Raw genomic sequence first — 53,563 nt, forward strand, 5'->3', positions numbered from 1 at the left:
AACAGATTCAGGCCGGTGAGCTTCGCTACGCCATTGACGTGGAGCTGAAGGGGGTGGGGCTGGTGCGCTACGGCACGGAATTTATGCCCGAGGGCAGGGTATTAATCCGTCATCTGAAACAACAGCAATACCTCGATGCACGAGCCGCCATCTAGTTATTACTCAGGTTAAAACAGTTATGACAATAAATTCTGAACGCCAACTTAAAACCGGCGGGGATCCGCGCACGCTTGCGGATTACGCTGCCTTGCGCGAAGAAATGAACAAGCTCACCCATCCGGCACGCCCGGATGTGAACTGGCAACACGCGGAAACGCTCTGTCTGTCACTGTTCGGGCATAACGGTGTGGAGCTACAAACGGCTGCCTGGTATACGCTCGCCCGCACGCATCTCGCCGGACTCTACGGCATGAATGAAGGGCTGGCGCTAATGGCTGCACTGGTCGTCCGGCAGTGGGGTGGCCTCTGGCCACAGCCTGTCCATGCGCGAGTTGAAATCCTCAGCGCACTGAGCAAACGCCTGCAACAGGTGGTGAGAACGCTGACGTTGACGTATGCCGATTTAGGACAACTTTATCAGGCTGAGGAGAATCTGAACGCTCTGAGTGACATGTTGCAGCGCCTCGAACTTAAGCATGCTGCTCAGCTTGATGTCCTGCGCACGATGATGCAGAACGCAGCAGTGCGTCTGGAAAACAGTGAAAATACGGGCGTGAGTCTGCCGGGTAACGCGGTAGGGGCCGCGGAACTCCACCTCACAGAACCGACAGAGCGTTGCAAATGGGTTTATGTGGTTCAGCCCGAGTCGTTGCCGAATAAAGAGCCTCCTGTGCCCGTGAAGCAGTGGAAACCATTTGCTGCGGGTATGTTGTCCATGCTGGTGGCTGCGAGCATCGTCGCAGTGGGATGGCAGATGATGCATGCGCCGGATTCGGCGCAAACACAGCTGGCCGCGTCCCTGACTCCTTTACCTGAAGGACTTTCTACAGCACAGTTGCAGGCGCTGCAACAAACGTCACCGTCACCGGAACCGGGGATTGGCAAGACACAACAGCTGTTAGCGCAGCTTTTACAGTTGAAACCAGACTGGGCAGTGAGCTTCGGCGACCGTCTGGTGCAGCAGGCGCTGACGCTGTGGCCGGAAGAGGCCAAACCCCTGGCGCAACATTGGCAGAAACAGATGAGTATCGCTGCGCTAGCAGATTTAGATCTGAATGGATGGCATCAGGGTATGGCGCAGTTACAGCAGTTGACAAACAAGCTGAACGCATTGGATGAACAGAAAGGGAAGTACATAACGGTGAGTGAACTGAAATCAGACGTGTTTGCCATGTCGCAGTCATTTAGCCAAACCCTACCGCTTGAGGAGCAGCTTCGTCTGCTTTCCACTCTACCTGCCGGGCAACCCCGGTCAGCAGCGCAGCAAAACAAGGTCGAACAACATCTTCAGAAGTTGATTGTTAGCTACGCCCTGCTGAAGCACAAAAAAGAACAATAAGACTGGCGAAAAACACGGAGTTAACATGTCAGCAAGAGAGCGTTTTTTTAAGAAAGTGCAGCAGAATAACGTAAATAAACCGATTCATATTAATACGGCTGAAGCCGAAGTCAGGCCTTTTTGTCAGCGGATGGATGATCTTGCACAGCAAATTATTGTTTGGTTTGAGGGTTCTGGTATTGAAGTCCTGTTATCCCAAAAGCATATCACCGATTTGAGTACGGTCGGCTACAGCCTCAGTAGCAGTATATGTCGTTATGTCATCACGACTGTCATTCTGCGAAATGGAGATCGCAGCGTCAGCATTATGCCAGAACAGATCATCAGGGGATCAGAGAAGGGGTGTATGACAATGTGCATTAATGCCCCCGGGAGTATATCGGGGGAGAGGATATACCATTTAAGCATGGCGCCTGAAACAGGCTGGTATATTCGTCGCGGACATCAAAGTGTGAAAGAGAATGTTCTCATGACGGAGGACTATTTTTTCCAGTCAGTCGACTGTCTGGCCTGAACGTAAGCCTGCCTGGTGGGAGGTCACGGTAACGTAGTTGATATATATATTAACTACGTTAACTTATTAAGCATGACTAAACAATGTTGCCCTACGGTACTCCTTCTTAAATAGGTAAGCGCTAATATTTAAGGGGGGGGCGGTAACCAAACTACAAGCTGGATATTTACCGTATATCATGCTTTTTATCTGCCTTAAGCGAAACTGCTCAAATCAAACTGCAAAACAACAAACCAACGACGAACGTGAGGACAAAATACTGTGGCAATGCTATAAACCTTAGAGCCCACAAAAATATAAAGTCGTAGGAAAAACTATGCTAAGAAATATTAGTGTCAGAACCTTCATTGTCTATTTCCTTTTATGTGTGTTTTTGGTAAGTGATGGAGTTATAGCGCTATTTTCAGGGAGTTTTTCGCTTTTTATTGCAGTCATTATCGTACAATGTATCGCCTTAATTTTACTCTGGGCGTATATGACAAAATATCTTGTGACGCCGATCAATACTGTGAAAAAAAGTATTGAAGAAGTGACGTCAGGCAATCTCGGCGTGTCGATCCCTGAATTCGGCAACAACTGTGCGGGACGACTGATCCCGGGCATTAATAGTCTCTCCAGCAACATTGCAACGCTGGTCCGTGAGATCCGCGCCTCCTCGCAAACCGCGATGACCCTGTCAGATCAGCTTTCTTCACGCAGCGCGCAGCTTTCCGTTAAAACAGAACAGCAGTCAGCTTCGCTGGTGCAAACGGCAGCCAGCATGGAAGAGATGGCTGCAAGTACAAAAAATAATGCCGACAATACCCGTTTAGCCAGCGAACAGGCGAATATCGCGACGTTGCAGGCGCGTAAAGGCGGAGAGTTAATGGGGCAGGTCGCGAACAATATGCAATCAATTACCGACTGCGCCCAGCAAATGACAGAGATTATCTCGCTGATTGACGGTATCGCTTTCCAAACCAATATACTGGCGCTTAATGCTGCCGTTGAAGCGGCAAGAGCGGGCGACCATGGTAAAGGATTTTCAGTAGTCGCCGGTGAGGTCAGAAGCCTGGCGCATCGTAGCGCCGAAGCGGCAAAAAATATTAAGTCATTGATTGAAGTCACCAGCCACAACGTGACGCAGGGCGTTAACGTAGTCTCTGAAGCTGAAAAAAACATGCACGACATCGTTACCGGCTCGGGCAACGTGAGCCGACTGATGGATGAAATTTCCGCCTCAACATCGGAACAAGAAAAAGGGATTTCACAAATCACGCTGGCATTGTCAGAGCTGGAACGCGTAACACAGAGCAATGTGTCGATGGTTGAAGAACTCAACGGCTCGTCAGATGTGTTGCGCAATCAGGTGATTGAACTTCAGACACGAACACGTAATTTCCGTCTGAAGAACGAGTACCAGGCTGATAATGCGTTAATAAGCCGCGAATGGGTGGTGAATTCCTGAGCATATTCAGGATGATGCCTCACATAATTATTGCTTAACCCTCGACGAAAGCTAGACTGACACCGAAAGAGATAAATCGGTGGAGGCGCTGTGGAGAGCATTAAAGGGTCTGAAGTTAACGTACCTGACGCGGTTTTTGCATGGGTACTTGATGGGCGCGGGGGCGCAAGGCCGCTTGAAGATCAGGATCACATCGACAACGAACACCCATGCTGGCTGCACCTCAACTACACGCACCCGGACAGCGCCGAGTGGCTCGCGTCCACGCCGCTATTGCCCAACAACGTTCGGGATGCGCTGGCGGGAGAAAGTCTCAGACCTCGCGTCAGCCGGATGGGTGAGGGGACGTTAATAACACTGCGTTGCATAAACGGCAGTACGGATGAGCGTCCGGATCAGCTGGTGGCAATGCGTGTCTACATGAATGAACGATTGATTGTTTCCACCCGTCAGCGAAAAGTGCTGGCGCTGGATGATGTCATTAACGATCTGAAAGAGGGCACGGGGCCTACGGATTGCGGAAGCTGGCTGGTGGATGTATGTGATGCGCTGACCGATCATGCCAGCGAGTTTATTGAAGAACTCCACGATAAAATCATCGATCTGGAAGACAACCTGCTCGATCAGCAAATTCCCCCACGTGGTTTTCTGGCGTTGTTGCGAAAACAGCTTATTGTTATGCGCCGCTATATGACCCCGCAGCGCGACGTCTATGCGAGACTGGCCAGCGAACGCATGAGCTGGATGAATGACGATCAGCGTCGCAGAATGCAGGATATTGCTGACCGGCTGGGACGTGGTCTGGACGAAATTGATTCGTGTATCGCCAGAACGGCGGTCATGGCGGATGAGATAGCACAGGTAATGCAGGAGTCATTAGCCAGGAGAACCTATACCATGTCGCTGATGGCGATGGTCTTTTTGCCAAGTACGTTCTTAACCGGGTTGTTTGGCGTCAATCTTGGGGGGATCCCCGGCGGTGAATATCACTATGGCTTCACCACGTTTTGCGTCATGTTAGTGGTTTTGATTGGGGGTGTTGCATGGTGGTTGCATCGTAGTAAATGGCTGTAAATTTACGCATTTTCTAATGCTGCGACTGCTTCAAAACGACATTTTAATTGAGCGAAGTCAATAAACTTAGACCATGTTAGGTGCAATATTACTCCCGCAGGTGAATGCAACGTCAAGCGATGGGCGTTGCGCTCCATATTGTCTTACTTCCTTTTTTTGAATTACTGCATAGCACAATTGATTCGTACGACGCCGACTTCATAGTCGGCTTTTTTTTGCCTCCTTTTTATCTGCGTCTACCCTTTAGGGGTAAGCACCCAAATCTGGAGGAAAAGATGAGTATGCTACTTGCCCTGCAACGCCTGAACACATGGCAGTCCGATCCGGTGCCCACCGATCCGACCCCAATTCCCGATCCCATCCCGCGTCCGCAGCCGATGCCGGATCCGCCACCGGACGAAGAACCGATTAAATTGTCGCATCGTTAGCGGAGATCTGCGAGGATACGCGCCATCTGACTGCAATCATTACCATGAGAGTATATTGTGACCGCTTTTTCCACGCTGAACGTTCTGCCTGAAGCCCAACTGACAAACCTGAATGAGTTGGGTTACCTCACTATGACCCCTGTCCAGGCCGCCGCGCTGCCGGCTATCCTTGAAGGCCGGGATGTGCGCGTGCAGGCGAAAACCGGTAGTGGAAAAACGGCTGCATTTGGACTCGGCCTGTTGCAGCATATTGATGCAACCCTGTTTCAGACCCAGTCCCTGATACTCTGCCCGACGCGCGAGCTGGCCGACCAGGTCGCGGGTGAGCTGCGTCGTCTGGCGCGTTTTTTGCCTAACACTAAAATTTTAACGCTCTGCGGCGGACAACCGTTCGGTGCGCAGCGCGATTCCCTTCAGCACGCGCCGCATATCATTGTGGCAACGCCGGGCCGTCTGCTCGATCACCTGCAAAAAGGCACCGTTTCACTCGATGCACTGCAAACGCTGGTGATGGATGAAGCTGACCGCATGCTGGATATGGGCTTCAGCGATGCGATTAACGACGTGATCCGCTTTGCGCCCGCCACACGTCAGACGCTGCTTTTTTCTGCCACCTGGCCAGAGGCGATTGCGGCGATCAGCGGGCGCGTGCAGAAGAACCCGCTGACCATTGAAATCGATACTGTCGATGCGTTACCAGCGATTGAGCAGCAGTTCTTCGAGACGTCGCAGCAGGGCAAAATTCCACTGCTGCAAAAATTGCTTAGCCAACACCAGCCAGCGTCCTGCGTGGTGTTCTGTAATACCAAAAAAGATTGTCAGGCGGTGTGCGATGCCCTGAATGATGCCGGACAGAGCGCATTATCGCTGCATGGCGATCTGGAGCAGCGCGATCGCGATCAGACGCTGGTGCGTTTCGCTAACGGCAGCGCTCGCGTGCTGGTTGCAACGGATGTGGCGGCTCGTGGCCTGGATATTAAATCGCTTGAACTGGTGGTGAATTTCGAACTGGCATGGGATCCGGAAGTGCATGTCCACCGCATCGGGCGTACCGCGCGTGCGGGTAACAGCGGTCTCGCGATCAGCTTCTGCGCGCCTGAAGAGGCGCAGCGCGCTAATATTCTTGCGGAAATGCTGCAACTGAAACTCAACTGGGTGAATGCCCCCGGTAATATCAGCATCGCTCCGCTGGCGGCGGAAATGGACACCCTGTGCATCGACGGCGGAAAAAAAGCCAAAATGCGTCCCGGTGACGTTCTGGGGGCGTTAACAGGGGATATTGGTCTCGACGGGGCAGATATTGGCAAGATCACGGTCCATCCTGCACATGTCTATGTAGCGGTTCGCCAGTCGGTTGCGCATAAGGCCTGGAAACAGTTGCAGGGCGGGAAGGTTAAAGGGAAAACCTGCCGCGTTCGGCTGCTGAAGTAAGGGAAAAAAGCGTCTCAGAAGCACTGTCTGAGACGCAGTCAGGTTATTTCACTTCCACCACGTTCAGGCGCAGTTCATCGAATTGCGCATCCTCTTCCTCTGGCTGCCAGCCAGCAGGCTGCATCGGGATCTCTTCGCGGTCAAACGCCAGATCCCCGCCGTTCACCACCTCTGAACCGTGGTTAATCCCTTTGAAATCGAACAGTTCAACATCGGCGAGGTGCGAAGGCACCACGTTCTGCATGGCGCTGAACATGGTTTCAATGCGACCCGGATAGCGTTTATCCCAGTCACGCAGCATGTCGCCAATGACCTGACGTTGCAGGTTCGGCTGTGAACCGCACAGATTGCACGGAATGATAGGGAAGGCTTTGGCCTGAGAGAAACGCTCAATGTCTTTCTCGCGACAGTAGGCGAGTGGGCGGATCACGATGTGTTTGCCGTCGTCACTCATCAGCTTCGGTGGCATTCCCTTCATTTTGCCGCCGTAAAACATATTCAAAAACAGCGTTTGCAGAATGTCGTCCCGGTGATGACCAAGCGCAATCTTGGTGGCGCCCAGTTCGGTTGCGGTGCGGTACAGAATGCCGCGACGCAAACGTGAGCAAAGCGAGCAGGTCGTTTTGCCCTCAGGGATCTTCTCTTTTACAATGCCGTAGGTATTCTCTTCTACGATTTTGTACTCAACGCCCAGGTTCTCAAGGTACTCCGGCAGGATATGTTCCGGGAATCCTGGCTGTTTCTGATCGAGGTTAACCGCGACCAGGGAAAAGTTCACCGGTGCGCTTTGCTGTAGATTGCGCAGGATCTCCAGCATGGTGTAGCTGTCTTTACCGCCCGATAGGCAGACCATGATGCGATCGCCTTCTTCAATCATGTTGAAGTCTGCAATGGCTTCGCCCACGTTACGGCGCAGTCGCTTTTGCAGTTTATTCAGGTTGTATTGCTCTTTCTTTGTATTTGATTGATTTTCTTGCATTTATTACTACCTTCGGAGCCAATAGGGGCATAATAGGGGCAAAAATTTTTCAGCGTGCCAGCTTATCGTTAAGCATCAGCACCTGTTCGCCATTCATTTCTTCAATCCACGCACCGTAGACTTCATAAACCATTTGCGCGTTTTCATGCCCCATCTGGCTGGCTATGAAAGACGGGTTAGCGCCGGCAGATAAAAGCCAGCAGGCAAAAGTATGCCGCGTATGGTACGGATTCCGGCGGCGAATACCAGCACGTTTTACAGCTGCGTTGTATCTCGCACCGATGCACGATAAAGAGTAGTAGGCTTTCTGCTCTCCTTTGCGCATCCGGGGTATGAAAACGAATCGCAGGCTTTGATTTTCCACTGCGCCATACTCGCGATGATTAAAGACAATTTCGGTTTTAGGCTGTAGTGCCGTCAGCTTGCGCTGTGCTTTCAAGGCTTCAAGTGCCGGCTCTAATAGGGTGATAACCCGGTTACCTGCTTCGGTTTTTGGTGGGCCGAACATGCCCAACGCATTAAGATTTCGCTTTATATGGGCTGTACCTTTTTCCCAGTCAATATCTTCCCAGGCAAGAGCTGCGAGCTCTCCATGACGGACGCCAGTATATACTGCGAACGTCCACATATTCAGGCTTTGGCCACGCTCGGATTCCGCAAGCAAACTAAACTCCTGCTTCGTTAAAGGATCCGGTTTTACTTTCCCTTTGTGTAGTTTCTTGATGCCTTCAAAGGGTTTGCCACTGATAAAGCCTGATTTGTGTGCAAACCGAAGCAGGGAGCACAGTAGCGATATATAGTTGTTCACGGTACGCACAGTGCGTCCCTGTTTATTGCTTCTGGGATTTGCCAGGTAAAGTGTCTCACCGTTCAACAGCTCCTTCCTGTATTTCAGAATGTCGCTGTGGCGTATAGTTGAAACAGGCGTATCTCCGTTGATGATGTGCATTAACGTACCGAGTTGTGAGCGCGTCTTACGCATCGTGTTCGCGCTAATTTCGGTTTCTTTAATGCTCGTCCACAGTTCACACAGCTCTGAAAAGGTTTGAACTGAAACAGTGGTTACGGTTTTTTTTGCTCTGGAAGATGAAGGAAAACGCTGGTTGTAATCAAACTCTCCAAGGTTGATCTCACTAACGATCACAGCCCGAAGATTCCCGGCTTTTTTGATGTTTGCCGGGGTGTTAATCCAACCTTTGAGAATTTCGCGGCAACGCTTTCCCCGGTACATAAACCAGATACAAATCTTATTGTTTCTGATTTCGACACTTGTAGGCAAAGCTGCCATCTTACGCATCCCTTATTAACTGATTAATTCTCGGATAGTTATACCAGGTTGTGCCACGCAAGGTTTTTTCTCCAGAAGGAGAAACCCGTTTAAAATGGATACCTTCCACCCAACAGCCCTGGCGATACTTCTCAATCTGTCGTTCGGTCAGGCCTGTTTTTTCTGTGAGCCTTGCGCCAACAACCCACTCTTCATTGAAAATGACCTGTGCCATAGATGACTCCTGGCAACCGGCGTGAGTATACCCACGTCTGTTGCGTCGTGTTGATTAATCGAAATCAGGCAAAAAGAAGCCCGGCGCAGGGCCGGGCTAGAGGGATAACTGAGCGGTGCGTTCGCACCCTATAAATAGTTAATTACTGGCTAATAATGGCCTTAAGGAAGTTTGTCTGGCAACGGTTCTCTTTCATGGGTTTTTAAAAATACTTGAGCATCCCTATACATTTCGCGGAGAACGTCAAGTTCATATGCTTCTTTAATTTTTTTTAATGCTTGCGCTGAACCTATTTCGCCATTAATTGAAGGACGCAATTGGCGGGTAAAGACTTCTCTTAAAGATGCTTTTTCACTTTCTGTGACATTCGAATTTGCGATGGCTTGTTTGGCATAGTAGCAAGCAGTGGCGAGTTCGATGAGCTTTTCGCTTTTCTCAATGACATAAGAGTCCTCACCAACACATTTATTACACCATTCTGCAAGTTTATATAGCTCGTCCAGTATTCGTGATTTTTCGCTTTCTTTTGTGCTTAATTCAATAGTTCTTTTTGCCTGAAAGGCTGTGTAAGCAGCAAAAATTGCTGAACCAACACCTCCTATTGATGCAATCAAATTAATATAGTCACTATGACTCCAGCTCATTTCATCTCCTTAAGTTAAATCTTTGCTTAAATGGTGGCCGTTCACATCAACTCGGTAATGAGCTGAGCCACTATGATATGACAGACTTAATCTTCCACCATTTTTAACGTTTTTGATACTCGCTAAATATAACGAGTGAAAATTACTCATGAATATGGCAGGCAATTTTTTTGTGGGGTTATCCTCCTTTTTGCCTGTTCTTAATCTCAATAAAATTCTGGCACTCGGCGCACGTCTTGCAGCCGGGAACGGCAGCGCGCCGAGGTTCGGGAATTGGTTCGTCGCATTCTTCACAACGCTCAGCCGATACGGCGTTACGGTCGATGCGGTGGGCGGAAAGGGCGGAGTTACGCTGAAACTCTTCAATCTCTGCTGCGGTATCGATGATGTCGGCCATGGTCAATGCTCCCGGAAATGTCGGTTAATTCGGTTGAATGTGAACGCCAGCAATAAAAAAGGAGCCTTAAGCTCCCTGGTGATTAGTGCCATCATGCGGCGCGCTCCCGTTTTTGTTTAGCGGCTGGGTTTATCCAGAGGCATTCAGTGCGGACCTTCGTTCCTCGACCTGCTCTTATGCGTGAGGTTTTTTTTGTTTTCACCCAGCCGTTACCAATGAAGGGAAGGCACAGCGTGCCAACCCTGATGTCGTAGTGAGTGTGAGTCATAGGATGGACTCCATTTCGTCGATGTAGAGGCCCTGAGCTATCAGGCGGCTACGGCGGGCGGCGCGAGCAATGCACTCCTGCCGTCTGCCTTCCTGCGATTGCTCTATAGCGCGCTGGGTGAACAGGCGCGATTTACCTTGCGGCGTTACGACCTTTGGTTTTGTTACCAGGTTGAAAGTCCGGTCGCAGATGCCGTCCTCGTTGATCCATTTTTCCGACTCAACGATCTGCGCTATCTGCCCGGTACCGCAGGTAATGCCATTGGCGACCCGGTTGAACTCGATGAGCGTTACGCCAAACTTCTCAGCAATTTCGCTGCCGGTTACCGGACGGCCCCGCGTCTGAATCATCCAGATAACGCGTTCACGGAGGCCAGAGAATTGCCCGGTGCGCCCGGGCCTGCGGTAGAAGGGTGTGCGTTTCATGCTGCACGCTCTGTGATTTTCTGAATTTCAGATGCCAGATCTGCAAGGAAGCTCTTAACCTCAGACTCGATTTCCCGGTCGCTGAAGTTGTAACGCAAGTTATTACCATCCCTGAAATCGGGGATAGCAAAATCACCTCTAAAACCATCCCTGAAAACGGGGATAACCATCCCCAAAAACAGGGAGAGGTATCCCTGAAAACAGGGAACACCAAAGACATTCTTCCAAAGACAAATATAAAACTTAATACCCGCTCTAATCCCCCAAGGGGGAAGGGCAAGTTTGATCCGCTCGGTGTTTACGTTCCTGACTGGCTAAACCAAACCGCCTGGCAGGAATGGGTTGCTTACCGCAAACAGTCTGGCAAGCCGATCAAAACAGAGCTGACCGTCACGAAGGCATTCAAGCTGCTGAAAGAGTGCCTGGAAGACGGACACAATCCGGTCGACGTGATCAATACCAGTATTGCGAACGGTTACCAGGGACTTTTTAAGCCGAAGTTCGCTGTCAAACCAGCCGCCAAGCAGGATCTGGACTTCAACAACACAGACTGGGCCAACGGGGTGATTCGATGAAATCTCTTGCAGAGCAGATGCGTAACCACGACCGCGAGCAGATGAGCCGTATGGCCCATAACCTGCCAGAGCAGTACCAGGAGCGTGCGCCGGTAGAGCAGGTGGCTCAGGTATTCAACAAGCTGTTCAACGAGCTGCGCGCCGCGTTCCCGGCCAGCATGGCGAACTTCCGCAGTCAGGACGACCTGAACGAATTCCGCCGTCAGTGGTTGCTGGCGTTTCAGGAGAACGGGATCCACTCCATGGCTCAGGTCGATGCCGGTATGCGCATTGCCCGCCGCCAGGATCGCCCATTCCTGCCGTCGCCGGGCCAGTTCGTCGCCTGGTGCAAGCAGAGTGGCGGCGCGTTGGGCATCATTGTTGACCAGGTGATCGCCGAGTACTGGGACTGGCGTAACCGCTCGTTCGAATTCACCTCCAGCGAGCAATTCCCCTGGTCGCAGCCGGTCATGTACCACATCTGCGTGGAACTTCGTCACCGCAGCACAGAGCGCCAGTTAACGCATGGTGAGCTGGCGCGCAAGGCGAGTGATCTACTGGACATGTGGGAGAAGCGCGTCATCGCGGGTAAGCCAGTTCCGCCGGTGCGCCGGGCGATTGCAGCACCGGTTGCCGAACACGGACCTACGCCGATCCAGCTGCTCCAGGCGAAGTACAACCGCAACAAGTCGAACGGGATGGTGTGAGATGAAAGGCAAACAGGCAATTCTGCGTTATCTCGAAACTCACCGGACCTTCACTTCGAAGAACGTGGCCACAGAGTGTGGCATGACCATAAACTGCATCATGAAGAACGCCATCGATCCGAGCGGGCCCGCAAGACAAGATAGTGCGTTAGAGCAAGGTCTAGCGAACGGTGACTTATCGCCTGGCGACACCGGAAGAGCAGGCCGTACCGCGCGCAGCTACACCAACGGAATATTTCAGGACTGCCCCACAGTCAGAATATGGAGATAATTTTGTTGCTTTATGGCTAAAAGTTTGGCTTCTTAATGCCAATAATGCTTATAACTGTTAATGATATTGTGTCCGCCGCGATCAATGCGGCGGTATAATACTTGGAAATCACGATTGTTGATTACTATTGTAATTATTAATGTTTAGTACTTCATTACTGACTTTTAGAGCTTCGGACATTGTGTTGGAAATGTCACTGACGTTTTTACCGACTCCATTACCCATATGGAGCATGTAAAGTTGATGCACAAGTAATTTAAGGTCTTTACTTTCATTTCTTAGATTGTCATTTGCAGTAGTTAGTATTGAAATACGCTGGCTGACAGATTGAATATCCTTCAAATTTTCACTTAGCTTAGCAAGTTCTTCAGCCTTTGTAAGTATTTCATCTTCTAACTTAGTTAAGTTAATGCTAGCTGACTCAATTTTCTGAGTGATTGATTCATTTTCAGAGCTTAGTCTATCATTAGCTTTTTGCGTATTTTCTATCGTGGCTGAAAGGGTGTCAAAGGCTGACTGAAGGTCTTCGATATTTCTTTCGGCTGTGATACTCTTAGCCCTGCTTTCATCTTGCTTAGCTTTTATTTCTAATTCGGTGGATAATTTTTTATTTTCATAGATCACTTCTGCTTCAATTGTATCTGATTTCGCTTTCAGTTGGGTCTGAGTTAGAATCTCATTGTTTTCTATTTTTTTATTAATGGCTGATTTGTGTATGAAATCCAGGCCGATGGATATGTAAGGACTCAAGCAAACTAAGAAAATTGTTGAAACTAATGGAAGCCAGATAGTAGTGGCGTGAGGCATGTCATAAATGAAAATAGTATTGCTGGGCATTGACTTTATATAATCAATACGATCAATTATATTCTTTTTTGAATATATTAGAATGGAAATTCTATCCCAGTTAAAAATACACCAAGAAGTTAGATATGCAAAGAAAATAGGATTGTTGAACCTATCGGAAATGGCGGTTTTGAATTGTTTTGCTCCTGATAATAATGAGATTTTTTCGTTTTGTGATGTAGGGACCGAATCTTTTGAAATGTCGTTGCTCATATCATCTCTTAATGTGATCATAAGTTACTAATTTGACTGCGTATTTATACATCTGTATCGATTAACTAACAAGCACTTTCTTTATTAAGTCATTTCCCTTTTTATAACTATGAAATCTCCTAAATCATTGATTGAAGATACTATTTTAATTAAATCGAATAGCTTCTGCTATATCAGGAGGTTACCGTCGGATGCATCAGCGATGATTCCGCATGGGCAGGTGCCGGTACCGTTAGAGCCGATAGAATACATGATCGTCAATGGGTTCGAGTCAGAGCCAGAAGAGAGCTTTAGCGATGCGGAGGTGTGGGAAGAATACGAATCCATAAGTGGATGCCAGCAGGCGGCGCATCGGGCGAAGCTGTGCTGGGCTGCGATGATTAAAACCGCGCCTAAGTATGATGCAAACAAACAATTAAGCTGTCCAATATGATAGAGAGAAGAGGCGGCATTGCGCCGCCTCATGTAAACGGCAATTAAATTTTCTTACCAGTAAACTGATGATTTTCTCTTTTGCCTTGTGATGGCAAGTCAAAGAAGAGATAGTTTCGCTCGGCAAACTCTGTAATGCCAACCTTCGCAAAATTTTGCTGTGCGTATGAGAACCCCTGATTGAGGATGTTGACGATACCTTGAGTTGTTGCCCTGGTATCCTCAGATAGAGAGTACTGCGCTATCTTTGGATTTCCTGCTTGATTGGTAAGGTTTACATCCAGATACACTCTGGTAAAGCCATTTGGCGTAACCCCCGTTGATACAGAAAACGAATTTACTGTATATTTAGCCATGCGAACTCCTTTTTACAGTTTTTATATATTCCAACACATCAATCTACTCTTTGATTTTCAAGAATCAAGCAGCCAAAATAATGTTATCGGAGTCTGAACAACTCCGGTGACTTCTGCGCATTTAAGGGGACTTAAATGCGACCACAATCTGAACTCCTCACCTTGTCACAGATGCAGAAATGCACCTGCGATTTTCTGCATTCTGCGTTACCTCTCGGAGGTTGCGTATGAGTATAAAATTCTACCTCCGCGACGAGCAGGGTCGCCGCAACCTCATCGACTACATCAACAAGCAGCCTGTAAACGCAGATTTCCCCCTTGTGGTGAATTATGCTGATCCTAAGCGCACCCTTCCTCAGAATTCACTATTCCACGCGCTTTGCGGCGACCTGGCAAAGCATCGCATCCAGTGGGCTGGCTTTGCGTGGTCACTTTCGTCATGGAAATCAATTCTGGTTTCCGGTCACTCCATTGCCACTGGCGGGCAGGGGAAGGTTATTGCCGGGCTTGAGGGAGAGTTGGTGGCAATTCGCGAAAGCACCTCATTGATGGGAATCAAGCGGATGAACAGTCTAATTGAGTACACCCAGGCTTTCGCCGTCAGCCAGAACATACAGCTTCGCGATGTCCGTTATCGTGGCGATTACTTTGGGAGGCTTGCATGAATAACCCTCTCGCACGCGTCATCACAAACGAAATCTTCCGCGTTCCGGCGCGCCGCCAGCGTAAGCCTGCGGTTAAGCCGTCCGACATCCCGACTTTCAAGGACTACACCGCCCGCCTGGTGGATCAGAAATGGCTGCGTCTCGCGGCACGGAGGGCGCATGGCTAAGTTACCGCGCCGCAAGTGCGCCCATAAAGCTTGTCGCCAGTGGTTCCACCCGGTACTCGAAGGGCAAGTTGTTTGCAGCGTCGAATGCGCCAGCGCGATCGGCAAAGAACAGACCGCAAAAGCCCGTGAAGCCGCCAAGCAGAAGGAAGCGCAACGTCAGCGCACCGAAGAGAAGGCAGGCCGCCAGCGCCGCAAGGCCAAGCGCGAGTCATTCAAGACTAAAGCCCAGTGGGACAAAGAGGCCCAATCGGCCTTCAATCGCTATATCCGGATCCGGGACGAGGGGAAAGAATGCGTCAGTTGCGGCAATCCACTCATCGGCAAAAGCAATTACCTGACTGGCAGCGCCATTGATGCCAGCCATTACCGTTCCCGCGGCGCTGCATCACACCTCAAATTCAACGTGTTTAACGTCCACTCAGCGTGCACCCGGTGCAATCGTCAATTGAGCGGTAATGCCGTCGAGTATCGTATTCGGCTGATTGAGCGTATTGGCTTGGAGCGCGTCGAACGTCTTGAATCAGACAACGAGCCGCGCCTGTTCGATATCCCATACCTTCAGCGCATCAAATCCATTTTCACACGTAAAGCCCGCGCACTGGAAAAACGCCGGGCCCGCCGACAGGAGGCCGCATGAACCTTACAGACTTCCTCCTGTACCAGGCAGAAAGCGTTAAGCGCGCCAACATGCCACCAGTAGCAAAGCACTGCCAGACCAAAACCAATCAGCCACATAAGGAAGCCGCATGAACAATCAGCAATTGGAATACGTACGTCAGCAGCTCATTGTGGCGACCGCAGACCTGAGCGGGGCGACGAAAGGGCAGCTGGTAGCTTTCGCCGAGAACGCGCAATTCACCGCGACGGCGCGCAGCCGGGGCCGAAAGAAGGTATTCGACAAGGATAAGCAGCGTATGGTCAACCCGGACGGCCCGCCGATGAGTGGCAGTCAGTCCCGCGCCAAGGGCTCATCCATCGCACTGGTTGGCCCGGTGGAGTTCGGCACAGCATCATGGCGCCGCGCTGTCCTGTCACTGGAAGGGCACCAGAAATCATGGCTGCTGTGGAACTACAGCGAGAACACCCGCTTTGAGTATCAGGTGGCGATCACCCAGTGGGCATGGGCTGAGTTCCGAGAGCAGCTCGGCGCGAAGAAGGTGGCGGGCAAGACGATGGAGCGCCTGAAGAAGCTTATCTGGCTGGCGGCGCAGGACGTCAAATCGGAGCTGTCAGGGCGTGAGACGTACGAATATCAGGCGCTGGCGGCACTGGTGGGCGTGGCGAAATCCACCTGGACAGAGACGTATCTTCATCACTGGCAGGCAATGCGCAACAGCTTTAACCGACTCGATAGCGGTGCGCTTATCTCTGTAAAGCGATCGCGTTCACAACAAAAGGCGACAAATTCGCACGTAAGTCTTGCAAAACCGAACTGAAACGCATATATTTCATGTAAATCTGATATCTTCGCCATAGCTTCGTAGCTCGACAAAGAATTAAGAGCCTCGCCATCGCGCGGGGCTTTTTATTTGAACAAAAGAGATATCCCAAGCTTTACCAAGAAGACGAATATAGCGATATCGATAATCATGTGAATAATTCGATCCACTATGTCCGGATTCTTATTAATTCTGTACCTGCCACGTCTACGTCTGCCCATTTTTATCTCCTTTTAGGAGTGTATCGGCAGGGATGTGAAGAAACTTTATTCAAAGGCTCACTTATGTGGGCCTTTTTTAATTCAGGCTCCGGGAACCATCAACGACACGCCTACTTGTTAAATCGTCCCGAGGGCCTGATCCCTTTTAAACACACAGCACCCGCTAACTACGCGAGGTGAGAGCATGTATCGCATGGAAAAAATAACCACTGGTGCTGCCTATGGCGCTTCAGCCGGGAGCATCCTAAACGGCATGCTTAATGCCTACAGCCCCGAGCAATGGAACGCTATCGGCGTGCTGGTGGGTATCATCATTGCCGTACTGACGTATCTGACGAATCTCTATTTCAAGATCCGCGAAGACAACCGCCGCAGCAGGAGCCGAGATGAACCCGACACTCAGGAATAAGCTGGTGGGTGCCATTGTTGGCGGATCCGGAGCAATCACCATTGCAGCAATAATGCTGGGCAATGCTGATGGGCTGGAAGGGCGTCGCTATTACGCCTATCAGGATGTGGTCGGCGTCTGGACCGTTTGTGATGGGCACACCGGTGCCGACATTCGCCGCGGTCACCGCTACACCGATAAAGAATGTGACGCTTTGCTGCAATCCGACTTGCGCAAGGTTGCTTCAGCTATCGACCCGCTAATAAAGGTCCATGTTCCCGAAACCACTCGTGCCGCACTTTACTCTTTCACCTACAACGTGGGAGCTGGAGCGTTTAGCAGATCGACGCTGCTGAAAAAGTTAAATTCCGGCGACGTTCTGGGTGCATGCAAAGAACTGCAGCGCTGGACATATGCCGGTAGCAAGCAGTGGAAGGGGCTGATCACCCGACGCGAGATTGAGCGTGAAGTTTGCGAGTGGGGTCAGAAATGAGCCGTTTAACAGCAATCATCTGCGCTGTCATTATCTGCCTGCTGGTTTGCATGGCCTGGGCGATTAACCACTACCGCGACAACGCAATCACCTACAAAGACCAGCGCGATAAAGCTACCGAACAACTGACCCTGGCGAACGCCACCATCAAAGACATGCAGACTCGCCAGCGAGATGTCGCTGCGCTGGATGCCAAATACACGAAGGAATTAGCTGATGCGAAATCTCAGCTTGAAGTTCTGCAGCGTTGCGTTAACTCTGGTAAGTGTGGGCTGCACGTCAACGCCAGATGTCCCGCGAACGGAACGACCGGCGCCAGCGGCATGGGCGATGCTACCGGCCCCCGACTTACTGACTCCGCTGAACGGGATTATTTCACCCTCAGAGAGCGAATCGTCACAGTGACAAAGCAGGTCGGCTATTTGCAGGACTACATCAAAGATCAGTGCTTGAATTGATGGGATAAAGTAAAATCATCTCGAAAATTTTGAGGTGATTATGGAAGATAAACAAATTGCTTTAGAGGCCATGTTGGCAGCGAAGGATTCTGCACATTGGGCGTGGTGGACAATGGCTGCCACCATATTCAGTGTTTTGATTTCCTTGGGTACATTGGGTATGGCTTTCGGTGCATTGGATACCTGGCGTCAGCAGGAGATGTTAAAGCTTAAAATGGAATTTAAGCGGTCTATCCTTGAATTGAGTTATTCTCTTGGGAATATGCCCAGAAGTTGGTCATATATTCAGGTCAATCAGGCTCGAGCAAGGTTAAATGTTTCGCCAGAGTTGGCAAATCGGGCTGATGATGATGCTCAAATTTATATCAATAAAATAGCTCTCCAAAAGGCTTTCAATGAGTCGATGAAAGCGTGGATTATGTGTGAGCATCTATTGGCAGAAACAGAAGTCGAGCATCTATGGAGTAAATTTCAAAGGGAGTTTCGGCCTTACATTATGAGGGGGGGAGAAACCTATCCTCTTTCTGTTATTCTTGAGTCGTTAAATGATAAATTAAAAGTTTTATAACCATAACCGCCTACGGGCGGTTTTTTATTGCGATCACCATGGGTAGTCTCATCGTAATGGCAATATCACAACAAGCGGATAAAGAGGCCTCAATGTCCGACATCTACCAAATCACGCTAACCACCCAAACAGGCGAAACCTTCACGGGCAAGATGTCACGACGTCAGCCTGAATTGGTTAACGGATTTGTACCGCTGGCGACCGAAACGGGAGAGTGGCTGTATTTTGCTCCGGCCGATGTGAAGCGCGTACAGTTCACGCCAGTACCGGAAGAGCAGACCGAACAGCCATCAGAACAAACAACGGAGTAACGAATGAGCAACCCGGACTGGTGGCGATCAGAATAGCGTACCTGTCCGGAGCAGCAGAAGTGACGAATGGTTAAAAAAACTATTTATAATTTGCAATCTTCTCTGATATAGCCTCAGCATCATTTAAAATTTGCACCATCTCTTTTAATGCATCTTGAGTATAACCATCCTTTGACAAAATCGACTTTTCATGTAAGTCACATACCAAGGCAAACAGGTAAGCATGATACTTAACAATATACTCTACTAAACCATTGTCTAGCATGCCAATTTTTTGAACGTTAGCTCTGTAAACAGGATTGAAATTGTCATGGATAAAAACGCTAAACTCAACAGTATCCTGATTGTTAGCAATCATTTCTTGTAGCGTATCTTCCAGCGTCTTTTTATATCGCCGAACCTGTAACAGATGGGAGAGTGTTTTAACTTCAGCGATTAATCCGTTCTCAAGAGCTTTGGCCTCAGCTCTTCGTGAAAGAATATCTTTTACAATATTCCAAAGTCCTGTTAAACACGCACCGATCAGTGCGCTGGTTCCAACTGTTAACCAGAATGATGTTCCCATGTAAGCCTCGTTGCTTGTCGGTGATTCACATTTTTTACAACGATACATCCGCCCAATCTTTGGCGCAACGGAGTGGAAATGCAAAACGATGACGAGCGCAGGCCATACCCGCCAGTTAAATTCATCGACTCCGACAACTGGCAGCCTTACACGTACGACTGGTACAAAAACGGACACCTCCTCTCAGCCGTAGAGCCGACCATCCATTTCACTGCCGAACTGGCTGATGCGGGGAGCTATGCAGTCATTGTTACTGGCTCTCAGGGTCTAATCATCAAATCAACCGTGATGGTTCTGACAGTCATTCCTGCAGGAGCGAATGGCTGAAAGATAGAGCTTCATTTGATTATCTCGTGGATTGTAACGGGTAGTGGCAAAAGAAATTCCCAAAAAGGTTTTTCCTGATATGTCCTCCCCTCCCAATACATATTAAGTATTTCGGCATAAACCAAATTTGTTTTGTCGTTTGAAAGAATAGACATGTCACCGCGATGAATGTTTTTGCTTTCAGTTGACACCCTGTAAATAGTGGCATCTGGGAATTCGGTGAGTAGCTGTTTCCGAAATAGCTGGGCGTTTTCAAGACAGTCCCATGCGAATATGCATTCATATCTCGATGGGCGTGAGTTGTGAAACGACCGGCGAAATAGCTCAAGAGCAAAGTCTATTGCGACATTCTTATGCCCTGCTGGAACTGGCGCTGCAAAGTATCGATGCCCGTGCGGAGACAGCCCTAGAGGTGCAATCATATCAATGATTTTCGAAAACTGGGGTGGGATAGAGTCAGGTTTTGTTAGTTCGATAACATCCCCGTCTTTATATTTATTAACTCTGTCTACTCGGTAAAAGGTTGTCATTTGATTACTTCCTAAGAGGGATTTATGGCGCTCACTGACAAACAAGAGATGTTCTGTCGCGAGTACCTCATCGATTTAAACGCCACGCAAGCGGCTATTCGGGCGGGGTACAGCGCAAAGACAGCTAACCGCACAGCGTCCGAAAACCTGTCAAAACCTGACATCCAATCCAGAATTGCCGAACTTAAAGCGCAACGCAATTATCTGGTTGGCATAAATGCGATATACGTCCTAAATCGTCTCGTTGAGATAGACCAAAAACGTGGCAGGCGAACTGCCAGAAGGGGAAGTCAATTTGAAGTAGTAAAGCGGTTGGGCCGCCGCCGAAAGGCAGTGCAGCAGTCATGATGCTGCCCCGAGTCGCGTAATAGCGAGCAGGTATAGCATACCGAAGTGAGGGTAAATAAGGGAACATGCTCCGGTAAAGCAGCACGAAGGCCATACGCGCACTGGTTATAAGCGGCGATGAAGCGTCAGCAACTCAAGGGCATGAGTGTGGCCACTGCGAGAGTGTGGCTGGCATTACAGCAGGCATTCACTGAGTGCCTGTGATAATGCTCAACATAGGAGGGATTATGGCAAAGCTAACTGTTACGCTGACGCGTCTCGAAGAGTGGAGAGACGGGATGGTTTACGGGACGGATGTAACTTTTAAGGCTATTCAATCAGGGGTTGTGCTGATTGAAGACAACGTATCGGGTAAGTGTACTGCTCCTTACTGCCACAGCTATGATGTTGAAGCTGGGGCTGGTGATATTGTTATTGAGCACAACCGACCAGACCTTCACCATCTGAGTATTACTGCAAGTCTTGACGGCTAACATTTATTTCATCGCCTGCTTTTAATAGTATGCCTCTGGGTACCCAAAGGAGACATATATGTTTGTTGCAGAAGGATTGAAAGCTGATATTGATAATGACGGCTGGGTTAAAGGCTGGGGGGTAATTCGTAATGCTCCATGGCACCTTGCAGGTGTTTATGCGACGAAAGATGTTGCAGAGACAAAAGCAGGGATGTTGGGTGATGGTTATGAGGCTCGCTACGGCTCCCACAGGCTTGGGAGCGACGACTTTATCTCCTAGCCCGTATCAGTAAGCATAATACTTTGAGCCACTGGCATCCGCTGGTGGCTTTTTTATTGGAGTAAGCAATGGCAAAACCGGACTGGGGCGAGCTTCAGCAACGGTTACTGTCCGAACATGCCGCAACCGGCGTATCACCAAAGGAATGGTGTGAAGCGCAGGGACTGAATTACGCTACCGCCCGTCGATATATCAAAAAACCTACTGCGCAAACTGCGCAAAAACCTGCGCAGAAAAAAATGCGCACTGCGCAGAAAGATAAAAGCGCAAATAAGCTGGTGGATGATGATGGACTTACTGCTCAGCATCGCTTATTTGTCGCTGAGTACCTGAAGGACAACAACGCCACCGCTGCCGCTGCACGTGCTGGCTATAGTGACCCAAACTACGGTCGTCAGCTCATAGCGAATCCTAACGTTGCGCAGGCCATTGCGCAGCAGCAAAAAGCGTCCATTGTGCGCACGCTTGGCAGTGCCGATGAGGTTCTCGCGCAGATGTGGCAGCTCGCCACGTTTGATGCAAACCAGCTTTCACAATATCGCCGCGGCGCCTGTCGTTATTGTTGGGGCTTTGGTCATCACTTCCAGTGGCGGGATGCTGTCGAGTTTGAAGAGAAAAGATTCGAGGCTGTTGAGCGTGACAGACGTGAACCCGAAGATTCCGGCGGCTATGGCTACGACCACAACCGAGAACCAAACCCAGAATGCCCGCGCTGCAACGGTGACGGCATCGGTCAGCCTTATTTCCCTGATACGCGCAAACTTCCGGTAGCTTCCCGTCTCGCTTACTCCGGCGTGAAGGTTGGCAAAAACGGCGTCGAAATTACAGCCATCAGCCGTGAAAGAATGTTCGAAGCGGTAATGAAGCGACTGGCCTGGCCGATAGCGAGTTCGCCCAGCGCCTGCAGCAAATTGAAATCGAACGCCGGCAGCTCGAGGTCGAGAAACTCCGTAAAGAGCTGGCCGGTGATAGTGAGGACGATGAACCGACCCCAGTGCAGATCAATATCAACGTAGTGGATGCGAGGGCAGACGATGGGGATCAGCCCGACACTTAACATTCCTCAGGCGCGCTTCCTCGCGATGCAGCACAAATTCAAAGCCTATGTTGCCGGGTTCGGTTCGGGTAAAACGTGGGCGGGTTGTGGCGGCATCTGCAAAGGGATGTGGGAGCACCCGAAGATTAACCAAGGCTATTTCGCGCCGACGTACCCGCAAATCCGTGACATCTTCTACCCGACGATTGAAGAGGTGGCCTTTGACTGGGGCTTGAGCGTCAAAATCAACGAGGGGAACAAAGAGGTTCACTTCTACGAGGGGCGACGGTACCGGGGCAACAAAGGCAGAAGACGTTCGCACAAACCTCGGTTTGGGGGATAGCAATACTGCTAACTTCGGAAGCCTCGAAATTGGAGCGAAGAAGGCCTCTTCTGCAAGCTTCATTGATTTTCATTTTCTTGGCACTAACGACTATGACGCACGAATTCTTTGCGGTGGGAATTCTGATGGAGGGATGGGGAAAGGTGATTTCACGTTTTATGCTGGAAAATACACTTTCATCGGAGACAGTTTCGAGTTTAGAAACCCTCTCACCTGCCAGAACAGTATAACGGCCTCAGGCAGCATTAACGCAGGCGGCTCACTGAGAGCTGTCACATCATCAAACGTATGGGCTTCCAGCGATACGCAGAACGCCCACGTGTGGTTTTACGGTGCCGGAGGGAATTCATCTCGCGGGGTTATCTATGCTGGCAAGGATGGTTCAATGCGCCTAAGACCTGATAATAATGATAATGGTGGGGCAAATGGCTATAGCTTCACATTCGGAGCTGATGGCAGATTTACCTGCGTTAGTGTAAATCAGACCTCAGATGAACGAGTTAAATTCGACAAAGAGCCCGTCAGCGAGGCTCTGGAGAAGATATGCTCACTGACGGGCTACACGTTCGGCATTCAGCTCACAGAATCGGAGGCGGTACGCAGCGCAGGTATCATAGCCCAGGAACTGGAGCGTGTTCTTCCTGTTGCGGTAAGTTCAGGCGGCACCGGCACAACGCAGAATGGAGAGGAGATTAACGATCTCAAAACGGTGGATTACAGTGCGATGAGCGCCCTTTATGTTGAGGCCATGAAGGAGCTGGCCAACCGGGTAAAAAGTATCGAGAGTGAGCTTGCCGAACTCAAAGCCCAATCCACGATATAATGTATTAGCTCAGACTTGACCTGACAGTTTTATCTGGCAGCACACTATCAAATCTGACAGTCTGCTTTGAGCGAAAAGCTGGCGCGATAAAATACGCCATGATCTATATGATTACTGGAAAATATGGCGCATGGCGAATAATTTATCCGAGATTAGTACCTTGTTAGGCTTTGAAGTTATGCTCAATGCGATTTATAAAATGTTGTATAACAAAATCCTCCAGCTGATTTAACTTATTGTTAACTATATTTGCCAAAGATTTTGTTTCAAACTGCTCAGCAATATATTCATCCTTAATAGTTTGATCCCGACTGGCTATCAGCCAGTAAAACTCTTTATCTTCTGTCAATCCCATGTGAAACTTGATATATATATAGGACATATTCTTATGCTGCGCTAGTATATTGGAAGGATCAAATCTTAGACAGACAGACTTATTCCAAAAAGAATTTTCAGAATATTTTATTTTTAATCCATGATTATTAAGAGAGAACATCATTTCGCTATTGTCATTAAGTACCCTAAATGATCCAATATCTTTTCCAATAAGCATTTCAAATTCTGGAATAAAACTTGATAATTTTTCATTCAAAATATCCATACATTCATTTATTTCATTTAATCTTATGTTTGTTTCAGATTCTTCTCTTTGGGAATCAATGTAGACTTCACTACTTTTTAACTGCGTTGCAAATATACGAAGTGAATCTTTTAGTCCTCTCTTTACTTGATTTTGATTTTCTTCAATATTGTCTATCTCATCGCGAATGTTGCTAACTTGGGAGATAAGCTCAAAAATATCTGGACGTTTACTAGGGTTTTGACTTGTACAAGATGTAACAATACTTTGTACCAAATTAGCATACTCTTTAGACGCATAGAGTTTTAGATGAGTACCAGTTCCGCCCAATGTTTCATAATTATTTGGCGGGTTTTTTCCTGCAAATATTGCCCAAAGAGTTCTGCCTAAACTCCAAATATCTCCTGGTCGATGGTTTGGATCTGGATAAGAACTTGCCCATTCTGGTGGTCGATATCCTTGAGAACCTAAACTTCCATATTGGGGTGTAAGTCGTTCTTCATTACATGTATTTAGCCAAAGAGATAACCCAAAATCAGCAATTACCGGATCATCATTGTGATCAAGTAAAATATTTTGAGGCTTAATATCTCTGACGGCTAGTCCATCTTGATGCAGCTTTTTGATAATCTGTAGAACTTTTAAAAAGGAGTCTAATATATAAACCGCATTATGCTTATGGCTCGCTGAAGTTAAAAACTCACTTCGAAATGTTCCATTCTCGTAGAATGGCATGACATAGAATGGTTTTCCTCCATGTAACCCATGATCTACATATTTAACGCAGCCATCAATTTTTGAGATTCTTTGTACAATCTCGATTTCATTTAAAAAACGCTTATATCTTTCGCCTTCCAAATCATCACTTTTATATAGTTTAAGAGCATAGTCTCCTTCCATAAAGCCAGCTGAAACTTGATAAACATAGCTATTTCCACCTTGTGCAAAGATACATTCACTTTCACAGTTCCACTTATATCTTCCTTCGAATATCATAAAATCTTACCAATTGTTGATTTGATGGGATTAAAAATTAACATTTTAATAACATTTGGGTGTGTTTTGTTTCATCAACCTATTCAGGTATAATGAGAATATTTTATTACAATCAACCATTTATTAACATTTGTCCAGTATTTTATGGCACAGTGCTCATGAGTGTTATCCCATTCCACGCGTTTGTTACCAACTGAAAGAGACTAATAACAAATTGATATTATTGAATTTAATTCCCCTTACTAATAATAAAAGTGAAAACAAAAAGTAAGTAGTTAATGCAGTTTGTAGCTTGATATATATGTATAACTGCGTCCGCTCCTGGCACAGAGCGGAGAGTTGATCGTTGAGCGCACCCGGGCGGGGTTGGAGGCTGCTCGTGAGAAAGGACGAAGAGGTGGAAGGCGTCCGAAACTTACCGAGGAGCAATGGGCGCAGGCAGGCAGACTGATAGCGAACGGCGTGGACAGGAGGCAGGTAGCGATAATTATGACGTGGCAGTATGTACCCTTTATAAAAAATTCCACGTTTCAAAACCGGCTTAAATTTGCTCACATAGAGTTACAGTCGCAAAATTTACAAAACTCATAAATCGAATCGAGAGAGAAACTTAGAAACGAAGCGGTGAAGCTTTGAACAACCACTTGCGAACCGGTATATTGCGTATCCTCAAAAAGAAAACTACTGTATATAAATACAGTATCTTGAGGTGTGTGTAATGGAATTCATCAGGCCAGCAGAACTACGAGAAATTATTGCTCTCCCACTTTACAGCGACTTAGTGCAATGTGGTTTCCCGAGCCCCGCGGCTGATTACGTTGAACAGCGAATCGATCTCAATGAGCTACTTGTCGCTCACCCGAGCTCAACGTATTTCGTTAAGGCAGCCGGCGACTCAATGATCGAAGCCGGTATCAGCGATGGTGATCTGCTGGTGGTAGACAGCTCCAGGACTGCTGTGCACGGTGACATTGTAATTGCCGCCGTGGAAGGAGAATTCACAGTTAAACGCCTGCAGCTACGCCCTACCGTCCAGCTCATACCGATGAATAGCGCTTACTCACCGATCATTGTCGGTAGCGAGGATACGCTCGACGTGTTCGGTGTTGTGACTTTCATAGTTAAATCTGCGAGCTGAATATGTTTGCGCTCTGTGATGTGAATTCGTTCTACGCATCATGCGAGACGGTGTTTCGACCTGATTTGAGGGGGAGGCCGGTGGTTGTTCTCTCAAATAATGATGGCTGGAAATGAGCCCTCGCGTCGAAATTTACAGCATCGACGAAGCTTTTTGCGACCTGACTGGTGTTCGCAACTGCAGGGACCTGACGGAGTTCGGCAAAGAGATCCGTGCTACGGTTTTGAAGCGAACGCACCTGACTGTCGGGGTAGGCATCGCGCAGACGAAAACCCTCGCTAAGCTAGCAAATCATGCCGCCAAGAAATGGCAGAGGCAGACGGGGGGAGTTGTTGATTTGTCCAATATCGATCGCCAGCGACGACTCCTTGCCCTGGTACCTGTAGAGGATGTGTGGGGCGTCGGTAGGCGCATCAGCAAGAAGCTGAACGCCATGGGCATAAAAACTGCCCTCGACCTTTCTGAACAAAGCACGTGGATTGTCCGTAAGCACTTTAACGTGGTTCTCGAACGAACGGTCCGGGAGTTACGCGGCGAGCCATGCCTCGATCTAGAAGAGTTTGCACCTGCAAAGCAAGAAATCGTCTGCAGCAGGTCATTCGGCGAACGCATCACTGAATACGAACAAATGAGGCAAGCCGTTTGCTCTTATGCCGCCCGAGGCGCTGAAAAACTACGTGGCGAGCATCAGTATTGCCGCTTTATCTCTGCGTTCGTGAAAACCTCACCATTCGCGCTTAATGAGCCGTATTACGGTAACAGCGCGTCAGTGAAGCTTCTTACCCCCACCCAGGATTCCCGCGACATCATCAACGCCGCGGTAAAGTGCCTGGACAAAATCTGGAAAGACGGACACCGGTACCAGAAAGCCGGAGTAATGCTGGGTGACTTCTTCAGCCAGGGCGTAGCCCAGCTAAACTTGTTCGACGAAAACGCACCGCGGGCAGGTAGCGATAGGTTGATGGAAGTGCTTGATCACCTGAATGCTAAAGATGGAAAAGGCACGCTCTACTTTGCCGGGCAGGGTATACAGCAACAGTGGCGGATGAAGCGAGAAATGCTTTCGCCTCGATACACGACAAGGTATACGGACCTACTTAAGGTGCGATAGAGTTGCTTGAGTGCTACGACGTGCATATATGTGCTAATTAACCACATAAATAGGACCTTTTTTCAAGGTTATATCTTAATTTTGTGATACCCTTAAATTCGATTTTATTATGACTTTTATAACTTCGGAGCTTAGATGGCGGGGTATCTTGACAGTATTGCTCATCCTTGGACAATTTACGACATTCAGATGGCAATAATGTCTGATTTCACAACAGTACAAAAATCGATTGATAATACCGATGGCGGAAAACTGTGGAGGAGTATAAAAGAACTTGATGATGCGATTTGGGTATTTACTAAAAGTACCGCTGAGTTATTAGACAAAATTAATGAATTTGGTGAAAAAAGTAAGAGTGTGGAGTTCTGGCACCGTTCAAATGAAAAAAATTCAGAAGAATATGTTCGTGAAGTGAAACGTTATCTATATTATTGCACTTCTTCTTTGATGACTGTTGTTGATATCGCAAGATCTCTCAATAAAAATTGGCCACTAGAAGACATTATCGAACATCGTAATAAATTTTTTTCTACGCCAGGTTTGCACGATTTTTTACAAAAATTACGCAACTTCAGTTCTCATTGGCGTATGGCTCAGGCCAATTGGGTAATTAAAAGCGATTTTCAAAGCAAAACAATGGTTGCCAGTTTTGTAGTGAGCAAAGAGGAGTTGTTTGAATGGGGTGACTGGGGGAGTAAAGCAAAAAAATTCATAGAGGATGGAGGGGATTTTATTGATTTATACACAGTATTTACTGAATACAAGAAGCAGGTTCTGCAGTACTATGAGTGGCAGAAAGGGGCTTTAATTGAAGTTTATTCTCCAATATTGCAACCATTCTTTAATTATAAAAAAATGCATGAAGGGTTACATCAGAAAATGATGTGGAATATGATTATGTCAAGTATTCCTGCTGGTTTGAATCCTTATCAATATTTGTCTAGATATCTTTCAAATGCTCATGTTGAGTATATTTTGTCATTTGAGAATCACAGTGAGTAACAGGTTGATGCTTTAATAAAAATTTTAGGTATGGAAGGTTTTTGTGATTCTCAACTCAAAGCTAAGGTTATGAAAGTTTTCAAAGCATCACCAAAAACTCCTGATTAGCATTCGGAATGATTATTTGGTTGCTTTGATTTAGTTAACTATATACTGGATCTAATAAAATAAATGGTAATTGATGATGTTGAGAGGTGACTGGGGAATGTGCTTTATCTTTTTTACTATTCATAATAGTTAGCTTTGATTAACTTCACTCCCTGATTCTTAACATTGCCCACGGCGCGCGTAACGGCGTGCCAGATAAACTTGTCGGCCGGCACAGCGCCGTCGGCGGCTATCTCCTCAGCTTCTTTCCCGCCTATATCCTGTCGCATCCATTCGCGCGCCGCTTCTGGTGACAGAACAAGTGGCCGACGGTCGTGAATATCAACTAGGCCTTTATCAGCTGCAGACGTCACTATCAGAAAACCTTCTGCTTCATCGCCGCGCTCGAACGGCGTGCTGCCTATCGCAGCCATGAATATCGGCTGGCCGTCGGTGCGGTGAATGAAGTAGGGTTGTTTCTTGTCGCCTTCGCTTTTCCATTCGAACCAACCATCGGCGAAGCAGATTGCCCGGCCATGCTGCCAAAGAGGTTTGAACATTCGGCTGGTGGCCGCGGTTTCGACGCGCGCGTTAATCAGTGGCGACTTATCCCACCACTCGGGCGCGTAACCCCAGAGCACCGGATCGAGGTGCAGTTGTTCGTCGCGTTCGCTCAACAGCAGAACCTTGGTTCCAGGCGCGACGTTGTACCGGCCAATAGGTTCCGGGTCATAGGCAATGTCACGATCGGCTTCATCGGCCAGGTAAGCCAGATATTCTTCACGGGTTTGGGCTTGTGCAAAACGTCCACACATAGAAACCTCCAGTCAGTCAGACTGAAAGTATAGGGCAGAGAGAAAAAGTAGCGCGCTGGTTAAGTCTTACAAACGGATGCGGGACGTTTATGCTGATGAGGATGGAGTGCGTAAAGCGGTGTGTTACGAAGCTGGAAGGAGCTACGCAAAAGAGGGGGGTTTTGGGGGCAGATTTGGGGGCAAAAATGGGGAATAGGGGCAAAAAAAGGGCACGAAAAATGTAGTTCTGGGTAGCTTTAGGGGGATGTTATTATACTATAACTATTTGAATAAATTGATGAAATAAATGATATCAATGAGTAGGCAAAATCAGCGTAGCTTATTCAGGTTGTACTGTTCTTTCTTGTTAATCTCTTGATTTTGTTGCATCTATTCGTTACTCAGATCTCAAATGGGGCACAGGGTGAGAAAACGATTTCAAAGCGTCAGCTTCGTGTTCATCTCTTCTATCCATGTAGCATAGATTTCATACACCATCTGCGCATTTACGTGCCCCATCTGGTTAGCGATAAAAGACGGGTTTGCGGCTACCGGTAAAAACCAGCATGCGAAAGTGTGTCGTGTATGGTACGGATTGCAGCGCCGAATGCCAGCACGATTTACAAATGAGCCCCTCAAAGAAGTTTGGTTAAGACTAACGGGTTGTCTACACTTACAGCTTACGCAGTAAAAACGGAGGTGAAAATGTCTGACCGTCCCGTTAATGGAGACCATCCTGATTATAATCCCAGCCCGGATAACCCGGAAAAGGATGGAAGAAAACCGAAAGATGATCCTGGCTCAGCGCCTGAATCAGGCGATAAAGATCCAGAGTAATGACCAGCCGCCTTTACGAAGGCGGTTTTAAAACCCATTACGGCCTCGCTATGCGCAACGCTATTCACGATATTCCGATACCCGCTCAGAACCCCCCTGTTTTGCCGGACGAGAAGGTGAGATAAAGCACCGACCTCATCCCCGCGTTCCAGCACGTTTTACAGTTCTCCTGCTACGCTTTTGAGGGGAACAAGGGAGCGCTTCTATGAAAAATAAAGACGAACAGACAGGATTAGTTGGGCTGGCGATTGGTGCCGCCGTTATCGGGCTGGTTTCAGCGCAGAAGATCATCAACCGTGAAAGTATTGTCGATGAGCTGGTGAGGCTCGGCAGGCAGAAGGGGGATGGTGTCGAAGATGAGGTCTTTTTGAAAGCGGCTGAGTTAGTGAGAAAAGGGGTATAAGCGATGGCTGAAATTCGTCATGCACAGTGTCATTGTGGGGCGGTGAAATTTACTGTTGAGCTGACGGACGGCCTGAATACCGCACGGCGATGTAGCTGCTCGTTTTGCAGGATGCGCGGGGCAGTAGTGGTTTCCGCGCCGTTGACGGGTATTAAGGTGACGCAGGGCGCGGACACGCTCACAGAGTACCGTTTCAACACCGGCACGGCGCGCCATTTCTTCTGCTCGGTTTGCGGTATTTACACGTTCCATCAACGACGTTCCAATCCCAATGAATATGGTGTGAATGTCGCCTGTCTGGAAAATGTTACGCCATTCGACTTCCCGGAAGTGGCGGTAATGGATGGGATAAATCACCCTATGGATGGCGAGAGCGGGGTAATTGGCTATCTCTCTTTTCGCAAAGAACAGGCGAAACAGAGATAAAATTAGCCCGCAGATCGCTGCGGGCTAACGGGATTAGAACTGGTAAACCAGACCTAACGCTACGATGTCATCCGTACCGATGCCATTGTTTTTGTAGAATGAATCATCTTCATCCAGCAGGTTGATTTTATAATCAACATAGGTGGACATGTTTTTGTTGAAATAGTAGGTAGCACCGACGTCAGCGTATTTCACCAGGTCTTTATCGTCCTGTCCATTGCCCAGATCTTTACCTTTGGACTGTAAATAGGAAACAGCCGGACGAAGGCCGAAATCGAACTGATATTGTGCGGTCACTTCAAAGTTCTGGGTTTTATTTGCAACCGCATCTGCATTGTCGCCGTACGGCGTCATATTACGGGTTTCGGAATACATTGCAGCCAGGTAAATGTTGTTGGCATCGTATTTGAGGCCTGCGGTCCATGCATCCGCAGTATCACCGCCCGCAGTAGTGTAATTTACCTGATCGTTAGTACGGTCAGATGAAGCATATGCCGCGCCTGCGCTGAAGCCCATGCCGAAATCGTAGGTTGCGGAGATACCGTAACCGTCACCATTTTCATGACGTGTATCACGACCGTTGTTGGTCCCTTCATTGGTAGAGCAGAAATTCTCATCGCAGTTATTACCTTCATTATTACCCTGATACTGCACCGCGAAGTTCAGACCCTGCACCAGACCAAAGAAGTCGGTGTTACGGTAGGTCGCCACGCCGTTTGCACGACCGGTCATAAAGTTATCGGCATAAGTATAAGAGTCGCCACCAAATTCTGGCAGCATATCGGTCCAGCCTTCTACGTCGTACAGGACGCCATAGTTACGGCCGTAATCGAAGGATCCGTAGTCGCCTACCTTCACACCCGCGAAGGCCAGACGCGTCCAGGACTGATTGTCAGAGCCTTCGGTGTTGTTTGCCTGAATGTTGTATTCCCACTGCGCGTAACCGGTCATCATGTCGTTGATTTGGGTTTCACCTTTGAAACCCAGACGCATATAGGTTTGGTCGCCATCTTTTGACGCATCGTCAGAGAAATAATGCAGACCATCTACTTTGCCATACAGATCCAGTTTATTGCCGTCTTTATTATAAATTTCAGCTGCGTGAGCGGCTCCAGCCATTAACAAAGCGGGGATCATCAGTGCCAGTACTTTTCTTTGCATTTTGATTATTCCTTTGCAGTTATTTTTTTATTGCTTAGTGAACTTTCCGGGATGGAAAGCTGTCCCATGCTAAATCACACAGAGGGTTGATGAATAAAATATAATTGTTACGGGTTGAGTAAAATCTAAAGCAAATGATGCGTTTGAAATAACAATTGATGCCGTGAATTAATCGTTATAATCGATACAAAATAAAAATTATTAATTAAGTGGTAAAGAAGGTATTCTCCATGGCGTTATATGCCTTTAAGATTTTTTCATCCATAATTCACGTGAATATTGTTCAGAACGTTGAGGCAATTTTCACCGAACATTTGGATTAGCCCGGTGCACGTGCATCGGGCTTTTTTATGGCAAAAAAATGCCCGGGCAAGCCGGGCATAACGGTTATTCGCTGGTTGATTTTTCCGCTTTCCCCGCCAGCTGTGCAAGGAAGTCATAACGCTTCTGAAGATCCGCTGCCGCGTCCCTCCATAGCTGCTCTGCTACTTCTGGTTGTTGAGCGTTCAGCCTGCGGAAACGCTGCTCCTGAAGTAAGGTTTCGGCAAGGGCGTCTGAAGGCGGACGTGAATCCAGCGCCAGCGGTAATTTTCCTTCATCGGCACGGCGCGGGTCAAAGCGGTACAGCGGCCAGAAGCCGGTTGCGGTAAGCTGACGCATCTGGTCGTGGCTAAGCGCCAGATCGTAGCCATGCTCCTCACACGGGCTATAGGCGATGATCAGCGACGGGCCAGGATACGCTTCCGCTTCCTGAATGGCTTTCACCGTCTGGTTAAGCTGCGCGCCCAGCGAAATCTGAGCGACGTAGACGTGTCCATACATCATCATGCTGACGCCCAAATCTTTACGCGCCTTACGTTTGCCATGCTCACCAAATTTCGTGACCGCACCCAGTGGCGTTGCTTTCGAGGCCTGTCCGCCGGTGTTGGAATAACACTGAGTATCAAGCACCAGAATGTTAACGTTTTCGGTGAGGCTCAGGACGTGATCAAGACCACCGAAACCAATATCGTAGGCCCACCCGTCGCCACCGATCAGCCAGATAGATTTTTCAACCAGCGCGTCAGCATCGGTCAGCAGTTGTTCAGCCCCTTCAACACCCTGAAGCGCGTGGCGCAGTTCAGCAACCTGTGCGCGACGAACATCAGGCGTGGCCTCCGCATGCAGGGCGTCATTCAGCTCTGCCGGGATTTTATCGGCACACTGTTCTAGCAGACGCATTACGCGGGCGCGGTGCTGATCGACAGTCAGGCGGAATCCCAGACCAAATTCTGCGTTATCCTCAAATAGCGAGTTTGCCCAAGCCGGGCCGCGGCCATACGCGTCGGTGGTATAAGGCGTTGACGGCAAGTTCCCCCCATAGATTGACGAGCAGCCCGTCGCGTTGGCAATCAGCATCCGGTCGCCGTAAAGCTGGGTAAGCAGTTTGATGTACGGCGTTTCACCGCATCCGGAACACGCCCCGGAGTACTCGAAGAGGGGGGTGATGAGCTGCGAGGTACGAATGTCAATGCGTTCCAGCTTGTTGCGATCGATTTCGGGCAGGTCGAGGAAGAAGTCATAATTCACTTTCTCTTCTTCAACATGTTCCAGACGCGACATCATATTAATGGCTTTGATTGAGGGATCCTGACGATCTTTCGCCGGGCACACCTCGACGCACAGGTTACAGCCGGTACAGTCCTCTGGTGCCACCTGAAGAACATATTTCTGGCCACGCATATCACGGGATTTTACATCCAGCGAGTGCAGACTTTCCGGTGCGTCCGCCATCGCTTCTGGCGACACCACTTTGGCGCGAATGGCCGAGTGCGGGCAGGCCGCCACGCAGTGGTTGCACTGGGTGCACAGCTCTTCTTTCCAGATAGGGATCGCTTCGGCAATGTTGCGTTTTTCCCAGCGGGTCGTGCCCATCGGCCAGGTGCCATCAGGCGGAAGCGCAGAGACGGGAAGAGTGTCGCCCAACCCGGCAAGCATCGCCGCCGTAACGGTTTTGACGAAATCCGGGGCAGCGTCAGACACCACTGGCGGCCGGTTCGGGCTGCTGGTATTGACCGGCTGCAACGGCACCTCGAACAGCGACTCGCGGGCCAGCGCCAGCGCCTGCCAGTTGCGCTCAACCAGCTCCTGACCTTTGCTGCTGTAGCTTTTGGCTATCGCCCCCTGGAGCTCCATCAGCGCGCTGTCGCCCGGCAGAATATTGGTCAGGTGGAAGAACGCCATCTGCATAACCGTATTGATACGCGCGGCCAGGCCGCACTCGCGGGCGATCTTCGCGGCGTTAATGACATACAGGCGCGCCTGTTTCTGGTTTAGCACCGCCTGGACTTCCTGGGGCAGTCGTGCCCAGACCTCATCGGCGCTATACGGGGTGTTGATCAGGAAAATACCGCCGGGCTTCAGGCGCTCGGCCATCTGGTATTTATCGATAAACTGGAGCTGATGACAGCCAACAAAATCCGCCTGAGAAATCAGGTATGCCGAGCGGATTGGATGTTCGCTGACGCGCAGGTGCGAGACGGTCAACCCGCCCGCTTTTTTGGAATCGTAGACGAAATACCCTTGCGCATACCACGGCGTGGAGTTACCGATAATTTTGATGTTGTTCTTGGTCGCCGAGACGCTGCCGTCGCTGCCCAGACCGTAGAACAGCGCTTCCAGTTTCGCATTCGAGGGCAGGGTGTTTTCCGGCAAAGGGAGAGAAAGGTTAGTCACGTCATCATAAATGCCAACCGTAAAGCGCGGCTTCGGTTTTGCCTCGCGCAGTTCAGCAAATACGGCCAGGACGCACTCCGGCCCGAACTCTTTGGAAGACAAACCATAACGCCCGCCAATGACGCGCGGCAGCGTTTCGCGTTCACCGTGATTAAACGCCTCAGCCAGAGCGGTCATTACATCAAGGTAAAGGGGTTCAGCCTGCGCGCCAGGCTCTTTGGTGCGGTCAAGTACCGCCACGGCACGCGCGCTTTCCGGCAGGGCTGCGAGCAGATGTTTCGCAGAGAATGGACGGTAGAGGCGAACTTTTAGTACGCCAACTTTTTCACCACGCGTAAGAAGCTCATCGACCACCTCTTCGCAGGTGCCGATGGCGGAGCCCATCAGGACGATCACGCGCTCGGCCTGCGGATGACCGTAATATTCAAATGGCTTATATGCGCGACCCGTCGCAGCGGAAAAATCGTCCATCGCCTGTTCGACGTGCTCATATACCGCGTTGTACCACGGGTTTGTCGCCTCGCGGGACTGGAAATAGGTATCCGGGTTGGCAGAGGTACCCCGGATCACCGGATGTTCCGGATTGAGGGCGCGAGCGCGATGCGCATCGATGTCAGCCTGCGGCAGCAGATTCAGTATGGTGTCATCCGGCAGCGGAACGATTTTGTTGATCTCGTGGGACGTGCGAAAACCATCGAAGAAATGAATAAATGGCACTCGGCTTTTCAGCGTAGCGATATGCGATATCAGCGCGAAGTCCTGTGATTCCTGTACGCTGCTGGCGCAGAGCATAGCGCAGCCGGTCTGACGCACGGCCATCACGTCTGAGTGGTCGCCAAAAATAGAGAGAGCGTGAGTGGCTACGGTGCGTGCGGCAACGTGCAGGACAAACGGCGTTAATTGCCCTGCCAGCTTGTAAAGCGTGGGGATCATCAACAGCAGCCCCTGAGATGACGTGAACGAGGTCGACAGGGCACCGGTCTGCAACGCACCATGCACGGTGGCAATGGCCCCGGCTTCGGACTGCATCTCAACAACCCGCGGGACATCGCCCCAGACGTTTTTTATCCCATTACCAGCCCAGGCGTCAGCCTGTTCAGCCATCGTGGAGCTGGGAGTGATGGGGTAGATGGCGATCACTTCGCTGGTACGAAACGCAACAGACGCGACTGCACCATTGCCGTCAATAGTTTGCATAGGACAACACCCTTACATTGCGCAAAAAGAGGGGCCTGTAAAACGACGACAGACCCTGAATATTATCTGTGTATTTTAGCAAAGCTCAGGTTTTACGATTTTCGCTTTTGTGTCCTTGGGATGCGCTGTATCAATGACTGGATGGCTATTCGCGATAAAAAATTGCGAGAAATTGTTACCAGAGCGCATAAATACGCACATCCACTCTCGACGATGCGGCGCGTGATGCCTATTATGCATAGGTTTCGCTTTAACTATGGGGAGGAAGGTATGCGTTCTGCATTTTGGGTCGGATGTGCCGCGTTACTGTTGTCGGCATGCAGCAATGAACCTGTACAGCAGGCGACAGCGGCACACGTTACGCCAGGTATGCGAGCGGCTATGTCCAGTTCAGGCCAGGCCAACTGCGCAATGATCGGAGGGTCACTCTCCGTTGCCCGTCAGCTCGACGGCTCCGCTATCGGCATGTGCGCGTTGCCAAACGGCAAACGCTGTAGTGAGCAGTCGCTTGCCGTAGGATCGTGCGGAAGTTACTGAGTTATTCAACTCGCTTAAACATTAAAGACTTATTGGCTGTCGCCAGCGTTAACTGGTCTTCGGTCAGGTCTACCTGAGCGCCTGTGCGTAGCATATCGGCGAGGGTCTGATCCAGTTCATTAAGCTGCGGCTCGGTGCAGAGTTTCCGCGTCATTGCCAGCGTTTTGACCGTCAACTCTCCTTCGGACAATTTTCCCTGGCCGTTGAAGCCGTTGCACATTGTGCCGGAGACGGCAATGTTGTTAATCAGGCTGATACTGGGCTGCGCGCTGAACCGAATTTCAGGCTGCGTTTTCAGGCCCTTAACCGCTTTTCCATCAACGTTTTCCAGCACGAAACGGTGATTCTCTAACTGATCGGTCTGAACGGAGGCTTTACCGGGATTAACGCATCCCGCCAGTGCGAGGCTGATTAAACTTACTGCCGCGAGCTTTTTCATTTTTCTTCTCAAACTATCAATGCTGTAAATATTTTTTCAGTGTAACCATACCCTCCAGGGTGTTAATGGGGTTTATCTGAAAGTGCGGGAAGGGACCGGGCGGCGGCGCACCCGGTCAGTGAGTTAGTGCGATTTAAATCCGGCTGCGGCCATCAGCATTTTAAAGAGCATACTTACGCAGGCCAGCGCCAGGACGCTGCCGCCCCAGATGATGGCAAGCCACATCAAACGTTTCCATACTGGTTGTTGCATCAGTGATAACCCTCCCCATGCTGTACTTTTCCGCGAAAAACGTAATAACTCCAGAAGGTGTAGACCAGAATCACGGGAATGATCAACAGTGCACCCACTAACATAAAGCCCTGGCTTTGGGCTGGCGCAGCGGCCTGCCACAGGGTAATGTCCGGCGGGATGATATGCGGCCAGATGCTGATCCCAAGCCCGCTAAAGCCAAGAAAAACCAGCCCTAACGTCATGATAAACGGCAGGGTATGGCTCGCAGGATCGTGCAGGCAGCGCCACTGGCACAGACTCAGGATCGCAACCAGCGCAGGAACGGGCAGCAGATAAAACAGATTCGGCAGCGTAAACCAGCGCGCAGCAATAGCTGGTTGGGCGAGAGGGGTCCAGATACTGATTACTGCAATGAATACCAGAAGCAGGGGCAGAAGCACTTTCGATAGCTGACGCATCCGCTTTTGCAGGGCATTTTCGCTTTTCATTACCAGCCACGTTGATCCTAGCAGCGCGTAAGCCACTACAAGACCCGCACCGCAGAAAAAATTGAACGCGGTAAACCAGTCAAACGGACCACCGCTGTAAGCGCGACCGGTGACGCTGAACCCCTGGATGACCGCACCGACGGTGATGCCCTGGCTGAAGGTCGCCACAATTGACCCGCCAATAAAGGCCTTATCCCAGAACGGGCGGTGCGCCGGAGTGGCCTTGAAACGAAATTCGAAGGCGACCCCACGAAATATAAGCCCGATCAGCATTATTGTCAGTGGAATGGTTAGCGCGTCGATGATAACCGCATAGGCGAGAGGAAAGGCGCCAAACAGGGCCGCACCGCCAAGCACCAGCCAGGTTTCGTTGCCATCCCAGACGGGAGCCACGCTGTTGACCATCACGTCGCGGTCGTCCGCATTCGGCGTTGCCGGAAACAGGATGCCTATCCCCAGATCAAAACCGTCCATCACGATATACATCAACGTGGCGAAAACGATAATCACGAACCAGATAATGGAAAGATCGATACCCATTACGGTTACTCCTTAAATTCAGTGGTGACGGCAGAAAGCGGACGAGCAGGGCGGCCATCGGATTCAGTCGCGAAGGATTCATAAGGCTGCGGCCCTTTTTTAATCAGACGCACCATATAGCTGTAACCCACGCCGAACACCGCGGTATAAACCACGAAGAAGGCCAGCAAGCTGATGCTCATGTGCAGATCGCCATGTGCGGAAACCGCATCCTTCGTACGCTGTAGCCCATAGACGATCCAGGGCTGGCGGCCGACCTCCGTTGTTACCCATCCGGCGAGGATCGCGATCAGCCCGGACGGCCCCATCAGCAGGGCAAACCACAGGAAGGAACGTGAGGTGTAGAGGCGCTGTTTGTAACGCAGCCAGACCGCCACCATGCCCAGGAAGAGCATCAACATCCCTAAACCGGCCATGATGCGGAAAGACCAAAAGACAATGGTGGCGTTCGGGCGATCGTCTTTTGGGAACTCCTTCAATGCCGGAACTTGTTTATCGAAACTGTGGGTCAGGATAAGGCTGCCGAGAGCGGGAATTTCAAGGCTAAAACGGGTCCGTTCCTGCTCCATATCCGGCCAGCCAAACAGCAGCAACGGAGTAGGCTCACCCGGGGGATTCTCCCAGTGGCCTTCAATGGCGGCTATTTTCGCGGGCTGGTGTTTTAAGGTATTAAGCCCGTGCATATCACCCACCAGTGCCTGAACAGGGGCTACGATCAACGTCATCCACAACGCCATGGAGAGCATGGTGCGAATGGCAGGCGTGTTGTTTCCGCGCAGCAAATGCCAGGCCGCGGAGGCTCCGACAAACAGCGCGCTGCTGAGAAATGCCGCAATCGACATGTGCAGCAGGCGGTAAGGGAAGGAGGGGTTAAACACCACGGCAAACCAGTCCACCGGAACGACCTGACCGTTGATGATTTCATACCCTTGCGGTGTATGCATCCAGCTGTTTGACGAGAGGATCCAGAACGTAGACATGAGGGTCCCCAGTGCCACCATGCAGGTCGAAAAGAAGTGCAGCCCCGGCCCGACCTTATTCCAGCCAAACAACATTACCCCGAGGAACCCCGCCTCGAGGAAGAACGCGGTGAGCACTTCATAGGTCAGCAGAGGGCCGGTAATGCTGCCCGCAAACTGCGAAAATCCGCTCCAGTTGGTGCCAAACTGATAAGCCATCACCAGGCCGGAGACCACGCCCATCCCAAAGTTGACGGCGAAGATCTTCGACCAGAAATGGTACAGCGAACGCCAGACGGGGTTTTTTGTTTTCAGCCACAGCCCTTCCAGCACGGCGAGATAGCTCGCCAGGCCAATGGTTATCGCCGGAAAAATAATATGAAAGGATACGGTAAAGGCGAACTGTATTCGCGCAAGATGAAACGCATCTGGACCAAACATGCACTGCCTCAATGTTAAACGGTGTGCTGTTATGATAAAGAGGGGGAAAATGAGATATCAGAAGCAGAAATTGATAATTTATCTATAACAGTTGTGGGAAAAGGTGAACTTTATCTGGCTGATATAGCTAACAAGGAAGAATAAAAAATTTCTTTTTATGATTTTTACGCATTAAACAGCTTGCTTTGTCGCCAGCAACATGCGTTAATGGATTTCTGGTTTTGAATCCAAATAAATATCTGACGTAGTTTTATAAAGCAGTTCTCATCACGTTGTGCCTCTCCGCAGCCTCTCTTGGGTCTTTATCTACATTCCGATTAGTTTTGTATCGAACCAACTTTTGCCTGATCGGCTCATGAGTAATTTACGTTTTTACGTTTACAGGAGAATCCTATGACTTCTTATATCCATTTCCGCTGCCCATGCTGTCATGGCTCGCAGTACCGCACCTCAGCTTTTGATGTGTCTGACAAAAATCCGTTCGGCGCAAAATGCATTTTCTGCAAATCGTCGATGATCACGCTCGACCACCTGGCCGCAGCGCGTTCTGCTCAGAATCACATTACTGAGTACCGCAAGTAATCTACCGCGTTTCCCATAACAGTTAGCAAATTCTTCTCTTTTTCTCCTGCTGATATACACTGTCAGCAATAAGGAGAATCTGATGAAAAAATACCAGCGTCTGGCGCAACAAATTATCTCGCAGATTGAGCTTGGCGTATGGTTGCCGGGCGATAAGCTGCCTTCTCTGCGAGAGCAGGTGGCAAGCAGCGGCATGAGTTTCATGACCGTGGGCCACGCGTATCAGATGCTGGAAAGTCAGGGGCGCATTGTTGCCAGACCGCAGTCAGGCTATTACGTTGCCGCCCGCCCGACCACACACCAGCCTGCACCGCCCGCGCAGGTGATGCGCGATGAAGTGGTCGACATCAATACCTATATCTTCGACGTGCTACAGGCCAGCCGCGACCCCTCCGTTGTCCCTTTTGCCTCGGCATTTCCCGATCCGCGCCTATTCCCGCTTCAGCAACTCAACCGCTCGCTGGCTAATGTCAGTAAAACGGCCACGGCTATGAGCGTGATTGAAAACCTGCCGCCGGGTAACGTCGACTTACGTCATGCCATTGCCCGTCGCTACGCTCAGCAGGGGATGAATATCTCCCCGGACGAAATTGTGATCACCGCGGGCGCGCTCGAAGCACTCAACCTTAGTTTGCAGGCTGTCACTGAACCAGGTGACTGGGTTATCGTTGAAAACCCCTGTTTTTATGGCGCACTCCAGGCACTTGAACGTCTGAAACTGAAAGCGCTGTCGGTTGCTACTGACGTGCGTGAGGGCATCGATCTCAGTGCCCTTGAGCAGGCGTTAAATGATTATCCGGTGAAAGCCTGCTGGCTGATGACCAACAGTCAGAACCCGCTCGGCTTCACGCTGAGTGCAGAGAAGAAAGCTCAGCTGGTGGCCTTATTAACCCGGCATAACGTCACGCTGATTGAAGACGATGTTTACAGCGAACTCTACTTTGGCCGCGAAAAGCCGCTTCCGGCAAAGGCCTGGGATAAGCAGGATATGACGTTGCACTGCTCCTCATTCTCCAAGTGTCTGGTGGCCGGTTTCCGTATTGGCTGGGTGGCGGCGGGAAAACATGCGCGCCGTATTCAGCAGTTACAGCTGATGAGTACGTTATCCACCAGCTCCCCCATGCAGCTGGCGCTGGTGGATTACCTGGCTACCAAACGTTACGACGCCCACCTTCGTCGCCTGCGGCGCACGCTTGCTGAACGCAAACAGCAGGCCTGGCAATCGCTTTTGCGCCATATGCCTGCTGGCGTCAAAATCCATCATAACGACAGCGGCTACTTTTTATGGCTGGAACTGCCTGAACAGCTGGATGCGGGGCAGTTGAGTGAAAAGGCATTAACTCATCAAATCAGCATTGCGCCCGGCAAAATGTTTTCCACGTCCAATATCTGGACACCGTTTTTCCGTTTCAATACCTCATGGGGATGGGGCGAGCGGGAGGAGCAGGCGGTCGTCCAGCTGGCGGCGTTAATTCGCGAAATGATGCTGCCCCCAGTCACACCTTGATGAAAATTCCTGAAGCGACATGACGCGCGGTCTACCTTTAGTAAGGGAGTGTGGATTGGTAACGTGACGTTGTCACGCATCGACCCGCCAGAACGTGTGCTGACAGCGAAAACAATGTCGATTTCAACAGGACGATACTATGCAAAATCAACTGCTGATTAATGGTGAACTGGTGACCGGCGAGGGTGAGAAGCAGGCGGTTTACAATCCTGCCACGGGTGAAGTATTGCTGGAGATTGCTGAAGCGTCGGCAGCACAGGTGGACGCTGCCGTCCAGGCTGCCGATCGCGCGTTCACAGAGTGGGGACAAACGACGCCGAAAACGCGCGCCGAATGTCTGTTGAAACTGGCTGATGTGATAGAAGCCAACGCTGACGCGTTCGCAAATCTGGAATCCCTTAACTGCGGGAAACCGCTGCACTGTGTCCAGGGGGACGAGATCCCGGCCGTGGTCGATGTGTTTCGCTTCTTTGCCGGGGCCGCCCGCTGCCTGAATGGGCTGGCTGCCGGAGAATACCTCGAAGGACATACCTCGATGATCCGCCGCGACCCGGTTGGCGTTGTCGCCTCTATCGCGCCCTGGAACTATCCTCTGATGATGGCGGCGTGGAAGCTGGCGCCCGCGCTGGCGGCGGGAAACTGTGTCGTCATCAAGCCGTCTGAAATCACCCCGTTGACGGCGCTGAAGCTGGCGGAACTGGCGAAAGATATCTTCCCGCCAGGCGTGTTGAGCGTGCTGTTTGGTCGCGGCAAAACCGTAGGAGATCCGCTGACCGGTCACGAAAAAGTCCGTATGGTTTCTCTCACCGGCTCTATTGCTACCGGAGAACATATTATCGGGCATACCGCATCTTCAGTTAAACGTACCCATATGGAATTGGGTGGAAAAGCCCCGGTCATTGTCTTTGACGATGCAGATTTGGATGCCGTGGTTGAAGGCGTGCGTACGTTTGGTTTCTACAATGCTGGTCAGGATTGTACCGCAGCCTGTCGTATCTATGCCCAGAAGGGGATTTACTCCGCGCTGGTCGAAAAGCTGGGCGCAGCTGTTACCAGCCTGAAAATGGGCGCGCCGGACGATACATCAACGGAGCTGGGCCCGCTCAGCTCCGCTGCGCATCTTTCTCGCGTTTGCGCTGCCGTGGACGAAGCCAAAGCCCTTGGACATATCCGCGTCGTCACCGGTGGCAGTAAAAGAGAGGGGGCAGGATATTACTTCCAGCCAACGCTGCTGGCCGGGGCGAAGCAGGAAGATGCGATCGTCCAGCGAGAAGTGTTTGGCCCGGTGGTCAGCGTGACGGAATTTGAGGATGAAGCGCAGGTGCTGAGCTGGGCTAACGATTCGCAATACGGCCTGGCCTCGTCCGTCTGGACAAAAGACGTCGGACGCGCCCATCGACTCAGCGCACGGTTGCAGTATGGCTGCACCTGGGTCAATACCCATTTTATGCTGGTGAGCGAAATGCCGCACGGCGGAATGAAATTATCCGGTTACGGCAAAGATATGTCGATCTACGGACTTGAGGATTACACGGTAGTCCGACATGTGATGATCAAACACTAAACCCTCATGCCCGGCGCAGTGCCGGGCGATTCAGCTTACCAGCCACAGACCTCGTGTTCATTTTCCGTATCGTAGGCGCGAACGGTGTTCACCAGATCCTTCACGACATCTGCCGCGACGTCCGGGATCAACAGCTCCATTGGCGCTTCTGTTTCATAATCCACCGACACGCCGTTGCTGTTGTTGGTGACGGTCACGGTATAGGTAGCCTTACCCATTATTTACTCCTTATGCGTGTTGACCACTTTACCGATACCCGCACCGCTGAGCGTGACGGCAGGATCCGCGAAAAAGTCGATATTAAAATACGTGTCGTCGGTCAGTAGCTCAATGCGGTGCCATTTTTGCGGTGGCGAGATGCCAAAAGAACCGGCCTCAATGATCACTTCCAGATCGGGTTCGGTGGCATCGCCATCGGCAAAGCCAAAGTAACGCACCGCACCCTGCATGACGGACAACCGACCGTACACGCCGGCTTTGGTGTTGTGATGGGTAAAAAGCGCTTTTGGGGCGCTCTCTTTATTCCAGAACGGCGTCGAGCGGGTATGAACAAAGTTTTCAGGAATACGTAACATAATAGTTTCCTTCATGTTGTCGGACGCTTAAAGGGACTTAAGCACCTCAGGTTCAACAAAGAATTCAATATTGAACAAGGTATCGTCGGTCATCACCTCAATGTGGTGCCATCTCTCTGGCGGGAAAACGCCAAAACGACCCGCTTCAATGACGAGCTCGCTGTCAGGCTCAGGTGTAAGTTCATCAGCATAGCCCAGATAACGCACCGCGCCGCGCATCACCGACAGGCGAGGGTAAACGCCCGGCTGCGTGCCCGTATCAAGGTGACGTTTAAAAATGCCGGCGGGGGCCGTTTCTTTGTTCCAGAAAGGCGTGGAACGGGTGTGAATGCAACTCTGCGGAATGCGTAGCATGTTTCCTCCCTTAAAAGCCTGCTTTTATTAGACTGCTTTCTGCAGGGATGGATTTATCAAAAAGTGCATTTAATTTGCATGTTATCAATAATAACCGTTTTGCTTTACCCGGCGTTGTTACACAAGGTACTCAGTTGTTATTATCATTAATAATTAAGTGGTTATTGTGTAACGAAAAAACTTGATCTGTGTCAACATATGACGCATATTGCGTGCGGTTATTTTTCGGCTCAGGTAAACAGAATGACGTTGTATCAAAAGATGTTGGTTTTCTACGCAATCATGGCCTCCATCTGCGCATTAATTACCTGGTTCCTGTCTAAAGATCGTAAACGTATTCGCCTGTTGAGCGCATTCCTGGTGGGATCTACCTGGCCGATGAGCTTTCCTGTAGCCCTGTTAATCTCTCTTTTCTGAAGCAAGCTTCAAGAATCGGCATCCAGACATAGCATTCCATACATTGAGGCTGTATAAATATACAGTCCGTCATACATGGAGTGCTTATGAACAGTTTCTATTCACAGCAAGCAGGCTGCACGGTGCGCTGGCAGGATCTTCCCGGTTTCGGTGACCCGGTTGTGTTTATCCACGGGTTGGGCTGTGCATCGTCGTATGAATATCCTCGTATTGTCTGTGATACCCGTTTCGGGGGGCGCAGAGCCATTCTGATCGATCTCCCCGGTAGCGGTTACAGTGACAAACCTTACAACTACCGTTATCGCACAAGTGAACAGGCGCAGGTGGTGGTTGAACTGTTAGACCATCTCGGCCTGGATAGTCTTTGGCTCTATGGTCATAGCATGGGGGGGAGTATCGCGATCGAAACGGCAACGCTGCTAAAGTCACGCGTTAAAGGCCTGATAGTGTCTGAACCCAATTTTCATGCGGGTGGCGGGATGTTCAGCCGGGCAATTGCGGCCCAAACGGAACAACATTTTCTGGAACAGGGCTATGATGACATGCTGCGGGCGGAAACGACGGCGTGGTCTGGAAGCCTTCAAAGCAATGCCCCCTGGGCCGTCTGGCGCGGCGCAACGAGCCTGGTCAAGGGCGTTAAACCCGACTGGGAACACCTGTTTTTGTCATTGAGCTGCCCGGTCATGTTAGTTTTTGGTGAGTGGTCCCTGCCTGATGAAGATTTTAATCGCCTGCAACAAAAAGGCGTTGCTGTAAAAATTATCCCTGATGCGGGCCATTCAATGTCCTGGGAAAACCCGTCAGCGTTGGCTCAGGCTTTGTCTGGCTTCATAAACGGATCATGAAGGGGTAGCCCGCATTGCTGCGGGCTGCAATGATTAAGACAGCAAGGCAGACAAGGCTTTCCGCGCAGCAAGCTTAATGTCATACGGGCACTGATAATCCACATTCTCAATCGCGCGGGTGTAGAGCGCAACCAGCCAGTCATAAACATAGGCTGTCGCCGCATGAACAGGCTGCTCGCCAAGTCGGGTAAGACGGGGTGAAGCGTTGCTCACAACTGGCGTCACAAAAATTGGCTGACCTTTGCGGATCCGGCTTGCAGGCCGTTCAGAAACGGGCGTCAGTTCATAGCCAAGCCAGCTAACGAAATTGCCTGTCGCGGCATGCAGCTGCGCAGCACTGCTTTTATCTGTTTCTGCAATACGTTGCAGTTGCAGCGGCAGATCCAGCCGGTAGCTGGTAACGATCAGCACATCCGCAATCTGCTGTAATACCTCTGGGTCCAGGCCCAGACGGGCAGCCGCCGCGTCGTTGCGACTCCACTGACGAAGATGGTTAACCCACACGTTATGGGCCAGTCGCGCCTTGTCTTTGGTCTGCAACGCGCCTGGATATTCCGGCGTCTCTTCCGCAAACAGATCGATAACGTCGTTAAACAGGCCGTTGACCTTTTCCTCACGGGGCTGGTGAACCGTCAGCAGCGTCTCAAACGCATTTAACGGCGGGAGAAGTCCTTCAAGCAGTTCACCATGACGAGCGGCGCTGCCTTGCAGCGTTCGGACCATTTTTTCGGCCTCTGCCCGCCCTGCGCCTGGCTCCTGAGTGAGTGGGGCGACGTATGCGCGCATCAGCGTCGAAAGAGACTGTTGCAACAGCCTTTTCAGCGCGTGGAGACGCTTCTGGCGCTGTGCTGGAAGGGTAGCCTGCGACAGCCATTCAATTACCCGCTGCATGCTGTGGGTATCGAGCGCCTGGAGCGTGCCCCAGCGCAGACCCGGCTGGCCCAGCAACTGTTGCACCGCTTCGTCCAGATTCTGCTTTGTGGTAAACCGCGCATCGTGAGGGGTAATGGCCCAGACCAGGCCCGGCAACGCGGACTCTTCCACCGGCTGCGTCTCTTTGACCCAGTTTTGCAGGAGCCTGGCCGTTTTTGCCGTCTGCTGGTGGTGGGCCGTCGCATTGCAGATAACCAGGACATCCGGCTGTATGTGCTGACGATAATGCTCCAGCAACCACAGGCATTTTGCCTGCGTCATCAGCGGCGTGTTTTCCTGAGAAATGGCCGGAATATCAATAATATCTACGTTATCCAGAACGCAGTTTTCAACGGGCAGCACCACTTCGCGGGTCAGGCAGGCCAGCACATCGACGGGCAGGCTAATGGCATTAAGCAACTCGCCGTTATTTACCGGATGAAGCAATGTTTCCTGCGCTTCCGGCACGGTAAAGGCCCCGTGAGTAAGGAAACCTTCACACGGCAGACCAAAACTGTCCACCAGCAGACTCAACGGCGCCGCAAGCGCGCTGGCATGGCTGGTTTGATGCAGCACCTGGGCGAGTTTAAGCCACTGCTGGGTTAACTCCTGCTGCTCACCCCACAGCAGAGACCAGACGCTGGCGCGGGTGCTGAGATCAAGCGACGGAACCAGCAGGGCAAACTGGTGCCACAGGGCATCATCAATATGCTGCTTAGCGCCGGGTACTACGGTTTGCCAGAACCGGGCAACGGTCGCGACTTCCTGCGCCGTTATTCCCGGCACGCTGTGCGGCTGACGCAGCGTACGCCACTTCTCAAGCCGGGCTTCAATCACCGATTTATCCACCGCACGGATCTGCGGATCCAACGTGGTGCGGGCGATAAACAGCTGTACCAGCTCGGCCTCCGTTACCAGGCTCAGGCGCAGGGGAAACGCGTCGTCTGCGACCTCGCTGGTCGCTCTGGTGAAACGCACGGCCATATTGGTCGGCGCATGCCCGGGGTTAATATGCGAGAAGTAATCAAACGTGCGTTGACCCGGCGTAACGTTCAGCCGTTCGTCGCCGCTGCCGCACAGGGAGGCCAGCAGATGCGCTTTCGCGGCCTGCGAGTGGCCGTATAAGCCGATGCTGCCCTGGCAGACAAGGGCACGTTCGAGGGCCTCTTCACGCGCGCGCGCGGCGTTAAGGCGGGCAAGCAGGGCGTCGGCTTCGTTATCCAGCATCGGGGCGTGCTGTCGCGTCTCGTTGATCCACCCGATTAAGGCCTGAGTGGTGGCAGTCGTCGCAGTCATTTAAGGTATACGCTCCCGCTGTCGATCCAGTAGTGGCTGCCGCTGTGTCGGCGATCGGCCAGAGTATTCAGTTTAAAGGTCAGGGCGTCCGGCGGCACTGGCGTGCCGTCCTGTAGCCAGGCATCACTCAGCTCGAAAGATTCCGGGCCCTCCTGCTTACTGCCGCCACACAGCTTCAGGCGCACGTTCAGTACGCCGTCGCCCGCAATGGCTTTCGCCAGCTCGGCAGAGTTGATGCTCAGGGTATAGAGCGGCGTCGCGGGCCAGCGGGCATTGGCCAGTTGCCGGAAGCCGAGCGTAACGTTGCCGCGCAGCGGGAAGTGCAGACGGGCGTCCAGTTTCGCGCCGGGTTTATCGAGGTCGATATCGTGATACCAGACGTTCTCGTCCCGCAGGGTATTGATGGTGTTATCCAGCACGCCCAGATAGCGCACCGTAGAGTACGCGCCAATATCTGCTGCTTTAAAGTTAAAGCGCGGCAGACGAAGATCCAGCGCCAGACTACAGAGCATCGCACCCACGGCGGCGGTGGATTTCGGGTTGCCGATCCGTCCCTGCTGGCTGAACGGATACCATTCATGAACCTGGTATTTATCCAGCCAGACGATGCGGTTGACGGGCACCGGTTGCAGGTGGCGAATCAAGGCCTGAACGCCTGGCAGACAGCCTGGCCGTCCCGTGATCAGCAGAATATCGCAGCTGTAGTGAGAGATCGCCTCACATACCGCATGCAGCGGGGCGGCAAGCGTGAACTGACCCGCCAGCATCGCGTCCTGCATCTCGCGGAAACTGACGTGCAGCGGGACGCTGAACAGATCAAAGTGTTCTGAGCCGGCAGGCAACGCATGGTCGATCGCCTGCTGGAGATAGTTCATCACGTTGCGGGTCGGTTTTTGCGCAAGCAGATCGCCAAAGGTGGCATGCAGCCCGGCCAGCGGATCGTCAACATCGCTCGATTCCCACGCCGCCAGGATCGCGTGACCGATCGGCATAAAGAGCTGAAGTGCCGTCTGCTGGCGCAGGACCGCCTGGGTATCGATCCGCCCGGAGTCACCGAACAGGGATGCCATCAGCTGGGAGGCATCGGCTATGCCGGATTTCTGAAGCTGGGTTTGCAGGGCGGGCAGAACGTAGCGCTGGATCACGTCCAGCAGCGTGTCGTCGCCAGCGACCTTGAACCCTTCGCGGAACAGCAGCTGCGGGGTGATTTTGACGTTATTCCCGGAACCATCATCTAACTGATAGTGCGTGATGGCCATATCCGTCGTGCCGCCGCCGATATCAATCGAGGCCACGCGCAGCGCACGCCCCGGCTGGACGCCAGGCTCAGGCGCGCGATCCGGACGGGCAAGGGAGGCGAAAAAGGCCTCGGTCTGGCCACCAAAATGGGAAATGGCTTCGTTATACAGCCACACCAGCTGGCCGCAGCTGGCCTCGTCCCACTCCATCTGGATCTCAGGGACCGGCACCACGCTTTTTTCCTGCTGCTTGCGGCTGGCAAAATCTTCATCCTGCGGGTGCCAGCCCATCGCTTTCCAGACGATGGCGATGGCTTCGAACATGCGGCGACGGAAAATCTCGCGCTCCTGTTTCGGCATTGCCGAAGGCAGGGTGAGGATCAGCGTCCGCAGCTGGCGGGGAGAGGCCGGGAAGCCGAGCCGCAGGCGGGTGGCCACGCTGTTAATCTGGCCAAGCGCCTGAGCCAGCAGCTCGCAGAGCATGTGCGTCATCAGGGTGCTGCGGCTGTACTGCGGAGAGAACACCGGCAGGCGCTCATCCTGCGGCAGCGTAAAGAGCGGTTCCCCGTCGTCGTTCATCAGGTTCATCAGCGGAAACGCAGTTGCCAGCGGTTCGCGCTGGGTTTTGCTGTTCATCTGGCTAAAGCGCCAGTCCTGCACCACCGGCGTCTCGTCCCACAGATAGCGACGCGGGCTGGAGATGCCGCTGTTGCCTTCCGTGCCCAGACGCTGCATCGCCAGCTTACGCGCTTCATCACCCACGCGGACAATCGACGGCCAGACGAACGCATCCTCCCGGCCGCTTTCCACCGAGAAGTGCTGCTTGCCAAAACGCGCTTCGGAAAATTCAAGACGGCTGGTAAAAAGCGGCTCATTCAGGAACTGCGGCTCACTCAGGGAACGCACCTGGAGTTCAGCCGTCTGGCGCAGGCCGTCGTTGGCATCGCCATGATCTTCAATAATCACGCCGCAGGTGTGGGTGTTGCCTACGTCAAGGATCAGATCGACAGGAATAGCAGGGGTGCTCAGGGTATGGGTGACAAACTTCACTTCCGGCACGGTGAGTTGTTCACCGAGCATGGAGAGCAGGTTGAGCCAGTGCGCCTGATATTCAAAGCTGCGCATGGCCTGATGCAGCTCGCGCTCGGCGCGTTTTTCAACACCGTCAGCATATTGTGTGAAGGCTTCACGCAGCCAGCCGTCAATCCAGGTCTGGTCGAGGAAACTCTCAACCTCACTGTCGCGCCAGGCGAGGGCGAAACGCGTGCCGTTAAGAATGTCGTTTTCAACCGGCGACAGGGCAGACGTCGCATGCTCCGCAATCTGGCTGTCGAGCGCGACGGTGACCCGGTGCGTATTGCCAGCCGCGTCGGGCGTGGACAGCTTCCGTACCTGGACGCGCGCCCAGTTATCCGGGCCATCAACAAACGTCCGCGGCGGGTTAAAGCGCAGGAAAGGGAGCGGCAGCCAGACACCGTCCAGCACGGTCAGGGAGTCATGCAGTGGAATGGTGCTTTCAGGCTTGACCACTTCCGGCTTCCCGCCATCGGTGGCAGGCAGCGTGTACCGGCCGTTGACCAGGTCAAAATCCAGGCGCAGCAGCGGGCCATTTGCCGTTTTACGCACGAAACGCCCGTTGCTCGCGGTGTCCTGCGGCGTCAGGCCAAAATCGAGAAACTGTACGCCGCTGTTAGCAATCAGCGTCACGCTCTGTTTATAGTCGCAAAGATTAACCAGCATAGGATCAGACACCTGCTTTCTTGAACGTCAGAGGAACGACGGTGTTGGCATCGTAACGTGCGGTGCATTCCGCCACGTCGCTGGCACCTGCCTTACAGGTCACTTCCGGCATCGGATAGCGTGAACCGTCGGTGCAACGAGCGTTTCCGCGCGTTTTGATCAACAGCTCGCCGTTGCTGTGTAATCCGGAAAAGACGTCTACCCGGCAGACAATGTTGTCGCCATGCACGACCCGGGCGAAACCTTTATTGTTCTGGATCTGGTAGCGCAGAGACGGCGGTTTGCCGGTGAGCGGATCCTGCACATCGAGAAACGCGCGCCAGGTGCCGTTCAGGAAGCGCGTTAACCCCGCTTTGACCTGGTTTGCTTCCATTACCATGGCATCTTTCGGTATCGCGGTAATGACCACCGGTTCGGCTGCCGGGGCAGGCGTCTTCACCTTCGGCTCTACCACTTCTGCCTGATGCAGTGGGAGTTTCAGCTCAAGCGGCTCAACCGTCTTCACGGGGGCCGGAGCAATGGCGACAGGTGCTGGCGCTGGTGAGGTAACTGGCGCTGCGGTCGGGGCCTGTTTTGGCCAGAGCAGCGGCGTGGCAATGGCTGCAATAATGACGGCGGCAACCGGCAGCAACCACAGGGGGGAGCGACGTTTTTTCTGCACCACCGCTGGTGCGGGCTCTGACGGCACGGTGTTCATGCGCACCGGCTCTGGCGTATACAGCTCATCTTCGGTGATACGCACGGTAGCTACAGGCGTGATAAGCGGCGCGTCGGCCTGCTCGAAGGTCACCACCGGGGCCGGTTCTGGCTCAGGCTCAGGTTCAGGTTCGTTAATCATCACGGGTTCAGGTTCAGGGACCAACGATTCGCGCAGGCAGTCCAGCACGTCGTCGCGCGCGTTTTCGTTAAGATTGACGAAACCCCAGAAGCAGATCACCGGTTTGCCATCCACCAGGAAAACAAAGTTTTCACCGGGAAACTGGAAAGCTTTAGAGAGCAGAGATCCAAACAGTTGCTGCGCCGTTTTCGGTGACTGAAGGCATTTTTTACTCAGCGACTCCATGCTGGCGAGCGTGTTTTCCAGATAGCGCAGGGCGCGAAAACGATCGTCTTCATCCGCCGCCTTCCAGCTGGAGACGGTTCCCTCAACCGGGGAGTACCAGTCAACGCGATCGCCGCCGTCATTGACCTGTGGAATGGCCAGGCAATCGACGATAGCCTGCTGTTTGCGCAACCGAAGCGCTTCGCGGATTTGCAGCGCTGATTCAAAAACGGCCTGTCCGCCGCCGCCAACGGCCTGAAAATCATCCAGATTACCGCTGCGTAAAAGTGTTTTTGCCACGATTTGGTCCTGTAGACTTCTTCACGCCATTACTTTAGCGAATCAGGTAAGCAAGCAAACGGCGGAGGAGACGACAAAAGGGACGATTTCTTGCGGCATTGATCGTAACGGTTGTGCTTGACGAATAATGGACCTTAAGGCAAATCGGTTTCTGCGGGCTGATGCTAAAACCAGCGAAATGTACGGCTTTAGAATAACCTGATAGTGATTCGTTATTTGTCAGGCCAAAACGTCTGTGCTGTTATTACTGTTCACTATAATAAAACCGAAAGGGTAATAACCATGTTTACAGGGAAAACCGTGCTCGCCCTCGCGCTGAGCGCGCTGCTACCGGCAAGCGCCGCATGGGCGGCAAACAAAGACACCATTATCTACTGCTCTGAGGCGTCGCCGGAGTCGTTTAACCCGCAGATCGCCAGCTCTGGCCCCTCGTTTGTTGCCAGCTCGCAAACGCTCTATAACCGTCTGATTAACTTCGACCCGGTAAAAAACACGCCGGTGCCTTCTCTTGCGGAGTCGTGGACCATTTCGCCAGACGGCAAAACATACACGTTTACCCTGCGTAAAGGGGTGAAATTCAACAGCAATAAATACTTCAAACCGACCCGTGATTTTAACGCTGATGACGTTATTTTCTCCGTTATGCGTCAGAAAGACCCTAAGCATCCCTATCACAATGTTTCCCAGGGTAATTACGAATACTTTAATGACGTGGGCCTCGACAAGCTCATTCAGGATGTGAAAAAGATCGACGATTATCACATTCAGTTCACGCTGAGCGAACCCAACGCGGCTTTCCTGGCCGACTGGGGAATGGACTTCGCCTCGATCCTCTCTGCCGAGTACGCGGACGCGATGCTGAAAAAGGGCACGCCTGAAAATGTGGACACCTGGCCAATCGGCACCGGGCCGTATGTGCTTCAGCAGTACAAGGTGGATTCGCTTATCCGCTACGTCGCCAACCCGAACTACTGGGAGGGAGAGGTGCCGACCAAACACCTGATCTTCTCCATCACGCCAAACGTTGAGACGCGTCTGGCTAAGCTGCAAACGAACGAGTGTCAGATCATTCCTGCGCCGTCGCCGGTGCAGTTTGAAGCGATCAAGAAAAACAAAGACCTGACCCTGCACTCGGTGGATGCGCTGAACGTGGGGTACCTGGCGTTCAACACGGAGAAAAAACCGTTTGATAACGTGCTGGTGCGCCAGGCTCTGAATTACGCAACGGACAAAAAGGCCATTGTTAACGCGGTCTTTATGGGGTCTGGTACGGTCGCTAAATCGCCGATCCCGCCGAACATGCTCGGCTTTAACAAAGACCTGAAGGATTACGGCTACGATCCGGAAAAAGCGAAAGCGCTGCTGAAGCAGGCGGGTCTGGATAAGGGCGCGGAAGTGACCCTCTGGTCCATGCCGGTTCAGCGTCCGTACAACCCGAACTCGCGACGCATTGCGGAGATGATCCAGGCTGACTGGGCGAAAGTGGGCGTGAAGGCGAAAATCGTCTCATACGAGTGGGGGGAGTATCTCTCCGGCATGCGTAAAGGCGAGCATGATTCCGCGCTGTTCGGCTGGATGTCTGATAACGGCGATCCGGACAACTTCGCCGATGTGCTGCTGGGTTGTAACAGCATCAAAACCGGATCTAACGCCGCGCGCTGGTGTGATAAGGGGTATGATGAGCTGGTGCAAAAGGCCAAACT

Annotated in this window: 58 protein-coding genes and 8 pseudogenes (2 of these 66 running past the window's edge); 41 read left to right on the forward strand and 25 right to left on the reverse strand. The window is 51.2% G+C overall.

What is annotated here, in order from left to right:
- The 7 genes from tssE to dbpA form a co-directional block, all read left to right on the forward strand.
- A protein-coding gene (tssE, locus tag AC4OVS_RS10450) for a type VI secretion system baseplate subunit TssE (RefSeq protein ID WP_058677800.1) crosses the window boundary here: on the forward strand, nucleotides 1-155 show its 3' portion. It extends 301 nt beyond the left edge of the window; only the last 155 of its 456 coding nucleotides appear in the window; its start codon lies beyond the left edge, outside the window; it ends in the stop codon at nucleotides 153-155.
- A 23-nt stretch (nucleotides 156-178) separates the two neighbouring features.
- A complete protein-coding gene (locus tag AC4OVS_RS10455) occupies nucleotides 179-1,498 on the forward strand; it encodes a VasL domain-containing protein (RefSeq protein WP_491922379.1) in 1,320 nt (439 codons plus the stop codon).
- A gap of 25 nt (nucleotides 1,499-1,523) precedes the next feature.
- A complete protein-coding gene (locus AC4OVS_RS10460) occupies nucleotides 1,524-2,012 on the forward strand; it encodes a hypothetical protein (protein WP_491922380.1) in 489 nt (162 codons plus the stop codon).
- 316 nt (nucleotides 2,013-2,328) lie between these two features.
- Nucleotides 2,329-3,459 (forward strand): methyl-accepting chemotaxis protein, encoded by a 1,131-nt coding sequence (locus AC4OVS_RS10465; protein WP_022648264.1) that lies wholly within the window; start codon nucleotides 2,329-2,331, stop codon nucleotides 3,457-3,459.
- Between the two features lie 90 nt (nucleotides 3,460-3,549).
- On the forward strand, nucleotides 3,550-4,533 hold the full coding sequence (zntB, locus tag AC4OVS_RS10470; protein WP_032624170.1) for a zinc transporter ZntB: 984 nt from the start codon (nucleotides 3,550-3,552) through the stop codon (nucleotides 4,531-4,533).
- 275 nt (nucleotides 4,534-4,808) lie between these two features.
- A complete protein-coding gene (ynaL, locus tag AC4OVS_RS10475) occupies nucleotides 4,809-4,961 on the forward strand; it encodes a proline-rich small protein YnaL (RefSeq protein ID WP_154815129.1) in 153 nt (50 codons plus the stop codon).
- 57 nt (nucleotides 4,962-5,018) lie between these two features.
- On the forward strand, nucleotides 5,019-6,392 hold the full coding sequence (gene dbpA, locus AC4OVS_RS10480) for an ATP-dependent RNA helicase DbpA (RefSeq protein ID WP_491922381.1): 1,374 nt from the start codon (nucleotides 5,019-5,021) through the stop codon (nucleotides 6,390-6,392).
- Between the two features lie 43 nt (nucleotides 6,393-6,435).
- On the opposite strand, the gene ttcA is transcribed toward dbpA, so the two are convergent.
- The 6 genes from ttcA to AC4OVS_RS10510 form a co-directional block, all read right to left on the reverse strand.
- Nucleotides 6,436-7,371, reverse strand: a complete 936-nt coding sequence (ttcA, locus tag AC4OVS_RS10485; RefSeq protein ID WP_032609308.1) for a tRNA 2-thiocytidine(32) synthetase TtcA — start codon at nucleotides 7,369-7,371, stop codon at nucleotides 6,436-6,438.
- A 49-nt stretch (nucleotides 7,372-7,420) separates the two neighbouring features.
- The gene (locus AC4OVS_RS10490; RefSeq protein WP_491922382.1) at nucleotides 7,421-8,659 is read right to left on the reverse strand and encodes an Arm DNA-binding domain-containing protein; all 1,239 of its coding nucleotides are present in this window, start codon (nucleotides 8,657-8,659) and stop codon (nucleotides 7,421-7,423) included.
- 1 nt (nucleotide 8,660) lies between these two features.
- Nucleotides 8,661-8,873: an excisionase family protein gene (xisR, locus tag AC4OVS_RS10495; RefSeq protein ID WP_462825260.1), complete on the reverse strand. Its 213-nt coding sequence runs from the start codon at nucleotides 8,871-8,873 to the stop codon at nucleotides 8,661-8,663.
- A gap of 161 nt (nucleotides 8,874-9,034) precedes the next feature.
- Entirely contained in the window at nucleotides 9,035-9,517 is a 483-nt protein-coding gene (locus tag AC4OVS_RS10500) for a hypothetical protein (protein ID WP_324286504.1), read from the reverse strand.
- Between the two features lie 178 nt (nucleotides 9,518-9,695).
- Complete coding sequence (locus AC4OVS_RS10505; RefSeq protein WP_462825261.1) at nucleotides 9,696-9,914, reverse strand: TraR/DksA family transcriptional regulator; 219 nt, start codon at nucleotides 9,912-9,914, stop codon at nucleotides 9,696-9,698.
- 264 nt (nucleotides 9,915-10,178) lie between these two features.
- The gene (locus AC4OVS_RS10510; protein WP_324286503.1) at nucleotides 10,179-10,607 is read right to left on the reverse strand and encodes a regulator; all 429 of its coding nucleotides are present in this window, start codon (nucleotides 10,605-10,607) and stop codon (nucleotides 10,179-10,181) included.
- 101 nt (nucleotides 10,608-10,708) lie between these two features.
- On the opposite strand from AC4OVS_RS10510, the pseudogene AC4OVS_RS10515 reads away from it, so the two are divergent.
- The 3 genes and pseudogenes from AC4OVS_RS10515 to AC4OVS_RS10525 form a co-directional block, all read left to right on the forward strand.
- Nucleotides 10,709-11,182: pseudogene (locus AC4OVS_RS10515) on the forward strand (phage replication initiator YdaU family protein); the annotation flags it as partial.
- Entirely contained in the window at nucleotides 11,179-11,868 is a 690-nt protein-coding gene (locus AC4OVS_RS10520; RefSeq protein ID WP_462825262.1) for a replication protein P, read from the forward strand. The pseudogene AC4OVS_RS10515 and the gene AC4OVS_RS10520, both read left to right, overlap by 4 nt.
- A 1-nt stretch (nucleotide 11,869) precedes the next feature.
- A pseudogene (locus AC4OVS_RS10525) lies at nucleotides 11,870-12,159 on the forward strand (protein ren).
- Nucleotides 12,160-12,247: 88 nt separating this feature from the next.
- Here the strand turns inward: AC4OVS_RS10525 and AC4OVS_RS10530 are convergent.
- Complete coding sequence (locus tag AC4OVS_RS10530) at nucleotides 12,248-13,198, reverse strand: hypothetical protein (protein WP_324286501.1); 951 nt, start codon at nucleotides 13,196-13,198, stop codon at nucleotides 12,248-12,250.
- A 109-nt stretch (nucleotides 13,199-13,307) separates the two neighbouring features.
- On the opposite strand from AC4OVS_RS10530, the gene AC4OVS_RS10535 reads away from it, so the two are divergent.
- The gene (locus AC4OVS_RS10535; RefSeq protein ID WP_491922383.1) at nucleotides 13,308-13,631 is read left to right on the forward strand and encodes a hypothetical protein; all 324 of its coding nucleotides are present in this window, start codon (nucleotides 13,308-13,310) and stop codon (nucleotides 13,629-13,631) included.
- 43 nt (nucleotides 13,632-13,674) lie between these two features.
- Here the strand turns inward: AC4OVS_RS10535 and AC4OVS_RS10540 are convergent, their stop codons facing one another.
- Nucleotides 13,675-13,986: a hypothetical protein gene (locus AC4OVS_RS10540; protein ID WP_215771964.1), complete on the reverse strand. Its 312-nt coding sequence runs from the start codon at nucleotides 13,984-13,986 to the stop codon at nucleotides 13,675-13,677.
- A 227-nt stretch (nucleotides 13,987-14,213) separates the two neighbouring features.
- Between AC4OVS_RS10540 and AC4OVS_RS10545 the strand changes: the two genes are divergently transcribed.
- The 9 genes from AC4OVS_RS10545 to AC4OVS_RS10585 all read left to right on the forward strand — a co-directional run bounded on the left by AC4OVS_RS10545 (nucleotide 14,214) and on the right by AC4OVS_RS10585 (nucleotide 18,696).
- Nucleotides 14,214-14,651, forward strand: a complete 438-nt coding sequence (locus AC4OVS_RS10545; RefSeq protein WP_491922384.1) for a recombination protein NinB — start codon at nucleotides 14,214-14,216, stop codon at nucleotides 14,649-14,651.
- On the forward strand, nucleotides 14,648-14,818 hold the full coding sequence (locus AC4OVS_RS10550) for a NinE family protein (protein WP_462825264.1): 171 nt from the start codon (nucleotides 14,648-14,650) through the stop codon (nucleotides 14,816-14,818). The genes AC4OVS_RS10545 and AC4OVS_RS10550 overlap by 4 nt, the downstream gene beginning before the upstream one ends.
- Entirely contained in the window at nucleotides 14,811-15,455 is a 645-nt protein-coding gene (locus tag AC4OVS_RS10555) for a recombination protein NinG (protein ID WP_491922385.1), read from the forward strand. Before AC4OVS_RS10550 ends, AC4OVS_RS10555 begins: the two co-directional genes overlap by 8 nt.
- Nucleotides 15,456-15,564: 109 nt before the next feature.
- On the forward strand, nucleotides 15,565-16,254 hold the full coding sequence (locus AC4OVS_RS10560; protein WP_324286496.1) for a bacteriophage antitermination protein Q: 690 nt from the start codon (nucleotides 15,565-15,567) through the stop codon (nucleotides 16,252-16,254).
- 408 nt (nucleotides 16,255-16,662) lie between these two features.
- A complete protein-coding gene (locus tag AC4OVS_RS10565) occupies nucleotides 16,663-16,887 on the forward strand; it encodes a class II holin family protein (RefSeq protein WP_001752682.1) in 225 nt (74 codons plus the stop codon).
- The gene (locus AC4OVS_RS10570; protein ID WP_284955636.1) at nucleotides 16,865-17,359 is read left to right on the forward strand and encodes a lysozyme; all 495 of its coding nucleotides are present in this window, start codon (nucleotides 16,865-16,867) and stop codon (nucleotides 17,357-17,359) included. The genes AC4OVS_RS10565 and AC4OVS_RS10570 overlap by 23 nt, the downstream gene beginning before the upstream one ends.
- Entirely contained in the window at nucleotides 17,356-17,817 is a 462-nt protein-coding gene (locus AC4OVS_RS10575) for a lysis protein (protein WP_324286495.1), read from the forward strand. Before AC4OVS_RS10570 ends, AC4OVS_RS10575 begins: the two co-directional genes overlap by 4 nt.
- A 40-nt stretch (nucleotides 17,818-17,857) precedes the next feature.
- Complete coding sequence (locus AC4OVS_RS10580) at nucleotides 17,858-18,385, forward strand: hypothetical protein (RefSeq protein ID WP_324286494.1); 528 nt, start codon at nucleotides 17,858-17,860, stop codon at nucleotides 18,383-18,385.
- A 92-nt stretch (nucleotides 18,386-18,477) separates the two neighbouring features.
- Nucleotides 18,478-18,696: a hypothetical protein gene (locus tag AC4OVS_RS10585; RefSeq protein ID WP_284955633.1), complete on the forward strand. Its 219-nt coding sequence runs from the start codon at nucleotides 18,478-18,480 to the stop codon at nucleotides 18,694-18,696.
- Nucleotides 18,697-18,775: 79 nt separating this feature from the next.
- Here the strand turns inward: AC4OVS_RS10585 and AC4OVS_RS10590 are convergent, their stop codons facing one another.
- Nucleotides 18,776-19,261: a hypothetical protein gene (locus tag AC4OVS_RS10590; RefSeq protein WP_284955632.1), complete on the reverse strand. Its 486-nt coding sequence runs from the start codon at nucleotides 19,259-19,261 to the stop codon at nucleotides 18,776-18,778.
- Nucleotides 19,262-19,339: 78 nt separating this feature from the next.
- Here AC4OVS_RS10590 and AC4OVS_RS10595 point away from each other — a divergent pair, with 78 nt between their 5' ends.
- Nucleotides 19,340-19,588: a hypothetical protein gene (locus AC4OVS_RS10595; RefSeq protein WP_324286491.1), complete on the forward strand. Its 249-nt coding sequence runs from the start codon at nucleotides 19,340-19,342 to the stop codon at nucleotides 19,586-19,588.
- Between the two features lie 11 nt (nucleotides 19,589-19,599).
- Here the strand turns inward: AC4OVS_RS10595 and AC4OVS_RS10600 are convergent, their stop codons facing one another.
- On the reverse strand, nucleotides 19,600-20,118 hold the full coding sequence (locus AC4OVS_RS10600) for a DUF2441 domain-containing protein (protein ID WP_462825266.1): 519 nt from the start codon (nucleotides 20,116-20,118) through the stop codon (nucleotides 19,600-19,602).
- A 24-nt stretch (nucleotides 20,119-20,142) separates the two neighbouring features.
- On the opposite strand from AC4OVS_RS10600, the pseudogene AC4OVS_RS10605 reads away from it, so the two are divergent.
- From AC4OVS_RS10605 to AC4OVS_RS10630, 6 genes and pseudogenes are all read left to right on the forward strand, one after another.
- Nucleotides 20,143-20,376 (forward strand): annotated as a pseudogene (locus tag AC4OVS_RS10605) (terminase small subunit); the annotation flags it as partial.
- Between the two features lie 317 nt (nucleotides 20,377-20,693).
- Nucleotides 20,694-20,939 carry a hypothetical protein gene (locus tag AC4OVS_RS10610; RefSeq protein ID WP_324286489.1) on the forward strand — a complete coding sequence of 82 codons (246 nt, stop codon included), beginning with the start codon at nucleotides 20,694-20,696 and terminating at the stop codon, nucleotides 20,937-20,939.
- 58 nt (nucleotides 20,940-20,997) lie between these two features.
- Nucleotides 20,998-21,201, forward strand: coding sequence for a hypothetical protein (locus AC4OVS_RS10615; RefSeq protein WP_014832159.1), 204 nt, complete (start codon nucleotides 20,998-21,000; stop codon nucleotides 21,199-21,201).
- Between the two features lie 68 nt (nucleotides 21,202-21,269).
- A pseudogene (locus AC4OVS_RS10620) lies at nucleotides 21,270-22,258 on the forward strand (terminase small subunit).
- Nucleotides 22,236-22,568, forward strand: a pseudogene (locus AC4OVS_RS10625) (terminase large subunit domain-containing protein); the annotation flags it as partial. The pseudogenes AC4OVS_RS10620 and AC4OVS_RS10625, both read left to right, overlap by 23 nt.
- Nucleotide 22,569: 1 nt before the next feature.
- A complete protein-coding gene (locus AC4OVS_RS10630; protein ID WP_462825268.1) occupies nucleotides 22,570-23,403 on the forward strand; it encodes a tail fiber domain-containing protein in 834 nt (277 codons plus the stop codon).
- 163 nt (nucleotides 23,404-23,566) lie between these two features.
- Here the strand turns inward: AC4OVS_RS10630 and AC4OVS_RS10635 are convergent, their stop codons facing one another.
- On the reverse strand, nucleotides 23,567-24,979 hold the full coding sequence (locus AC4OVS_RS10635; protein ID WP_324286486.1) for a protein kinase domain-containing protein: 1,413 nt from the start codon (nucleotides 24,977-24,979) through the stop codon (nucleotides 23,567-23,569).
- A gap of 336 nt (nucleotides 24,980-25,315) precedes the next feature.
- Here AC4OVS_RS10635 and AC4OVS_RS10640 point away from each other — a divergent pair.
- The 4 genes and pseudogenes from AC4OVS_RS10640 to AC4OVS_RS10655 all read left to right on the forward strand — a co-directional run.
- Nucleotides 25,316-25,524 (forward strand): annotated as a pseudogene (locus AC4OVS_RS10640) (helix-turn-helix domain-containing protein); the annotation flags it as partial.
- A 173-nt stretch (nucleotides 25,525-25,697) separates the two neighbouring features.
- Nucleotides 25,698-26,117 (forward strand): translesion error-prone DNA polymerase V autoproteolytic subunit, encoded by a 420-nt coding sequence (locus AC4OVS_RS10645; protein ID WP_324286485.1) that lies wholly within the window; start codon nucleotides 25,698-25,700, stop codon nucleotides 26,115-26,117.
- 2 nt (nucleotides 26,118-26,119) lie between these two features.
- Nucleotides 26,120-27,228 (forward strand): annotated as a pseudogene (gene umuC, locus AC4OVS_RS10650) (translesion error-prone DNA polymerase V subunit UmuC).
- A 198-nt stretch (nucleotides 27,229-27,426) separates the two neighbouring features.
- Complete coding sequence (locus tag AC4OVS_RS10655; protein ID WP_462825272.1) at nucleotides 27,427-28,230, forward strand: hypothetical protein; 804 nt, start codon at nucleotides 27,427-27,429, stop codon at nucleotides 28,228-28,230.
- Between the two features lie 224 nt (nucleotides 28,231-28,454).
- Here AC4OVS_RS10655 and AC4OVS_RS10660 read toward each other — a convergent pair whose 3' ends face one another.
- Together AC4OVS_RS10660 and AC4OVS_RS10665 are read right to left on the reverse strand one after the other, a co-directional pair.
- Nucleotides 28,455-29,132, reverse strand: coding sequence for an SOS response-associated peptidase (locus AC4OVS_RS10660; protein ID WP_462825273.1), 678 nt, complete (start codon nucleotides 29,130-29,132; stop codon nucleotides 28,455-28,457).
- Between the two features lie 417 nt (nucleotides 29,133-29,549).
- Nucleotides 29,550-29,735, reverse strand: a pseudogene (locus tag AC4OVS_RS10665) (tyrosine-type recombinase/integrase); the annotation flags it as partial.
- 81 nt (nucleotides 29,736-29,816) lie between these two features.
- On the opposite strand from AC4OVS_RS10665, the gene AC4OVS_RS10670 reads away from it, so the two are divergent.
- The 3 genes from AC4OVS_RS10670 (at nucleotide 29,817) to AC4OVS_RS10680 (ending at nucleotide 30,777) form a co-directional block, all read left to right on the forward strand.
- Entirely contained in the window at nucleotides 29,817-29,948 is a 132-nt protein-coding gene (locus tag AC4OVS_RS10670; protein WP_255248590.1) for a hypothetical protein, read from the forward strand.
- Between the two features lie 205 nt (nucleotides 29,949-30,153).
- A complete protein-coding gene (locus AC4OVS_RS10675; protein WP_022648260.1) occupies nucleotides 30,154-30,351 on the forward strand; it encodes a hypothetical protein in 198 nt (65 codons plus the stop codon).
- A gap of 3 nt (nucleotides 30,352-30,354) precedes the next feature.
- Nucleotides 30,355-30,777, forward strand: a complete 423-nt coding sequence (locus AC4OVS_RS10680) for a GFA family protein (RefSeq protein WP_058646477.1) — start codon at nucleotides 30,355-30,357, stop codon at nucleotides 30,775-30,777.
- A 33-nt stretch (nucleotides 30,778-30,810) separates the two neighbouring features.
- Here the strand turns inward: AC4OVS_RS10680 and ompC are convergent, their stop codons facing one another.
- Nucleotides 30,811-31,938: a porin OmpC gene (gene ompC / locus AC4OVS_RS10685; RefSeq protein ID WP_022648258.1), complete on the reverse strand. Its 1,128-nt coding sequence runs from the start codon at nucleotides 31,936-31,938 to the stop codon at nucleotides 30,811-30,813.
- A 387-nt stretch (nucleotides 31,939-32,325) separates the two neighbouring features.
- Nucleotides 32,326-35,850: a pyruvate:ferredoxin (flavodoxin) oxidoreductase gene (gene nifJ, locus AC4OVS_RS10690; protein ID WP_491922386.1), complete on the reverse strand. Its 3,525-nt coding sequence runs from the start codon at nucleotides 35,848-35,850 to the stop codon at nucleotides 32,326-32,328.
- 270 nt (nucleotides 35,851-36,120) lie between these two features.
- Between nifJ and AC4OVS_RS10695 the strand changes: the two genes are divergently transcribed.
- Nucleotides 36,121-36,387 carry a putative hemolysin gene (locus AC4OVS_RS10695; RefSeq protein WP_003856935.1) on the forward strand — a complete coding sequence of 89 codons (267 nt, stop codon included), beginning with the start codon at nucleotides 36,121-36,123 and terminating at the stop codon, nucleotides 36,385-36,387.
- 1 nt (nucleotide 36,388) lies between these two features.
- Here AC4OVS_RS10695 and hslJ read toward each other — a convergent pair whose 3' ends face one another.
- From hslJ to AC4OVS_RS10715, 4 genes are all read right to left on the reverse strand, one after another.
- Nucleotides 36,389-36,826, reverse strand: a complete 438-nt coding sequence (gene hslJ / locus AC4OVS_RS10700; RefSeq protein WP_023300211.1) for a heat shock protein HslJ — start codon at nucleotides 36,824-36,826, stop codon at nucleotides 36,389-36,391.
- A gap of 123 nt (nucleotides 36,827-36,949) precedes the next feature.
- On the reverse strand, nucleotides 36,950-37,078 hold the full coding sequence (locus AC4OVS_RS10705) for a DUF2474 domain-containing protein (protein ID WP_017693358.1): 129 nt from the start codon (nucleotides 37,076-37,078) through the stop codon (nucleotides 36,950-36,952).
- The gene (gene cydB / locus AC4OVS_RS10710; RefSeq protein ID WP_415343056.1) at nucleotides 37,078-38,088 is read right to left on the reverse strand and encodes a cytochrome d ubiquinol oxidase subunit II; all 1,011 of its coding nucleotides are present in this window, start codon (nucleotides 38,086-38,088) and stop codon (nucleotides 37,078-37,080) included. The genes AC4OVS_RS10705 and cydB overlap by 1 nt, the downstream gene beginning before the upstream one ends.
- Before the next feature lie 5 nt (nucleotides 38,089-38,093).
- Nucleotides 38,094-39,488 (reverse strand): cytochrome ubiquinol oxidase subunit I, encoded by a 1,395-nt coding sequence (locus AC4OVS_RS10715; RefSeq protein ID WP_280004573.1) that lies wholly within the window; start codon nucleotides 39,486-39,488, stop codon nucleotides 38,094-38,096.
- 393 nt (nucleotides 39,489-39,881) lie between these two features.
- On the opposite strand from AC4OVS_RS10715, the gene ymcF reads away from it, so the two are divergent.
- The 3 genes from ymcF (at nucleotide 39,882) to patD (ending at nucleotide 43,141) form a co-directional block, all read left to right on the forward strand.
- Nucleotides 39,882-40,070: a cold shock small protein YmcF gene (gene ymcF, locus AC4OVS_RS10720; RefSeq protein ID WP_017693360.1), complete on the forward strand. Its 189-nt coding sequence runs from the start codon at nucleotides 39,882-39,884 to the stop codon at nucleotides 40,068-40,070.
- A gap of 82 nt (nucleotides 40,071-40,152) precedes the next feature.
- Entirely contained in the window at nucleotides 40,153-41,577 is a 1,425-nt protein-coding gene (locus AC4OVS_RS10725) for an aminotransferase-like domain-containing protein (protein ID WP_038416126.1), read from the forward strand.
- 139 nt (nucleotides 41,578-41,716) lie between these two features.
- The gene (gene patD / locus AC4OVS_RS10730; protein ID WP_048966806.1) at nucleotides 41,717-43,141 is read left to right on the forward strand and encodes an aminobutyraldehyde dehydrogenase; all 1,425 of its coding nucleotides are present in this window, start codon (nucleotides 41,717-41,719) and stop codon (nucleotides 43,139-43,141) included.
- A 35-nt stretch (nucleotides 43,142-43,176) separates the two neighbouring features.
- Here the strand turns inward: patD and AC4OVS_RS10735 are convergent, their stop codons facing one another.
- The 3 genes from AC4OVS_RS10735 to AC4OVS_RS10745 are packed head-to-tail and all read right to left on the reverse strand — an operon-like array spanning nucleotide 43,177 to nucleotide 44,070.
- Nucleotides 43,177-43,359, reverse strand: coding sequence for a DUF1869 domain-containing protein (locus AC4OVS_RS10735; RefSeq protein WP_003856955.1), 183 nt, complete (start codon nucleotides 43,357-43,359; stop codon nucleotides 43,177-43,179).
- 3 nt (nucleotides 43,360-43,362) lie between these two features.
- Nucleotides 43,363-43,716, reverse strand: a complete 354-nt coding sequence (locus AC4OVS_RS10740) for a TehB family protein (protein ID WP_022648250.1) — start codon at nucleotides 43,714-43,716, stop codon at nucleotides 43,363-43,365.
- 27 nt (nucleotides 43,717-43,743) lie between these two features.
- The gene (locus AC4OVS_RS10745) at nucleotides 43,744-44,070 is read right to left on the reverse strand and encodes a TehB family protein (RefSeq protein ID WP_491922387.1); all 327 of its coding nucleotides are present in this window, start codon (nucleotides 44,068-44,070) and stop codon (nucleotides 43,744-43,746) included.
- Nucleotides 44,071-44,313: 243 nt separating this feature from the next.
- On the opposite strand from AC4OVS_RS10745, the gene AC4OVS_RS10750 reads away from it, so the two are divergent.
- Both AC4OVS_RS10750 and AC4OVS_RS10755 read left to right on the forward strand, forming a co-directional pair.
- Nucleotides 44,314-44,487, forward strand: coding sequence for a GhoT/OrtT family toxin (locus AC4OVS_RS10750; protein WP_003856960.1), 174 nt, complete (start codon nucleotides 44,314-44,316; stop codon nucleotides 44,485-44,487).
- An 86-nt stretch (nucleotides 44,488-44,573) separates the two neighbouring features.
- The gene (locus AC4OVS_RS10755) at nucleotides 44,574-45,332 is read left to right on the forward strand and encodes an alpha/beta fold hydrolase (RefSeq protein WP_491922388.1); all 759 of its coding nucleotides are present in this window, start codon (nucleotides 44,574-44,576) and stop codon (nucleotides 45,330-45,332) included.
- 33 nt (nucleotides 45,333-45,365) lie between these two features.
- On the opposite strand, the gene AC4OVS_RS10760 is transcribed toward AC4OVS_RS10755, so the two are convergent.
- The 3 genes from AC4OVS_RS10760 to AC4OVS_RS10770 are packed head-to-tail and all read right to left on the reverse strand — an operon-like array spanning nucleotide 45,366 to nucleotide 51,860.
- Entirely contained in the window at nucleotides 45,366-47,540 is a 2,175-nt protein-coding gene (locus AC4OVS_RS10760; protein WP_491922389.1) for a virulence factor SrfC family protein, read from the reverse strand.
- On the reverse strand, nucleotides 47,537-50,518 hold the full coding sequence (locus tag AC4OVS_RS10765; RefSeq protein ID WP_113788042.1) for a virulence factor SrfB: 2,982 nt from the start codon (nucleotides 50,516-50,518) through the stop codon (nucleotides 47,537-47,539). Before AC4OVS_RS10765 ends, AC4OVS_RS10760 begins: the two co-directional genes overlap by 4 nt.
- Before the next feature lie 4 nt (nucleotides 50,519-50,522).
- A complete protein-coding gene (locus AC4OVS_RS10770; RefSeq protein WP_126290963.1) occupies nucleotides 50,523-51,860 on the reverse strand; it encodes an SrfA family protein in 1,338 nt (445 codons plus the stop codon).
- A gap of 282 nt (nucleotides 51,861-52,142) precedes the next feature.
- Between AC4OVS_RS10770 and AC4OVS_RS10775 the strand changes: the two genes are divergently transcribed.
- Nucleotides 52,143-53,563: the 5' portion of an ABC transporter substrate-binding protein gene (locus tag AC4OVS_RS10775; RefSeq protein ID WP_317579081.1), read on the forward strand. The gene runs 178 nt beyond the window's last position; 1,421 of the gene's 1,599 nt are visible here — the first part of the coding sequence; its start codon is at nucleotides 52,143-52,145; its stop codon lies beyond the right edge, outside the window.

Source organism: Enterobacter sp. 4974935, from assembly GCF_058661735.1.

What these genes read in the sequence shown, in the direction of transcription:
- AC4OVS_RS10540 (WP_215771964.1), bottom strand. Translation starts at nt 13,986, where the DNA reads ATGGCTAAATATACAGTAAATTCGTTTTCTGTATCAACGGGGGTTACG.
- AC4OVS_RS10645 (WP_324286485.1), top strand. Translation starts at nt 25,698, where the DNA reads ATGGAATTCATCAGGCCAGCAGAACTACGAGAAATTATTGCTCTCCCA.
- AC4OVS_RS10580 (WP_324286494.1), top strand. Translation starts at nt 17,858, where the DNA reads ATGGAAGATAAACAAATTGCTTTAGAGGCCATGTTGGCAGCGAAGGAT.
- AC4OVS_RS10735 (WP_003856955.1), bottom strand. Translation starts at nt 43,359, where the DNA reads ATGGGTAAGGCTACCTATACCGTGACCGTCACCAACAACAGCAACGGC.
- AC4OVS_RS10565 (WP_001752682.1), top strand. Translation starts at nt 16,663, where the DNA reads ATGTATCGCATGGAAAAAATAACCACTGGTGCTGCCTATGGCGCTTCA.
- AC4OVS_RS10505 (WP_462825261.1), bottom strand. Translation starts at nt 9,914, where the DNA reads ATGGCCGACATCATCGATACCGCAGCAGAGATTGAAGAGTTTCAGCGT.
- AC4OVS_RS10655 (WP_462825272.1), top strand. Translation starts at nt 27,427, where the DNA reads ATGTCTGATTTCACAACAGTACAAAAATCGATTGATAATACCGATGGC.
- AC4OVS_RS10460 (WP_491922380.1), top strand. Translation starts at nt 1,524, where the DNA reads ATGTCAGCAAGAGAGCGTTTTTTTAAGAAAGTGCAGCAGAATAACGTA.
- AC4OVS_RS10765 (WP_113788042.1), bottom strand. Translation starts at nt 50,518, where the DNA reads ATGCTGGTTAATCTTTGCGACTATAAACAGAGCGTGACGCTGATTGCT.
- AC4OVS_RS10595 (WP_324286491.1), top strand. Translation starts at nt 19,340, where the DNA reads ATGCAAAACGATGACGAGCGCAGGCCATACCCGCCAGTTAAATTCATC.
- AC4OVS_RS10590 (WP_284955632.1), bottom strand. Translation starts at nt 19,261, where the DNA reads ATGGGAACATCATTCTGGTTAACAGTTGGAACCAGCGCACTGATCGGT.
- AC4OVS_RS10535 (WP_491922383.1), top strand. Translation starts at nt 13,308, where the DNA reads ATGAAATCTCCTAAATCATTGATTGAAGATACTATTTTAATTAAATCG.
- AC4OVS_RS10500 (WP_324286504.1), bottom strand. Translation starts at nt 9,517, where the DNA reads ATGAGCTGGAGTCATAGTGACTATATTAATTTGATTGCATCAATAGGA.
- AC4OVS_RS10705 (WP_017693358.1), bottom strand. Translation starts at nt 37,078, where the DNA reads ATGCAACAACCAGTATGGAAACGTTTGATGTGGCTTGCCATCATCTGG.
- AC4OVS_RS10585 (WP_284955633.1), top strand. Translation starts at nt 18,478, where the DNA reads ATGTCCGACATCTACCAAATCACGCTAACCACCCAAACAGGCGAAACC.
- AC4OVS_RS10715 (WP_280004573.1), bottom strand. Translation starts at nt 39,488, where the DNA reads ATGTTTGGTCCAGATGCGTTTCATCTTGCGCGAATACAGTTCGCCTTT.
- AC4OVS_RS10490 (WP_491922382.1), bottom strand. Translation starts at nt 8,659, where the DNA reads ATGGCAGCTTTGCCTACAAGTGTCGAAATCAGAAACAATAAGATTTGT.
- AC4OVS_RS10670 (WP_255248590.1), top strand. Translation starts at nt 29,817, where the DNA reads ATGTCTGACCGTCCCGTTAATGGAGACCATCCTGATTATAATCCCAGC.
- AC4OVS_RS10725 (WP_038416126.1), top strand. Translation starts at nt 40,153, where the DNA reads ATGAAAAAATACCAGCGTCTGGCGCAACAAATTATCTCGCAGATTGAG.
- AC4OVS_RS10600 (WP_462825266.1), bottom strand. Translation starts at nt 20,118, where the DNA reads ATGACAACCTTTTACCGAGTAGACAGAGTTAATAAATATAAAGACGGG.
- cydB (WP_415343056.1), bottom strand. Translation starts at nt 38,088, where the DNA reads ATGGGTATCGATCTTTCCATTATCTGGTTCGTGATTATCGTTTTCGCC.
- AC4OVS_RS10695 (WP_003856935.1), top strand. Translation starts at nt 36,121, where the DNA reads ATGCGTTCTGCATTTTGGGTCGGATGTGCCGCGTTACTGTTGTCGGCA.
- ompC (WP_022648258.1), bottom strand. Translation starts at nt 31,938, where the DNA reads ATGCAAAGAAAAGTACTGGCACTGATGATCCCCGCTTTGTTAATGGCT.
- AC4OVS_RS10755 (WP_491922388.1), top strand. Translation starts at nt 44,574, where the DNA reads ATGAACAGTTTCTATTCACAGCAAGCAGGCTGCACGGTGCGCTGGCAG.
- AC4OVS_RS10680 (WP_058646477.1), top strand. Translation starts at nt 30,355, where the DNA reads ATGGCTGAAATTCGTCATGCACAGTGTCATTGTGGGGCGGTGAAATTT.
- AC4OVS_RS10750 (WP_003856960.1), top strand. Translation starts at nt 44,314, where the DNA reads ATGACGTTGTATCAAAAGATGTTGGTTTTCTACGCAATCATGGCCTCC.
- AC4OVS_RS10575 (WP_324286495.1), top strand. Translation starts at nt 17,356, where the DNA reads ATGAGCCGTTTAACAGCAATCATCTGCGCTGTCATTATCTGCCTGCTG.
- AC4OVS_RS10760 (WP_491922389.1), bottom strand. Translation starts at nt 47,540, where the DNA reads ATGACTGCGACGACTGCCACCACTCAGGCCTTAATCGGGTGGATCAAC.
- AC4OVS_RS10560 (WP_324286496.1), top strand. Translation starts at nt 15,565, where the DNA reads ATGAACAATCAGCAATTGGAATACGTACGTCAGCAGCTCATTGTGGCG.
- nifJ (WP_491922386.1), bottom strand. Translation starts at nt 35,850, where the DNA reads ATGCAAACTATTGACGGCAATGGTGCAGTCGCGTCTGTTGCGTTTCGT.
- AC4OVS_RS10660 (WP_462825273.1), bottom strand. Translation starts at nt 29,132, where the DNA reads ATGTGTGGACGTTTTGCACAAGCCCAAACCCGTGAAGAATATCTGGCT.
- patD (WP_048966806.1), top strand. Translation starts at nt 41,717, where the DNA reads ATGCAAAATCAACTGCTGATTAATGGTGAACTGGTGACCGGCGAGGGT.
- AC4OVS_RS10510 (WP_324286503.1), bottom strand. Translation starts at nt 10,607, where the DNA reads ATGAAACGCACACCCTTCTACCGCAGGCCCGGGCGCACCGGGCAATTC.
- AC4OVS_RS10555 (WP_491922385.1), top strand. Translation starts at nt 14,811, where the DNA reads ATGGCTAAGTTACCGCGCCGCAAGTGCGCCCATAAAGCTTGTCGCCAG.
- hslJ (WP_023300211.1), bottom strand. Translation starts at nt 36,826, where the DNA reads ATGAAAAAGCTCGCGGCAGTAAGTTTAATCAGCCTCGCACTGGCGGGA.
- AC4OVS_RS10745 (WP_491922387.1), bottom strand. Translation starts at nt 44,070, where the DNA reads ATGCTACGCATTCCGCAGAGTTGCATTCACACCCGTTCCACGCCTTTC.
- AC4OVS_RS10455 (WP_491922379.1), top strand. Translation starts at nt 179, where the DNA reads ATGACAATAAATTCTGAACGCCAACTTAAAACCGGCGGGGATCCGCGC.
- ttcA (WP_032609308.1), bottom strand. Translation starts at nt 7,371, where the DNA reads ATGCAAGAAAATCAATCAAATACAAAGAAAGAGCAATACAACCTGAAT.
- AC4OVS_RS10610 (WP_324286489.1), top strand. Translation starts at nt 20,694, where the DNA reads ATGGCAAAGCTAACTGTTACGCTGACGCGTCTCGAAGAGTGGAGAGAC.
- xisR (WP_462825260.1), bottom strand. Translation starts at nt 8,873, where the DNA reads ATGGCACAGGTCATTTTCAATGAAGAGTGGGTTGTTGGCGCAAGGCTC.
- AC4OVS_RS10530 (WP_324286501.1), bottom strand. Translation starts at nt 13,198, where the DNA reads ATGAGCAACGACATTTCAAAAGATTCGGTCCCTACATCACAAAACGAA.
- AC4OVS_RS10550 (WP_462825264.1), top strand. Translation starts at nt 14,648, where the DNA reads ATGAATAACCCTCTCGCACGCGTCATCACAAACGAAATCTTCCGCGTT.
- AC4OVS_RS10520 (WP_462825262.1), top strand. Translation starts at nt 11,179, where the DNA reads ATGAAATCTCTTGCAGAGCAGATGCGTAACCACGACCGCGAGCAGATG.
- AC4OVS_RS10635 (WP_324286486.1), bottom strand. Translation starts at nt 24,979, where the DNA reads ATGATATTCGAAGGAAGATATAAGTGGAACTGTGAAAGTGAATGTATC.
- AC4OVS_RS10465 (WP_022648264.1), top strand. Translation starts at nt 2,329, where the DNA reads ATGCTAAGAAATATTAGTGTCAGAACCTTCATTGTCTATTTCCTTTTA.
- AC4OVS_RS10675 (WP_022648260.1), top strand. Translation starts at nt 30,154, where the DNA reads ATGAAAAATAAAGACGAACAGACAGGATTAGTTGGGCTGGCGATTGGT.
- AC4OVS_RS10615 (WP_014832159.1), top strand. Translation starts at nt 20,998, where the DNA reads ATGTTTGTTGCAGAAGGATTGAAAGCTGATATTGATAATGACGGCTGG.
- ymcF (WP_017693360.1), top strand. Translation starts at nt 39,882, where the DNA reads ATGACTTCTTATATCCATTTCCGCTGCCCATGCTGTCATGGCTCGCAG.
- ynaL (WP_154815129.1), top strand. Translation starts at nt 4,809, where the DNA reads ATGAGTATGCTACTTGCCCTGCAACGCCTGAACACATGGCAGTCCGAT.
- AC4OVS_RS10570 (WP_284955636.1), top strand. Translation starts at nt 16,865, where the DNA reads ATGAACCCGACACTCAGGAATAAGCTGGTGGGTGCCATTGTTGGCGGA.
- AC4OVS_RS10545 (WP_491922384.1), top strand. Translation starts at nt 14,214, where the DNA reads ATGAGTATAAAATTCTACCTCCGCGACGAGCAGGGTCGCCGCAACCTC.
- AC4OVS_RS10740 (WP_022648250.1), bottom strand. Translation starts at nt 43,716, where the DNA reads ATGTTACGTATTCCTGAAAACTTTGTTCATACCCGCTCGACGCCGTTC.